The 43482-nt window shown below is 48.9% G+C and carries 49 protein-coding genes, 1 tRNA gene and 1 pseudogene (1 of these 51 only partly in view); 29 read left to right on the top strand and 22 right to left on the bottom strand.

The window, feature by feature from the left end:
* The 4 genes and pseudogenes from H9Q13_RS18300 to H9Q13_RS13415 form a co-directional block, all read left to right on the top strand.
* Positions 1–114: pseudogene (locus H9Q13_RS18300) on the top strand (IS1 family transposase); the annotation flags it as partial.
* Between the two features lie 277 nt (positions 115–391).
* Positions 392–670, top strand: a complete 279-nt coding sequence (locus H9Q13_RS13425) for a hypothetical protein (protein ID WP_191184316.1) — start codon at positions 392–394, stop codon at positions 668–670.
* 370 nt (positions 671–1040) lie between these two features.
* Positions 1041–1244 carry a PLDc N-terminal domain-containing protein gene (locus H9Q13_RS13420; protein ID WP_191184315.1) on the top strand — a complete coding sequence of 68 codons (204 nt, stop codon included), beginning with the start codon at positions 1041–1043 and terminating at the stop codon, positions 1242–1244.
* A gap of 3 nt (positions 1245–1247) precedes the next feature.
* Positions 1248–1976, top strand: coding sequence for a TlpA family protein disulfide reductase (locus tag H9Q13_RS13415; protein ID WP_191184314.1), 729 nt, complete (start codon positions 1248–1250; stop codon positions 1974–1976).
* Positions 1977–2031: 55 nt separating this feature from the next.
* On the opposite strand, the gene H9Q13_RS13410 is transcribed toward H9Q13_RS13415, so the two are convergent.
* The 3 genes from H9Q13_RS13410 to folP form a co-directional block, all read right to left on the bottom strand.
* Positions 2032–2409, bottom strand: a complete 378-nt coding sequence (locus H9Q13_RS13410; RefSeq protein ID WP_317173906.1) for a hypothetical protein — start codon at positions 2407–2409, stop codon at positions 2032–2034.
* Between the two features lie 266 nt (positions 2410–2675).
* Entirely contained in the window at positions 2676–3524 is an 849-nt protein-coding gene (cdaA, locus tag H9Q13_RS13405) for a diadenylate cyclase CdaA (RefSeq protein ID WP_191184313.1), read from the bottom strand.
* Complete coding sequence (gene folP / locus H9Q13_RS13400; protein WP_191184330.1) at positions 3521–4378, bottom strand: dihydropteroate synthase; 858 nt, start codon at positions 4376–4378, stop codon at positions 3521–3523. The genes cdaA and folP overlap by 4 nt, the downstream gene beginning before the upstream one ends.
* A gap of 43 nt (positions 4379–4421) precedes the next feature.
* Here folP and H9Q13_RS13395 point away from each other — a divergent pair, with 43 nt between their 5' ends.
* From H9Q13_RS13395 to H9Q13_RS13370, 6 genes are all read left to right on the top strand, one after another.
* On the top strand, positions 4422–4967 hold the full coding sequence (locus tag H9Q13_RS13395; RefSeq protein WP_191184312.1) for a DUF1599 domain-containing protein: 546 nt from the start codon (positions 4422–4424) through the stop codon (positions 4965–4967).
* Positions 4968–5216: 249 nt separating this feature from the next.
* Positions 5217–5807, top strand: a complete 591-nt coding sequence (locus tag H9Q13_RS13390) for a hypothetical protein (RefSeq protein ID WP_191184311.1) — start codon at positions 5217–5219, stop codon at positions 5805–5807.
* Complete coding sequence (locus tag H9Q13_RS13385) at positions 5794–6867, top strand: DUF262 domain-containing protein (protein ID WP_191184310.1); 1074 nt, start codon at positions 5794–5796, stop codon at positions 6865–6867. The genes H9Q13_RS13390 and H9Q13_RS13385 overlap by 14 nt, the downstream gene beginning before the upstream one ends.
* 231 nt (positions 6868–7098) lie before the next feature.
* Entirely contained in the window at positions 7099–8190 is a 1092-nt protein-coding gene (locus tag H9Q13_RS13380; protein ID WP_191184309.1) for a BT_3928 family protein, read from the top strand.
* 21 nt (positions 8191–8211) lie between these two features.
* Positions 8212–8727, top strand: coding sequence for a shikimate kinase (locus H9Q13_RS13375; RefSeq protein ID WP_224744280.1), 516 nt, complete (start codon positions 8212–8214; stop codon positions 8725–8727).
* A gap of 105 nt (positions 8728–8832) precedes the next feature.
* Positions 8833–9444, top strand: a complete 612-nt coding sequence (locus H9Q13_RS13370) for a sterol desaturase family protein (RefSeq protein ID WP_191184308.1) — start codon at positions 8833–8835, stop codon at positions 9442–9444.
* Positions 9445–9556: 112 nt separating this feature from the next.
* Here the strand turns inward: H9Q13_RS13370 and H9Q13_RS13365 are convergent, their stop codons facing one another.
* Positions 9557–9727: a hypothetical protein gene (locus H9Q13_RS13365; protein WP_191184307.1), complete on the bottom strand. Its 171-nt coding sequence runs from the start codon at positions 9725–9727 to the stop codon at positions 9557–9559.
* A gap of 678 nt (positions 9728–10405) precedes the next feature.
* On the opposite strand from H9Q13_RS13365, the gene H9Q13_RS13360 reads away from it, so the two are divergent.
* The 4 genes from H9Q13_RS13360 (at position 10406) to H9Q13_RS13345 (ending at position 15785) form a co-directional block, all read left to right on the top strand.
* Complete coding sequence (locus H9Q13_RS13360; RefSeq protein ID WP_191184306.1) at positions 10406–11476, top strand: sensor histidine kinase; 1071 nt, start codon at positions 10406–10408, stop codon at positions 11474–11476.
* Positions 11473–12231, top strand: a complete 759-nt coding sequence (locus tag H9Q13_RS18215) for a LytR/AlgR family response regulator transcription factor (RefSeq protein WP_191184305.1) — start codon at positions 11473–11475, stop codon at positions 12229–12231. Before H9Q13_RS13360 ends, H9Q13_RS18215 begins: the two co-directional genes overlap by 4 nt.
* 253 nt (positions 12232–12484) lie before the next feature.
* Positions 12485–15316, top strand: a complete 2832-nt coding sequence (locus H9Q13_RS13350; RefSeq protein ID WP_191184304.1) for a TonB-dependent receptor — start codon at positions 12485–12487, stop codon at positions 15314–15316.
* 67 nt (positions 15317–15383) lie between these two features.
* Positions 15384–15785, top strand: coding sequence for a hypothetical protein (locus H9Q13_RS13345; RefSeq protein WP_191184303.1), 402 nt, complete (start codon positions 15384–15386; stop codon positions 15783–15785).
* 200 nt (positions 15786–15985) lie between these two features.
* On the opposite strand, the gene H9Q13_RS13340 is transcribed toward H9Q13_RS13345, so the two are convergent.
* The 4 genes from H9Q13_RS13340 to pheS all read right to left on the bottom strand — a co-directional run bounded on the left by H9Q13_RS13340 (position 15986) and on the right by pheS (position 18617).
* Positions 15986–16059: transfer RNA gene (locus H9Q13_RS13340), tRNA-Asn, on the bottom strand.
* Between the two features lie 134 nt (positions 16060–16193).
* A complete protein-coding gene (locus H9Q13_RS13335; RefSeq protein WP_224744279.1) occupies positions 16194–16649 on the bottom strand; it encodes a Rieske (2Fe-2S) protein in 456 nt (151 codons plus the stop codon).
* Positions 16609–17466: a 3-hydroxyacyl-CoA dehydrogenase NAD-binding domain-containing protein gene (locus H9Q13_RS13330; RefSeq protein WP_191184302.1), complete on the bottom strand. Its 858-nt coding sequence runs from the start codon at positions 17464–17466 to the stop codon at positions 16609–16611. The genes H9Q13_RS13335 and H9Q13_RS13330 overlap by 41 nt, the downstream gene beginning before the upstream one ends.
* A gap of 122 nt (positions 17467–17588) precedes the next feature.
* Positions 17589–18617, bottom strand: coding sequence for a phenylalanine--tRNA ligase subunit alpha (pheS, locus tag H9Q13_RS13325; RefSeq protein ID WP_191184301.1), 1029 nt, complete (start codon positions 18615–18617; stop codon positions 17589–17591).
* Positions 18618–18828: 211 nt separating this feature from the next.
* Here pheS and H9Q13_RS13320 point away from each other — a divergent pair, with 211 nt between their 5' ends.
* From H9Q13_RS13320 to H9Q13_RS13285, 8 genes are all read left to right on the top strand, one after another.
* Complete coding sequence (locus H9Q13_RS13320) at positions 18829–19677, top strand: LiaF transmembrane domain-containing protein (protein ID WP_191184300.1); 849 nt, start codon at positions 18829–18831, stop codon at positions 19675–19677.
* Positions 19677–20735: a sensor histidine kinase gene (locus H9Q13_RS13315; protein WP_191184299.1), complete on the top strand. Its 1059-nt coding sequence runs from the start codon at positions 19677–19679 to the stop codon at positions 20733–20735. Before H9Q13_RS13320 ends, H9Q13_RS13315 begins: the two co-directional genes overlap by 1 nt.
* The gene (locus H9Q13_RS13310; RefSeq protein WP_191184298.1) at positions 20710–21450 is read left to right on the top strand and encodes a LytR/AlgR family response regulator transcription factor; all 741 of its coding nucleotides are present in this window, start codon (positions 20710–20712) and stop codon (positions 21448–21450) included. Before H9Q13_RS13315 ends, H9Q13_RS13310 begins: the two co-directional genes overlap by 26 nt.
* Before the next feature lie 221 nt (positions 21451–21671).
* Positions 21672–22304: a TetR/AcrR family transcriptional regulator gene (locus tag H9Q13_RS13305; protein WP_191184297.1), complete on the top strand. Its 633-nt coding sequence runs from the start codon at positions 21672–21674 to the stop codon at positions 22302–22304.
* Positions 22305–22323: 19 nt separating this feature from the next.
* Positions 22324–23694, top strand: coding sequence for a TolC family protein (locus H9Q13_RS13300; protein WP_191184296.1), 1371 nt, complete (start codon positions 22324–22326; stop codon positions 23692–23694).
* 36 nt (positions 23695–23730) lie between these two features.
* Positions 23731–24879 carry an efflux RND transporter periplasmic adaptor subunit gene (locus H9Q13_RS13295; protein ID WP_191184295.1) on the top strand — a complete coding sequence of 383 codons (1149 nt, stop codon included), beginning with the start codon at positions 23731–23733 and terminating at the stop codon, positions 24877–24879.
* 18 nt (positions 24880–24897) lie between these two features.
* The gene (locus H9Q13_RS13290) at positions 24898–28323 is read left to right on the top strand and encodes an efflux RND transporter permease subunit (protein WP_191184294.1); all 3426 of its coding nucleotides are present in this window, start codon (positions 24898–24900) and stop codon (positions 28321–28323) included.
* A gap of 2 nt (positions 28324–28325) precedes the next feature.
* The gene (locus H9Q13_RS13285; protein WP_191184293.1) at positions 28326–28583 is read left to right on the top strand and encodes an acyl carrier protein; all 258 of its coding nucleotides are present in this window, start codon (positions 28326–28328) and stop codon (positions 28581–28583) included.
* 177 nt (positions 28584–28760) lie between these two features.
* Here the strand turns inward: H9Q13_RS13285 and H9Q13_RS13280 are convergent, their stop codons facing one another.
* The 3 genes from H9Q13_RS13280 to H9Q13_RS13270 form a co-directional block, all read right to left on the bottom strand.
* Complete coding sequence (locus H9Q13_RS13280) at positions 28761–29501, bottom strand: M48 family metallopeptidase (protein WP_191184292.1); 741 nt, start codon at positions 29499–29501, stop codon at positions 28761–28763.
* A gap of 262 nt (positions 29502–29763) precedes the next feature.
* On the bottom strand, positions 29764–30447 hold the full coding sequence (locus H9Q13_RS13275; RefSeq protein ID WP_191184291.1) for a YkvA family protein: 684 nt from the start codon (positions 30445–30447) through the stop codon (positions 29764–29766).
* Between the two features lie 178 nt (positions 30448–30625).
* Positions 30626–31243: a C40 family peptidase gene (locus H9Q13_RS13270; protein ID WP_191184290.1), complete on the bottom strand. Its 618-nt coding sequence runs from the start codon at positions 31241–31243 to the stop codon at positions 30626–30628.
* Between the two features lie 279 nt (positions 31244–31522).
* Between H9Q13_RS13270 and H9Q13_RS13265 the strand changes: the two genes are divergently transcribed.
* Positions 31523–31735, top strand: a complete 213-nt coding sequence (locus H9Q13_RS13265) for a hypothetical protein (RefSeq protein WP_191184289.1) — start codon at positions 31523–31525, stop codon at positions 31733–31735.
* Between the two features lie 278 nt (positions 31736–32013).
* Complete coding sequence (locus H9Q13_RS13260) at positions 32014–32427, top strand: hypothetical protein (protein ID WP_191184288.1); 414 nt, start codon at positions 32014–32016, stop codon at positions 32425–32427.
* A gap of 224 nt (positions 32428–32651) precedes the next feature.
* On the opposite strand, the gene H9Q13_RS13255 is transcribed toward H9Q13_RS13260, so the two are convergent.
* Positions 32652–32990, bottom strand: a complete 339-nt coding sequence (locus H9Q13_RS13255; protein WP_191184287.1) for a hypothetical protein — start codon at positions 32988–32990, stop codon at positions 32652–32654.
* 131 nt (positions 32991–33121) lie between these two features.
* On the opposite strand from H9Q13_RS13255, the gene H9Q13_RS13250 reads away from it, so the two are divergent.
* Positions 33122–33412: a hypothetical protein gene (locus tag H9Q13_RS13250; RefSeq protein WP_191184286.1), complete on the top strand. Its 291-nt coding sequence runs from the start codon at positions 33122–33124 to the stop codon at positions 33410–33412.
* 38 nt (positions 33413–33450) lie between these two features.
* Here the strand turns inward: H9Q13_RS13250 and H9Q13_RS13245 are convergent, their stop codons facing one another.
* Entirely contained in the window at positions 33451–34119 is a 669-nt protein-coding gene (locus H9Q13_RS13245; protein WP_191184285.1) for a hypothetical protein, read from the bottom strand.
* 54 nt (positions 34120–34173) lie between these two features.
* Positions 34174–34929, bottom strand: a complete 756-nt coding sequence (locus H9Q13_RS13240) for a competence protein CoiA (protein ID WP_191184284.1) — start codon at positions 34927–34929, stop codon at positions 34174–34176.
* Positions 34930–35194: 265 nt separating this feature from the next.
* Between H9Q13_RS13240 and H9Q13_RS13235 the strand changes: the two genes are divergently transcribed.
* Positions 35195–36097, top strand: coding sequence for an RNA helicase (locus H9Q13_RS13235; protein WP_191184283.1), 903 nt, complete (start codon positions 35195–35197; stop codon positions 36095–36097).
* A 366-nt stretch (positions 36098–36463) separates the two neighbouring features.
* On the opposite strand, the gene H9Q13_RS13230 is transcribed toward H9Q13_RS13235, so the two are convergent.
* Together H9Q13_RS13230 and H9Q13_RS13225 are read right to left on the bottom strand one after the other, a co-directional pair.
* The gene (locus H9Q13_RS13230; RefSeq protein ID WP_191184282.1) at positions 36464–36736 is read right to left on the bottom strand and encodes a hypothetical protein; all 273 of its coding nucleotides are present in this window, start codon (positions 36734–36736) and stop codon (positions 36464–36466) included.
* Between the two features lie 31 nt (positions 36737–36767).
* Positions 36768–36959, bottom strand: coding sequence for a hypothetical protein (locus tag H9Q13_RS13225; RefSeq protein ID WP_191184281.1), 192 nt, complete (start codon positions 36957–36959; stop codon positions 36768–36770).
* Positions 36960–37250: 291 nt separating this feature from the next.
* Between H9Q13_RS13225 and H9Q13_RS13220 the strand changes: the two genes are divergently transcribed.
* Positions 37251–37628: a hypothetical protein gene (locus tag H9Q13_RS13220; protein ID WP_191184280.1), complete on the top strand. Its 378-nt coding sequence runs from the start codon at positions 37251–37253 to the stop codon at positions 37626–37628.
* A gap of 1 nt (position 37629) precedes the next feature.
* On the opposite strand, the gene H9Q13_RS13215 is transcribed toward H9Q13_RS13220, so the two are convergent.
* Both H9Q13_RS13215 and H9Q13_RS13210 read right to left on the bottom strand, forming a co-directional pair.
* Positions 37630–38262, bottom strand: a complete 633-nt coding sequence (locus H9Q13_RS13215; RefSeq protein WP_191184279.1) for a thioredoxin family protein — start codon at positions 38260–38262, stop codon at positions 37630–37632.
* A 9-nt stretch (positions 38263–38271) separates the two neighbouring features.
* Positions 38272–38772 (bottom strand): TlpA family protein disulfide reductase, encoded by a 501-nt coding sequence (locus H9Q13_RS13210; RefSeq protein WP_224744278.1) that lies wholly within the window; start codon positions 38770–38772, stop codon positions 38272–38274.
* Positions 38773–38887: 115 nt separating this feature from the next.
* Here H9Q13_RS13210 and H9Q13_RS13205 point away from each other — a divergent pair, with 115 nt between their 5' ends.
* On the top strand, positions 38888–39445 hold the full coding sequence (locus H9Q13_RS13205; protein WP_191184278.1) for a type 1 glutamine amidotransferase domain-containing protein: 558 nt from the start codon (positions 38888–38890) through the stop codon (positions 39443–39445).
* Between the two features lie 82 nt (positions 39446–39527).
* Here the strand turns inward: H9Q13_RS13205 and H9Q13_RS13200 are convergent, their stop codons facing one another.
* The 3 genes from H9Q13_RS13200 to H9Q13_RS13190 form a co-directional block, all read right to left on the bottom strand.
* Positions 39528–40073, bottom strand: coding sequence for a DUF6992 family protein (locus H9Q13_RS13200; RefSeq protein ID WP_224744277.1), 546 nt, complete (start codon positions 40071–40073; stop codon positions 39528–39530).
* Between the two features lie 128 nt (positions 40074–40201).
* Entirely contained in the window at positions 40202–40924 is a 723-nt protein-coding gene (locus tag H9Q13_RS13195) for a YceI family protein (RefSeq protein ID WP_191184277.1), read from the bottom strand.
* A gap of 168 nt (positions 40925–41092) precedes the next feature.
* Positions 41093–41725, bottom strand: coding sequence for a porin family protein (locus H9Q13_RS13190; RefSeq protein WP_191184276.1), 633 nt, complete (start codon positions 41723–41725; stop codon positions 41093–41095).
* 655 nt (positions 41726–42380) lie between these two features.
* Here H9Q13_RS13190 and H9Q13_RS13185 point away from each other — a divergent pair.
* The gene (locus H9Q13_RS13185) at positions 42381–43283 is read left to right on the top strand and encodes a histone deacetylase family protein (RefSeq protein ID WP_191184275.1); all 903 of its coding nucleotides are present in this window, start codon (positions 42381–42383) and stop codon (positions 43281–43283) included.
* 7 nt (positions 43284–43290) lie between these two features.
* Here H9Q13_RS13185 and H9Q13_RS13180 read toward each other — a convergent pair whose 3' ends face one another.
* Positions 43291–43482: the 3' portion of a hypothetical protein gene (locus tag H9Q13_RS13180; protein WP_191184274.1), read on the bottom strand. 21 nt of this gene lie beyond the right edge of the window; 192 of the gene's 213 nt are visible here — the last part of the coding sequence; its start codon lies off the right edge, out of view — the gene reads right to left on this strand; it ends in the stop codon at positions 43291–43293.

Here is a 43482-nt window from a genome sequence, read left to right as displayed (position 1 = left end):
AGGACCAGAAACCGAAGAATCGTGAGAAAAACGGCCTGCTTCTCCAAAAAAGAGCAGAACCATTACAGCGCCATGAAGCTAATTTTCTATTATAGAAACCATCATACATTGTAGACCACAACCAAAAAATAATTACTCTTTTGATGTAACAGCCTTACCAGTTTCCATAAACAAGAAAGTCTATAATTTTGATAAATCGACTTTATCAGTTACTCATCTCAATAATAATAAAGTTGAACTAGTATTAACATCGGAAAAATACGGAGTAGCAAAAACTGTTATTAGCAAATCTACTAATTCAATCAATTTCAGGTACGGCAACAATCTTTATAGTATAGTAGATGATAAATCATTAGATAACCTTACAGGTAATGATTTAATTATATTTAATTTGACAAATATACTTTATATAGAATCAATTGATCAGAGCTTAAATAGATATAATAATGCCATAGCAGCGGATAAAGTTGTTCTACAAGTAGCAGGTAAATGTTTAGAATTCACACACGATGTTGGCTATACACGTACTGCTGCAGAATTAAGAGTTGCGGATAGTGCTGCAGGGGAAATAGATGGGAATAGTTCATGTGTGGTTAAAGGCACTGATACATCCTGTTTAACCGAAAATCATGTATGTTATTCAACAACCACCCTAGAATGTGATTGCTAAAAATATAAATCTATGAGACTAACTTCTTTGGAGTTTATAGTATTTTCTTTATTAATAGTATATTTAATTGGCCTTATAATTACAATTATTCATCTGTTTTTCAAAGGCAAAAAGCTAATCATTTATAAAGTTTTATGGTTAGTATTTGTGTGGGTTATACCTGTATTTGGCATGGTAACTTATTGGTTATATATTAACAGAAGCGATGAATTTGGAAATAGTAATCCGGAATCATCAAAGCTATAACGATTGTCAATAAAATATAACTTCTTAAATATAAACTATTAATTAAAACAAACAGCCGATTCCTTCGAAAGGAAGTGGCTGTTTGTTTTTATAACTTTGGGTATCATCAAAACCAGCCATCAGAATGGACATTGCCGCAGTACAATCAGCCATCGTTGTTCTTGTCAGTCTCTACTACATTCTGGTAGTGCTCTCTATCGTGCACTTGATCTTTAAAACAGATTATACGTTAACCGAACGCCTGCTTTGGATGGTGGTGCTCTGGGTGGTGCCGGTGCTGGGCTTGCTGGCGTACTGGTTTTTCTGGCAAAAAAGAACAAAGGTATAGCGAGTGAAACGTATATTGGGATTGGCCTTGCTGGGTCTATGGGCCTTAACGGGATACAGCCAGGGTAAAACGACAGACCGAAAATCATTTTCCGGTATTCAGCCACGGTTGGTCCACTACAGGACTTTGGTAGAGAAGGCCTGGAAGGATAAAGATGAGCAGCTAGCCCTGGCCTACTCCGATTCGGTGAAATACAGCATCATCGGCTCCTATACCGACAACCATACCTTTGTTACCCTGGATAACCGGCAAGTTGCGCTTGGGAAAACAATTAAGCCTGTCATGTTGGTCACTTCGGCCACCTGGTGTGGTCCTTGCATGTTCGAAATCCCGGCCCTGAACAAGGTGGCAGAGGAGTATGCCGATAAGGTAGAATTCGTCGTGCTTTTTCAGGACATGGCAGGTGAAAAGCTGGCGAACACGGCCAAAAAGTATGGAAAGCAGATTTTGGTAGTACCCTCACAAAAACAAGCGGAGGGAGTCAGTGTACTGTCTGTTTCTGGGTTCCGACATATCACAGGCTTCCCGACAAACTACCTGATTAACAGTCAAAACAAGATTATCAACTATTCGCAGGGAGCCTTCATGCCGATGACCTACCTAGATGAAAATGGCAGAAAGGTCACTATGACCAAGGAAGAGGCGGAAACCAGGAATTACGAAAAGCTGAAGGAGGAAGCTGAGATGCTGCTGCGGGAGCATTTTTATAAAAGATTCGATATCAGCCAATAAAAAAGCCCTCGCATGGCGAAGGCTCTTTCGGGTCTAAGTATAGTATTAAAAGTTCTTACAGCTGCTCCTCTGTTGAGGCGTCTTTGCCGGTTTCGTCAAGCAGGATGGTGCCGGTCTGGCCTTCCTTATTCGTCAGGCTGATCTCGTAAAGCGTTTTGGCATTTGCTGCGCCTTCAACTGGCTTCACTTTGAAGATATCACCCACAGTCCATTCTTTATATGCCTCATGATCGAGAACCGCTTTCACTGGTTCAGGCAGTTGCTCTTTTGAGATTTTTTCTTTGTTGTCGGTTTGTTGCTGCGCTTGATGAGCCGCCTGCGGAGCTTGTGCATTTACGTCAATTGAAGTAAAGCCAAGAAGGGCGATAGCTGCTGCTAAGAAAGTTGCCTTTTTCATATTTTCATTTCGCTGTGAATTAACAATTGATTTCACAGGGGCTATTAGGATAACCATGCCAAAAACCAGTCCTTTGTGTAAGGTGTTGAATTATAGCGAGATAAATAGGGTCATCTGAGTATTGGTACCTGTAGAAGCCAGATGCGCGGTGTGGAATATGTTATACACTTTGTGGTGCGCATGCCCAGTCCGGCCGGTAACCGCAGGCGTTTTCCCTGCTGAGGTATAAAGCTGAAACGTAGGGCACGAACAACAAAAAAGCCAGCCCAAGAGGCTGGCTTCGCTCGTGTAGCTTTTGAGGCTTAGGCTGCGCTCACCGACTTCTCAGCCGCAGCGGGGGCAGCGGCGGGTTTCTGGTCGGTGTCGAACAGGAACTGGTTGAGTTTCATGCGGAGGTCTGCAGAAGAAAGGTTGCGGTATACCTCCGCATTGCGCACCAGCGCAATCTGTCCTGTCTCCTCCGATACAACCAATACCACGCTGTCAGTTACTTCGGTGAGGCCGATGGCGGCACGGTGACGAAGGCCCATTGAAGCCGGAATCTCATTATTCTCTGTGACAGGCAGGATACAGCGGGCCGCCTTGATGCGGTTGCTCGAGATGATCACGGCACCGTCGTGCAGCGGACTGGTTTTATTAAAAATAGACATCAGAAGGCGCTTGGAAATCACAGCGTCGATCAGGTCGCCGGACTCAGCGTAGTATTTCAGTTCAGAGCTCTTGGCAAACACGATCAGGGCTCCCGTGTTTTTGGCGGCCAGCGATTTGGCCGCTTCTATAAAGGGCGTGAGACTCAGTTTGTCGGCCTGTTCGCGGCGCCAGGGAAAACTTCTGAAGAAACGGTCGTTGTTGAAAGCCGTGGTTTTACCGATGAGCAAGAGAAACCGCCTGATTTCGGGCTGGAACACGATAATGGCCGCCAGCACACCCACACCCATAAACTGGCCCAGTATAATGCTGAGTAACTCCATGCCGGCCGCACGCACCACCAGGTAGAGCAGGTATACAGAAAGCAGGCCCAGAAAGATCTTAAGCGCCACACTGCCCGTCAGAAGCTTGTAAAGCTGGTACAAAAGCACCGTAACGAGCAGGATGTCGACAATGTCGATCAGGTCAATTTCTAAAAAACCTAGTGTAAATAAAGGGATCAAGACGTTGCTTTCGTGTATAGTTGTATGGTCTGTTTAGTTTCTTTTACGTCGTGCACCCGCAAAATGTCGGCACCTTTTCCTAACGCAATGGTATTGAGAGCTATTGTGCCGGCCAATGCCTCCGATTGGTCTATCCCCAAAAACTTATAGGTCATGGACTTACGGGATACCCCCACCAGTAACGGCAACCCGAGAATGCGAAGTTCCTCCAGCCGGCGCATGAGTTCAAAGTTCTGGTCGATCGTCTTCGCAAATCCAAAGCCGGGGTCCAGTATGATGTCGTTCACGCCCAGGTTTTTCAGCCTGGCCACTTTTTTCTGCAGTTCATCGATCACATCCAGCACCAGGTCCTCATACTCGGTGAGGGAGCTCATGGTCTGCGGCGTGCCGCGCATGTGCATGAGGATGTAAGGCACCTGCAACCGTGCCACGGTTTCGAACATAGTATCGTCCAGGTCGCCGCCCGATATGTCGTTGATAATGGCTGCACCGGCCGCAATGGCTTCTTCGGCCACTTTCGCCCGGAAGGTATCGACGGAAATAACGGCCTCCGGAAATTCTCGGACGATAGCCTCTATGGCAGGTATAACCCGCTCCAGCTCTTGGTCAACTGATACATCAGCCGCGCCGGGCCGTGAGGAGTAGCCACCCAGGTCGAGTATGTCGGCGCCATCGCGCAGCATGCCTTCTGTTCTGTGCAGTACCTCGTCCCGGGAGCTGAGGCGGCTGCCGGCAAAAAAGGAGTCAGGCGTAACGTTGAGGATGCCCATGACCAGCGGCGTGTCCAGCGAAAGGATTTTTCCGCGGCAGTTAAGTGTACTTTTCTTTCGAAAAAACTTATCTTTCGATTCCAATGTTGGCGTATCTGTCAATCGTTTTAAAATTAAAGCTAAAAAGTTGATTAGTCAAACACTCCAGGAATATAATCAGGTAGTAAACCGCTGCAAAGACACCTTCGTCAAGAAGACCAAAGACTACGGCACCGCCTGGCGCGTGCTGCGATTGCCATCCATCACCGACCAGATCTTTATTAAGGCACAGCGCATCCGTTCCATTCAGGAGAAGGGCAAGCAAATGGTGGAGGATGACATCCGCGACGAGTTTGTGGGCATCATCAACTACTGCGTGATCGCCCTGATGCAGCTCGGCTTGCAGGAGAGCGACGAACTGACGCTTTCGGCAGAGGAGGTGGAGCGCATGTATACCCAGCACATTGAGGAAAACATCAAACTGCTCAACGCCAAAAACCATGACTACGGCGAGGCTTGGCGCGACATGCGCGTGAGCTCTATCACCGACATCATCCTGATGAAACTTTACCGCACCAAGCAGATCGAAGACAATGAGGGCCAGACCCTGATCTCGGAAGGCGTAGAAGCCAACTACCGCGACATGATCAACTACGCTGTATTCGCGCTGATTAAGCTGGGGTTTGCGGAGTAACCTCCCTCATAAGACTAAGGGATTATTACTTGATCTTTTAGTTATAACAACAAGTGGATTCAAGGTCATGGTGATTGGTTTAGGTTTTTACATAGGTATTATGATTGTGTCAACAAAGTTGCTGGATATTGTAAGTCAGGTGCCATTTAAATCTTAGTATCATCATTTTGATTTACAAGCTTTAGTTCTTAATAGGAATAATAAACTATTTAGCTTACACTTTAACTCATATTAGTCAGAATTGAATCGATGGATAAGGATGAACTAATTGAATTTATCAAAATGAAACCCGAAATAGATATTTATTATGAATATCTACTTGGGCAAAAAGTTTGGTACTTTCAGGAAAATGGCGAAGATTTTAGTTCTGATTATGATAGGTTTAAGAAGTTTATTTCGAAACAATTAACTGTTCCTTTCAACAATATTTCTATTGTTGGTAGTGCCAAGACCCGTTACAGTTTCTCTCCAAACAAAGACTTTTCAGAATTCCATGATGGTTCAGACTTTGATATGGTAATTGTGTCAAATAAGCTATTCAATGAGATTTGGAGTGCATATCGCCAGATTTCTCAATCACAATATCTGAAAAACTACCTAGGAATTACTTCAAACATCTTTAGTGGTTTTATTAGTTTGAAGGATGATGATCCAACTTATGGGAATAAGATTATAGAAGACTGGCAAAGGTTAGTTTTGTCTTTTAAAGCTCAGCTCCAATTGACATTTAATATTAGACACGATATAAATTATAGAATTTATTCAGATTGGCAATCTGTAGAAGATTATCACCTAAAAGGCATTTCTAAACTTAAAAGCAGGTTTGATGAAACTAATTGAACAAATAGATATACAGCCGCAAACCGTAAAATGGCTTCATGACTTAAATGAGAAAGGGATGTTAGAGGTTGATAATTCATTCCAACGAAATTATGTATGGATCTTAAAAAATCAAGTCCAGCTTATTGAGTCTATTCTAAATGGATATCCAATACCCGAAATATATTTGTGGAATACAGGAACTGATGAAAATACTGGCGACACAAAATATTCTATCATAGATGGACAACAAAGGTGCGGAGCAATATTCCAATTTATAGGGAATATTTTCAAACTAAGACAATCCTATTTAGATGAATCTAATCCTATAAAAGAGCGAATACAAGATCGTTTTTTCAAGGATTTAGATGTAGAGGATAAGAAAGCAATATGGTCATATGTTTTTTCTATTAGGATTGTTCGATACCAAATTCCACGCTCTACAATTGTAAGCATGTTTTTGAGGCTCAATAGTAATAATATGACTTTGAATCCTCAAGAGCTTAGAAATGCTGAATTTCAAGGAGAATTTATGAATCTCGCAGCCAAGCTAAGTGAGCTCAAATTTTGGGATGATAACAAACTATTTAGCTTAGCAGATAGGAGAAGAATGCGAGATATCTCAGCTGTTAGTACTTTATTAGTCTTCCTAAAAAAAGGGATAGAAGAAGATACTGGAAATGCTAACTTGAATCAAATATATGATCTCTATAATGATGAATATCCAGATAAGGAAGAGGATAAAAGAAGATTCATTAGCGTAATCAAGGAAATTGATAAAGTGATTGGCTCTAATAGTGAGAGACAAAATATATTAAAACGCCAAGTTCATTTTTACAGCCTTTTCACAGTAATCTATGACATTACAAACACAGCCGATTCTTTGAGCGAAAAGCAAATCGATAATTATAGAAAATTCATTGACAATTATGAGAATGAGAATCTTTTAACACAGTTTTTCCCTGAAGTTGTGAGTGAATTGTATAAGTATCAGTCTATGGCAAAGGAAGGTACTAATAAGAAGGCGAACAGATTTGAAAGACATACAAGCTTAAAAAGAATAATGAACTATGGGCAATAAACCATTTAGTTTAGATTGGTAACCCAAAGAAAAAACTCAAGAGTTTCATCAATAAAATGAAGCGACTTTCTGTAATTCCGGTATCATTATAGCTGAATCAATATCTTTGTTTTTTTGAAGATGCAAGTGCATAACCGCATGCTTAATTCAAAATTAGATACTTTCACTATAAACATAAACATAATTCTCTCCCCCTCCTGTTTTTAGGAGGGGGTAGAGGGGAGGTAAACCATGAAATACATCACCAAATTTTTCTGGCTCTTCGTGGGCGTGCTGTTCATTTTTTCGGGTCTGATCAAGATCAACGACCCGGTGGGGACGGCTATCAAACTGGAGGAGTATTTTGAAGTGTTCGCAGAGGATATCTCGCCGCTGTTCCTGTCGCTGAAGCCGGCGGCGCTGTTTCTGTCCATCTTCCTGAGTGCGGCCGAGATTGTGCTGGGCGTGGCCCTGCTCATCCGCTGGAAGCTGAAAGAGGTGCTGTGGCTGTTGTTGGCCATGATCGTGTTCTTCACCTTCCTGACCTTCTACTCGGCCTACTTCAACAAAGTGACGGACTGCGGCTGCTTCGGCGATGCCATCAAACTCACCCCTTGGGAATCGTTCACCAAAGATATCGTGCTGCTGGTGATGATCGTGGTGCTGCTCTTGACCCGGCAGTACCTGAAGCCTATAGTGAGGCCGGCCGTGGGAGCCGCCGTAACAGCGCTCACAGCCATCCTGTCGGTAGGTATAGGTTGGTACGCCTACGAGCACCTGCCATACCTGGACTTCCGTGCCTATAAGGTTGGAAACAATATCCCGAAGCTGATGAAGCCATCGGCCCCGCTCCGGTATAAGTACATCATGGTAAAAGACGGTGAGGAGCAGGAGTTTGAGGAATACCCGATGGACGATGCCTATACCTTCAAGGAAATGGTAGCCGTGAACCCGGAGGACGGCCCCAAGATCACGGATTTCAACGTTTGGAACGACCAGGGCGACTTCACGCAGGAGATACTGAGCGGCAACAAACTGCTGGTGATTGTGCACAACGTAGGAAAAGCCGATCGCAGCAACATCGACAAAATAAACCAATTGGTGCAGGATGCCGAAAAGCAAGGTATAGCGCCGGTCGTGATCACTTCGTCCGGCCGTCAGGAGTTCGAGGCTTTCCGGCACGAGGTAGGTTTGGCGGCTCCCTACTTCTTTGGCGACGGCACGGTGCTCAAAACCATGATGCGCTCCAACCCAGGCACTATGCTGCTGCAAAACGGCACCGTGAAAGGCCTGTGGCACCACAACGACACGCCAGGTATAGCAGAGCTGAAAGGCTTGCTGTAATCATTTATACCTGACCTACAGTTGAATAAGCAGCGCATTTTCCTGATCGGTATGATGGGGGCCGGCAAAACCACGCTGGGCCGGGAGCTGGCCGAGCGGCTGGGCTATACCTTTGTGGACCTCGACGATTACATAGAGCAAAGGGAAGGCCATACCATTGCGCAGCTGTTTGAGTCGGAAGGACAGGAGCAGTTCCGCAAAAAGGAAAGGCAAGCCCTCGAGGCGGTCGTGCATCAGTATAACGGGGTAGTGGTAGCCACAGGCGGAGGCACGCCCTGTTTCTTCGATAACATGGATTTCATTAACCAGCACGGCACAAGTTTTTTTCTGGATGTGCCGGCAGAGGAGATCATGCAAAGGCTCCTGGCCTCTGATCTTTCAGTAAGGCCCCTGCTGGCTCAAAAAAATGAAACGGAGCTAAAAGATTTCATAGTCAAAACATTAGCTGCACGAAGAGTCTATTATGAACAGGCGAGCTATACCTTATCAGGAAAAAGGTATAACATTGATCAAATAGAATCGTTAGTTAAACCATAACCAAAACTCCTCGTTTACGCCTAGATATTGCAGCGGGTGATACTTATTCTGATCCAAAAATTGACTAGTTTTGCAGCTGAAATCCGTATATAGCAAATTTTTACTATGAAACCCAATCACAAAGGACAAGCTCAGATATTCCAGAACCCTGTGCTGGAAAAACTTACCAGAACGCATATTGCCCTGCCTATCACTATTTTCATTATCATTGCAATCGGGCTCATCTACTACGGTATCACATATAGCTTTATCAATGTGCTGGAAGCAATTGGCTTCTTTTTGCTGGGCTGGCTGATCTTCTCGCTGATCGAGTACTCGGCGCACCGCTTCGTGTTCCATATGGAGACTGATACGCCTGTGAAAGAACGCATACAGTATACCTTCCATGGCAACCACCACGAGTACCCGAAAGACAAGGACCGCCTGGCCATGCCTCCAATCGTAAGCTTATTTATTGCTTCTTTCTTCTTCTTTGTGTTCAAGCTGATTTTCGGGCAGTTTGTTTTTGGCGTGGTGGCCGGCCTGCTGTTTGGCTATGCGCTATACCTGTTTGTGCATTATGCCGTTCACGCTTATGCGCCGCCCAAAAACTTCCTGAAGCAACTCTGGATCCATCACAGCATTCACCATTACAAAGACCCGAATGTGGCTTATGGCGTGTCGTCTCCTCTGTGGGATTACATCCTGGGCACCATGCCGAAGCGCCAAACAAAATAGAGACATTAAAAAAGGGAGCCCGAAAGCTCCCTTTTTTAATGGGCTTTGTATATGCCCGTATACCTGATGAAATAGGAAAGGAGCCCATGACAGGCTCCTTTTTTTATTGCTGCTAGCGTCGCAGTTTTCTGAATAGCCAGCCGACCAGTAGCACAATGATCACGATGATGATGACGGCCGTCCACATGCCAGCCTCAAATATGTCCCCAATTAGGTCGCAACTGCCCAATGTGAGGCCCATCAGTACGAATAGTACGGGCAGGTATAGTCTTATATTTTTCATAGTTATAGAGGTTTAGTTGTTTATGGCTGCTAGCAGCATGGCTGACCCGCATGGCAGGTATGGCTTTCTGCTAATATGAAAATATCGCCATGTATAGAAGATACTTGGTTTAGGCCAAAAAGGTTAAGCGGAGGGATAAACCAAAAAAGCCACTCCACGATTTGACTCGTAACCAGTTTAGCTCTAACTGAACTTCTTGCATCCACTCGTCAAAGATCAGTTGGGCCTTGTGCTGCCCCGCTATGCAAATTGTCTGTCTCAACGGGTACATGGCAACTGGCGCCAACGGGACTTACCGCTTCGACGACCTTTGGAAATTCGACCCCAATCTAAGCAATGGTTAGTCATGGCCATACCTGGGTAATAGGTCATCATCACGAAAGCCTGGCCGTTTAGTCAGGCTTTTGTGTTAATCTATACCTGTATAGCTGGGGCATTTTGTTAAATTCACCTGACGGATATTCTGTCTGCCTCAGCCCTTAAAATGTCCGGTTGAGATTGATAATAAGCGGGGTGATGATAAAAGGAAGTAACTTTGATAAGGCTGAGTATCTGAACTTGAATCAGGATTGAGTTTTCTGAAGTCTGTCTGGCCAAAGCCTCTTTTTAGAATGCTTGCAGGGATGGTAACAAGGTATAGCGCTGTACAAGAACGCAAAAGCGATAGCGGGAGAGATTATGATTGAAAAGCAAAACTATTATATAAAGGAACTCATCATCGTCGCCTTCATCACCTCTATTCTTTTTGGGGGGTTTGGGGCACTGAACACTATCGTGGCATCAAACCTCATGTCCTTCAGGCCTCCGCGACCCGAAGGGTCACCCCTGGGCATGCGACCGATGGGGCAGATTTATAATAGCCTGGTGATGGTCGGACTCATGTTTACCCTGTGGGTAATGAACATTGCGCTATATGCCAGGTTTCAAAAATTCGCAGCCCGTGAAAATGTCAAGCAAATTGTTCGCTATAGCGTAAGCTATGTTGCTACGTTCGTGCTCATCAGCCTGTACTTCGTTGCCATAACGCAGATTATCCCTAATCCGCGCTATGGAAGGGCGTTTTTTATACCTTTGGTTGCCGCATTTACCAATAACACCATTGTCCTCATTATCCTGGACCTGGTCGTGCTCCAGAAAAAAAAGGCACAGATCGAACTGGAGAACGCAAAATTAAAAACGAACAGCTTGCAGGCGCAGCACCAGCAACTGAAACACCAACTGCAGCCCCATTTTCTGTTCAACGCGCTCAACACGCTCAAATTACTCATCAAAAGACACCCTGCCGAAGCACAGGATTACGTGATCAGGCTATCCGAATTTTTGCGTGCCACCATCACGACCGACAGCCAGGACACCATAACGTTGAAAGAAGAACTGAAGCTGTGTGTTGATTACCTTGAAATGCAGCGAGTGCGTTTCAAAAATGCATTCAGCTATACCCTAGAAATACCGGAAGAGCTTTTGGAGTCGGCTTACCTGCCTGTTTTTTCGCTTCAGTTGCTGGCAGAGAATGCCATGAAGCACAACAGCTTTACTCAGGAAAAGACACTCCACATAACCATAGCCTACAGCGGTGATGGCTGCATACGCGTGAGCAACAACAGGCAACCCAAAAATGTAAGAAACTCATCGTCAGGTATAGGTTTGAAGAACCTGAGTGAGCGCTACAGGGTATTGGCTGATAAAGAGTTGAGTATCTTTAAAACTGAGGATGTTTTTTCTGTGCACCTCCCAATTCTATATAAGTGAAAGTAGTAATTATAGAAGACGAACCCTTGATGGCCGAGGACCTGGCCGAGACACTGGTCCAGCTCGATCCGTCCATCACAATAGCCGTTATCCTGCCATCCGTGCAGAACGCAATCGCATACCTGAAGCAACACAACACAGCTGACCTTATTTTCTCCGATATCCAGTTAGGCGATGGGCTAAGCTTTGAGATTTTCAAGGAAATTTCGGTCAGTGCCCCGGTGGTGTTCTGCACTGCCTACGACGAGTATGCCTTAGACGCTTTTAAAGCCAACGGCATCGACTATGTATTAAAGCCGTTTACTGACACAACCATCCAAAGCACCCTCAACAAGTATAAGCAGCTACAGCAAAAATTTACCAAAGAGGAATCGCGCTACCAGCACTTGCTGGAACACTTCGAAAGTAAGTTTTCGCATAGCCGCGGCTCTATTCTCGTCTACCAGCGCGACAAGATTATACCTTTAGCTGTGTCGGATGTTGCCGTTTGTTATGTCGATAACCAAATAACCAAAGTGATCTGCTTTGATCAGCGGACGTTTGTCGTGAACCATACCATGGATGAGTTGGAGCGCCTGCTGGGGGCACAGTTTTTCAGGGCAAACCGCCAGCAAATCATTAATCGCAAAGCCGTAAAAGAAGCATCCCAGTTTTTTGGCCGCAAACTGCACATTGCCTTAAATATTCCTTTCCAAGAGGATGTGATTGTAAGCAAAGCCAAGAGCCCTGTTTTCCTGAACTGGCTGGTCGGGTAGCTTTACCCATCCCACAAAGTGTGAACAGGCATCGCTTAGGTTTTAGGCGATGCCTGCTGCTTTTATGGCGCTATACTAGCCGACACTTCTCTAGTCGCATTTTACAAAGTTGTAAACTGGCTGCTTCACGGCCGAGTTTGGCCGTCTCACGCTACTTTTCGTTGTGTACGCTGCTCAGGCACAGCATCTTTGCATAGCATACAGGGATAAAAACAAACCTGTGTTTGCTACACTAACCTTGGCGAGAAGACACATGAGAAGACTACTGTTTATACTGCTTGCTATACTTTGCATGTCGCAGGCCGAAGCACAAAATTTAAGTGTTTCTGGAAAAGTGCAGGACGCACATGGCAAAACGACCTTGCCCGGCGCAACCGTTTTGCTTACCCGAACAACCTATAACAGCCAAACTGGCATTGTCACCAACGGCGAGGGTAATTTCCTTTTCGATAATGTAGCGCCGGGGGCTTATACAATTGAGGTGTCATACCTGGGGTTTAAACCCTACTCCAAAAGCATTGTCGTGCAGGACGAGGCGCTACACCTGGGCACCATTTTACTCGAAGAAGCCAGCGCCACAATTAAAGAGGTACAGGTTATTGGCAGAGTGCCGCTGGGGGAGCAGAAAGGCGATACCACACAGTATAATGCTGGTGCTTTTAAGACCGCTCCAGACGCAAGCGCCGAGGACCTGGTGCAGAAAATGCCGGGCATCACCATGCAGAACGGTACCATACAGGCCCAGGGGCAGGAGGTGAAACAGGTGCTGGTGGACGGAAAACGTTTTTTCAGCGATGACCCTAGCACAGCCCTGCGCAACCTGCCAGCCGATGTGATCGCCAACATTCAGATCTTCGACAAGAAAAGTGACCAGGCAGAACTGACCGGCGTGGACGATGGCAGCTCAGAGAAAACGATCAACATTGTTACGAAGTCCGATCGCAGGCAGGGCCAGTTCGGAAAGGCATCAGCGGGTTACGGCACCGATGAGCGCTACATGATGGGCGCAAGTATAAACTACTTTAAAGGAGACAGCCGCTTTACCCTAACAGGCCTTACTAACAACGTCAATCTGCTGGATTACTCAGTTGGGGAGACGCCGGGTGGCGGTATGCGCGGTCGCAGGCAACAAGGCGGGGGCGGCGGTACTGGGTTTGGAAACAGCGGCTCCACAACAGGGCTGATCGCTACGAACAACCTGGGCCTGAACTACAGTGATACCTGGGGCAAGAAGATAGAGGTAAGCGGCAACTATAACTTTACCCAGCGCGAAACCCAAAACGACCAGTTTAAGGTGCAGACGTTCGTGCTGCCCAGCGACTCCGGACAGGTATACTCCGAAAACAGCCTGAATAACTCTAGCACGGCAAGCCACAGGCTGAACATGCGCCTGGACTACAAAATAAACGAGAGCAACCGCGTCTTGATAACACCCAGGCTGAGCATTTCGCATAATACCGCCGATGCCGATCTTTTTGGCAGCACCCTGAATAACTCCGGGTTGCTGAACGAAACGAACAACCAGACGACATCCGAGAACAACAGCTATACCTTTAACAACAACATCTACTACAGTCACAAGTTTGGCAAGGCGGGGCGCACCTTCTCCACCAACTTTACAACTAACTATACGCTAGCAGACGGTGATAACGCTTTGCTGGCAAACACTACTTATTTCAGTGATAACGATGCAGGCATGTATCGCAACCAGTCTACCGACACAGACAAGAACAGCTATACATTGGCAGGAGATGCGACTTACACCGAGCCGGTAGGCGAGCATGGGCAGTTGCAGTTGCAATATCGGTTGGGTAGCCAGGTACAGGAGTCTGACCGGAAAACCTACGATGTAGGCGAAAGGGACCAGGGGCTGACGCTCAATAAAGCTTTGAGTTCCACGTATAACAGCACCTACAATACCCAGCGCATTGGCACAGGCTACCAGTACAACTTCGAGAAGTTAAGACTGAAAGTAGGGGTGGACTACCAAATAGCTGAGTTGCAGAACGAGCAGGAGTACCCCGTGGCCGGCAACCTGACGCGCCCTTTCAGCAACGTGCTGCCGACTGTGGAGATGAGCTACAAGTTTTCGAACACGCGCAACTTCGACTTCAACTACACCACCAGAACCAACCCACCCTCGGTAGAGGAACTGCAGGATGTGATTAACAACAGCAACCCCTTGCAGTTACAGCAGGGCAACCCGGAGCTGGGGCAAAACTACCAGCATAATTTTAGGCTAGGCCTGCGCGATTTTAATATGGAGACGAACCGGGTGTTCTTTGCAGGGCTTTTCGGCAATGTCACGCAAGATTACATCGGTAAAAGTATAACCAGAGCCACCAACGAGCCTATCATGCTGAGCAATGGCGAAATGCTGGCCCCAGGGCAGCAACTCATTAGGCCCGTAAACCTGGATGGCTACTGGAACGTTCGCTCTGTTTTGCACTATGGCCAGCCGGTTAATTTTCTGAGCTCCAACCTAGGCATACACGGCTCGGCAGGCTTCACCCGTACGCCCGGCCTAAGCAACAATCTGCTGACCTATTCCAATGCCACTAATCTTGGTTTGGGGCTAACTTTAAGCAGCAACATCAGCGAGAAAATTGATTTTACCATCTCCACAAACTCAACCTATAACATTGTAACCAGCACCTTGCAGCAGCAGAACAGCAACTACTTTAACCAAAGCACCAGCCTGCGCTACAACTGGACTTTCTGGAAAGGGCTTGTGTACCGCACCGAGCTGAACCACCAGGTGAACAACGGTTTAGTTGCCGGCTACGACAACAACTACCTGCTCTGGAACATGAGCCTCGGCAAAAAACTCTTTAAAAACCAGCAGGGCGAGATTAGCCTCAGCGTGAACGACCTGCTGGAGCAAAACATGAGCGTACAGCGCAACGTGCTGGCGCAGTATGTCGAGGATGTGCAGTCGAGTGTGTTGCAGCGCTACTTCATGCTCACCTTCACCTACAACCTGCGCAACTTCAGCGGCAGCGCACCAACCCCGAAAGGCGATTTTCAGGAACGCGGACCGGGCAGGTTTCCGGGTGGTAACATGCCGCCCCGTGGCGAAGGCTAACACTTAAAGTTCTGTTTTAAATAAATAGTCATAATTTATAATCTTGAAAAATTTAATGAATCAACTTATGAAAAAGTTAATTGTAGCATCCGCATTATTATTTTCGATTTCTGGCACTGCTCTAGCGCAGCAAGGGGGTGGCAGACAGCAAAATGTACCCGTAGAAAAACGCGTGGAGCAAACCACAGCCAGGTTAAAGCAGAAAGTTACCTTGTCGGAAGACCAGTGGAAAGAGCTCAGCACGGTTTATACCTCCTTCTACACCGACATGGAAGCATTGCGGCAAGAAAACGCGGGTCGCCCTGATCGAACCAAAATGGCAGCGTTGAAAACCACCAGAGATGAGAAGATCAAAACGATCGTAGGCGAAGCCAATCTCGAGAAAATTCTGCAAACAGAATCAGACAATCAGGAAAGGGGTGGCAGAAATGGGCAAGGTGGCCAAGGCGGCAGAATGAACAGACAATAATTTAGGAAGGGGGTATGCTTTTAAAGCATACCCCCTTTTTAATTTTATGAATTCCGAGCATCGGCAAACTTTGCCTTACAGGATTCAGCCTTGACAGAGAGCTTTTCTCGCCTTTTGCATATAGGCCTACCTCTTTGAGTGCGGTGTAGTTTGGGCATAAAAAAAGCCACTCCACGATTTGACTCGTAAGTGGCTTTTTGCTCTCCCTCCTGGGCTCGAACCAGGGACCCTCTGATTAACAGTCAGATGCTCTAACCGACTGAGCTAAGGAAGAGTGTTTCGGTTATTCGCTGGCTATGTGCCGTTGAATTATGATGCAATATTAAGGCAGTTTTCGGGATTATGCAAGTCCTGCCTAAAAAAAATCTTTGCAATAAGCGTAAAATTCTGTGAATCAATCTAAAAAAATTAATTCGAGATATAGAGCAAAGAACCATCCAGTGCGGTTCGGTATTGCCTAAGTCCATAAACGGCCGGCCCGGTCATCAGGCCACCCTGAAAATTGAACTGAGAGCCGCAGCAGCTGTCGATGATGAACAGGTTAGACTGGTCTACCTCCACACGGCCGCAGGGCAGGGTAGCAGTTGGGTCATAGGGGCAGGCCCGCTCGAAGGCCAGGTATAGGTTAGCGTTTTGCCTGACAACGATGATGCCTTTGTAACCACCATTGAGGTAGGCGTAACCGCCATCCTGCCGCAAACGCGGGTATAGCTGGCTGTTCACGTTGATCTGCTCGCTCACCGGCACGTTAGGTATACCCGGACCTTGGTTGTTGTCGTTGCAGGAGGCAAACAGAAACAGAACCAGCAGGTATAGGAGCCTGCTACTGGTAATCGTAAAAGCCTTTGCCGGACTTGCGGCCATGGTGGCCAGCGTCCACTTTCTGCTGCTGTATGCGGCTCGGTCTGAATTTCGGGTCATAATGGAAAGCCTCAAACATGGAGGAGGTAACAGAGTAATTGGTGTCTACGCCGATCAGGTCCATCAGCTCGAAAGGCCCCATCTTAAAACCGCTGGCCTGCATGAGACGGTCGATGCCTTTGGCGTCGGTCACGCCTTCTTCCAATAGCTTGAGTCCCTCTACATAAAAATGACGCGCCACACGGTTCACGATAAAACCAGGCGAGTCCTTGGCCATCACGGGCTTCTTGTCTAGTTTAATGGCCAATTGCTTTATTGTTTCGGCTACTTCCGGGGACGTCGCCGCACCAGAGATGACCTCTACCAGCTTCATGATATGGGCCGGGTTGAAGAAGTGCATGCCCACCACGCGTTCCGGGTGTGGTATACCTGCCGCAATCTGGGTAATAGGTATAGACGATGTATTGGAAGCAAAGATGGTATCCGGTGTGTTGACGGCATCCAGGTCCTTGAAAATGCTCTGCTTCACTTCGAGGCGCTCCACCACGGCTTCTATGATAACGTCGCAGCTCAGCTGCAGCGTATCGCCGGTGTAGGACAAATTCTCCAGGGCCGCCTGCTTGTCAGCATCGGTCAGCTTGCCCCGCTCAATCCCTTTGTCGAGGTTCTTGACGGTGGTCGCTTCAGCCTTCTGCAGCACCTGGGCATTGATATCGAACAGAATGGTCTTATACCCGGCCTGCGCACAGATTTGGGCAATGCCCTGTCCCATGGTGCCGGCTCCTACTATACCTATAGTCTTGATCGCTTCAAGTTTCATAGTCTTGATTGTTAATTGTTGGTTGTTGATTGTTTAAAAAGCTGCCAATCAGAATTGCTTCAACTATTGGCAAACGAGCTGACGTGAGCGAAGCCCAACAATCAGCAATAAACAATCAGCAATTAAATCACCCCCTTAAACTGGCGGAGGAAGCGCACGTCGTTTTCGGTGAACAGTCGCAGGTCGCGTATCTGGTAACGAAGCATGGTGATGCGCTCGATGCCCATTCCGAAAGCAAAGCCTGAGTATACCTCCGGGTCGATGCCGCAGTTGCTGAGTACGTTCGGGTCTACCATGCCGGCACCGCCTATTTCTACCCAGCCTGACTGCTTACAGATGTTGCATCCCTCGCCTTTACAGATAAGGCACGAAATATCGATCTCGGCGCTAGGCTCTGTGAACGGAAAGAAAGACGGACGGAAACGGATTTTGGTCTCCTGCCCGAACATCTCCTTGGCGAAATAATACAGCGTTTCTTTCAAGTCTTTGAAGCTCACGCCTTTGTTCACGTAAAGGCCCTCCACTTGCTGGAACACCATATGCGCACGGGCCGAAATGGCCTCGTTGCGGTACACGCGGCCCGGCATGATGCTGCGCAGCGGCGGCTGGTTGTTTTCCATCAGGCGCACCTGCACGTTGGAGGTATGGGTACGGAGCAGTTTGTCGCGGTCCTCGCTCAAGAAGAAGGTGTCCTGCATTTCACGGGCCGGGTGGTTCTCCGGGAAGTTCAGGGCCGTGAAGTTATGCCAGTCGTCCTCGATCTCCGGTCCGTCGGCCACATTGAAGCCGATGCGCTCGAAAATGCGCACGATCTCGGCGCGCACCAGCGAAAGCGGATGGCGGGTGCCGAGTGTATTAGGTATAGGAGGTAGCGTGAAGTCAAAAGCGTTTTCGGCCTCGGAGCCAGTGCCGGCGTTAGCCAGTTGCTCCTGCGCCTCGTCGAAACGTGCCTGGGCGCGGTTCTTGAGCTGGTTCAGTTCCTGGCCCACCTGGCGGCGCTGCTCCGGTGCCACTGATTTGAGGTCGTCGAAAAGGGCGGCAATAGCGCCTTTGCGGCCAATGTACGCGATTCTGAATTGCTCCAGCTCGGCGGCGCTCCCAAGCTGCGCGGCCTCTATCTCTTGTGCTACTCTCTGTATATTCTCAACCATAGTATGCAAAGATAATAATTTGCGAAATGTTAACGGCAAAATAAGCCGCTTTGCTATACCTTGCCAATCGGCGAACAAAATGCTAACTTGGTTTACCGACGCCAACCGGCCGTTTACCGACTTCTGTCCCAGGGTAGCCTAATAGCCATTGAGCTGCACGAAGGCATCTTATACCTTTGGTACAGATCTTAAAACCAAACGAAATAAAACCATGAAAAATCAAGAATACAAAAGAGGCGGTTCCGGCAGAATGGCCGGCGTTTTCCTGCTGATGTTAGGCGTACTGTTTCTCACCGCCAAGATGGGTATTTTCTTTCTGCCGGGTTGGGTTTTCTCCTGGCCCATGTTCCTGATCGCGCTGGGGCTTTTCCTGGGATTCAAGCATTCGTTCCAGAAGCCGGGCTGGCTGGTGCTGATCGTAATAGGTGGCGTTTTCCTGCTCGATAACCACTTCCTCTACGGCGTCAACCTGAAGCGCTATTTCTGGCCAATCCTGATCATTGGACTGGGACTTTGGCTAATGATGAAGCCCAAGAAGCGGAACCCCTGGGAAAACCAGGTTGGTGCAGGGCCTAACCCTCGACCAGAAGACACACCCGGCTACTACACCGACCCAACAAACGGGGCGTATCCAGGCGGTTACACCGACTACACCGGTGGCGAGGCCTATACCTCTGGCGCCTACACCGGAGCAACTGACCAGGCAGCTTACAGCCCGGAGGATCATGTAGACAGCACGGCGATTTTCGGAGGTATAAAAAAAAACATCGTCTCTAAGAATTTCAAGGGAGGCGAAGTGGTGAGTGTGTTCGGGGGCACCGAACTCAACCTGATGCAGGCCGACATACAGCACCCGATCGTGCTGGAGGCAACCCAGCTCTTCGGGGGCACCACCCTGATCGTGCCGCCGCACTGGCAAATCAAATCAGACGATATGGTGGCTATACTGGGCGGGATTGACGACAAGCGCCCCGCTTACCAACAAGGCTACGACCCGAACAAAATCCTTATCCTGAAAGGTACCACCCTGTTTGGCGGACTCAACATTAAAAGTTACTAATGCAGGGGGTCGCGTCACAGGTGCGATTGATGCTGCTATACCTTGGCTGGGCTTTGCTCTGGTCGGTGGTACAGGTAGCAGTGCTCTGGCCAACAGGATTCAGCAGGACCCTGACCGCCGTGGATGCCCTGTTGTTCAACCTCCTGCTGGCGGTAGGCGGGTATGCCATGGGAACAGGTCTTCGGTACTATCAACCTAGTGCCCGGCAGGGAGCCTTTTTATTGGGTTGGAGCCTGGGGTTGGCAGGTATATGCACGTTGCTGTTTGACTTGCTGCTAGGCCAATTTTTGTCTGGTGCAACAGACTACCTGGCATTTGTGGACGACACATTGCCTATTCGCATTGCCTTTGGCTGGCTGATGCTCCTGCTGATGTTACTGCTGACCTGGCTTTGGTTCTATACCCGCGAGTTGCAGGAGACCGAAAAACGTAAAGCCGCCACCGAGAAACTGGCCCGCGAAGCCGAGCTGTACAACCTGCGGCAGCAACTACAGCCACACTTTTTATTCAACAGCCTCAACTCTATCAGCGCCCTGGCAGGAAGCCGGCCGGAGCAGGCCCGTACCATGGTACAGCAACTCTCTGACTTTCTGCGCGGCACCCTGCGCAAAGACAATAACCAGCTGGTACCCTTGGCCGAAGAGCTGAAGCAACTGCAGCTATACCTAGACATCGAGAAAGTGCGCTTCGGGCATCGGTTACAGGTGGAGGTGGAGGCTACAGAGGAAAGTCAGCGTATGAAACTGCCCGTTTTGTTGCTGCAGCCGGTTGTGGAAAACGCCATCAAGTACGGCCTTTACGACACGGTAGGAGAGACCGCCATCAAAGTAAAAGCTACCACCGAAGACGGCTACCTGACCATCACGACCCAGAACCCCTATGATCCCGCCACGAGCCAGCCCCGCAAAGGCACCGGCTTTGGGCTGGATTCGATACAACGCAGGCTATACCTGCTCTATGCCCGCCAGGACTTGCTGCGCACCTCACAGCAAGACCACCAGTTCACAACCACCATCAAGATACCGCAGCACTATGAAAAAATGCCTGATAATAGATGACGAACCGCTGGCCCGCAGCATAGTGGCCGAGTACCTGCAAGCCTACCCCGAACTAGAGGTAGTGCAGGAGTGCAGCGATGGTTTTGAGGGCGTGAAGGCCATAATGCAGCACCAGCCCGACCTCATCTTCCTCGACATCCAGATGCCCAAGATCAATGGTTTCGAGATGCTGGAACTGGTGGAGCAGGCACCCGGCGTCATCTTTACCACCGCTTTCGATGAGTACGCCATCAAAGCCTTCGAGGCCAATGCCGTGGACTACCTGCTCAAGCCCTTCAGTAAAGCGCGTTTCGATGCGGCCATAAGCAAGTGGTTGCAGAGTCAGTCGGCACAGGCTATACCTGCTGCCGCTGCGCTGGGGGAAGCAACCGGCAAACAGCCCGAAGAGCAGCACCGCATTGTGGTGCGGGCCGGGAACAACATCCGCATTATACCAGTGGGGGAGGTGCTATACCTGGAGGCATACGACGACTATGTGAAGATCCATACCCGCGATGGCGTGTTCCTGAAAAAGAAGACCATGAGTTACTACGAAAAGGCACTTGACCCGAAGCAGTTCGTGCGGGTGCATCGCTCCTACATCATGGCCCTGTCGCAACTCACCCGCATCGAGCCTTTTGAGAAGGATAGCCATCTGGCCCTGCTGCGCAACGGGGAACGTATCCCCCTGAGCAAGAGTGGCTATACCCGTCTGCGAACAGTGCTGGAGATTTAGGTATAGGCATGACCTGCTTCAACTGAAAAATACAGCTGTCTGAATCAGCTTTCCGGCTGTTCGTCTAAAACTGCTTTTACCCTAGCCTCAAATCCGCCAATTTTGTGAGGAGGGCAGCCTGTGCTTATTGACTTGCTGATTGGGAACAGCCGCTAAGGAAAACTGTTGATTTACCATGGAAACTTTGGAAATCGAAAACGTTTCCATAGTTTTGCCGCAGAATGGAAGCGATACAACAAGAAACGGTAAAGGAAAAGATTGCCAGAGAGGCTTTCGGGCTTTTCTGTCAGCGAGGCATCAAGAGCGTCTCCATGGACGATATCGCCCAGCACCTCTCCATGTCCAAAAAGACCATCTATAAGTGGTACGAAAACAAGGGTGAGATCGTGTGCTTCGCGGTAAGCGGCTACCTCAAAACGGTCGAATGTGATTGTGAGGGTATTTTAAGTACGTCAGCCAACGCTATCGAAGAGCTCTTCAACATCATGGGGACTACCCGCGAGATATTCTCCAAAATTCACCCTTCTATATTTCATGACCTGCAGAAGTACCATGCCGAGGCCTGGAAACTATGGCAGGACCATAAAAACCACTATATATTCAGTAAAGTGAAGCAAAATCTGGAGCGGGGCATCGCAGAAGGCCTCTTCCGGAAGGACCTGGACGTGGAGGTGATTGCCAGGGTCCGGCTGGTGCAGATTGAGCTGCCCTTCGACGAGCGGCTTTTCCCAAGGCACCAGTTTGAGCTCATGCGGGTGCAGATGGCTAGCCTGGAGCACTACATGCTGGGCATTGCCACCCTGAAAGGACACAAGCTGATCAACCAGTACAAGCACATTACAGAAGAAGAATAACCTACTACCTGATATAATTATGAAAAAACAACTCAGTCTGCTTCTTGCCTTTGTGGTTATGCTGGGCCAATGGCAGGTGCTCGCCCAAAGCGCACCCCAGGCCTTCAGCCTGAAGCAGAGTATCGACTACGCCCTGCAGCACCGCCACAGCCTGCAAATGGCCCGCAACCAGCAGGAAATCGACAAGGCCAAAGTCGGCGAGATCAGGGCGATGGGCCTGCCGCAGATTAATGTGGCTGCAGATTTAGGAAAAAACGTGATTCAGCAGAAGAGCTTTCTGCCAGCCGAGTTTTTCCAGGATCCTGATGATCCGAACTCGCCGCCAGACGGAACCTTCGTGCCGGTGGTCTTCACGCCCAAGTATAACGGAAACGCCTCTGTTACCGCCAGCCAGCTGTTGTTCGACGGCTCTTACCTGATCGGCTTGAAAGCAGCCAAGACCTATACCGAACTGTCCCAAAAATCGACGCATCAGAGCGAGATCGAGGTGGTGGAGCAGGTGGCCAAGGCTTACTACAGTGTGTTGGTGAGCCGCGAACGCATGGAGCTCCTCAATCAGAACCTGGACCGCCTGGACACGCTCCTGCGCCAGACCCAGGTGATGTTCGACAACGGGGTGGCGGAGAAGCTGGACGTGGACCGCCTGCGGGTTTCTTACAACAACCTGAACGTGGAGAAGAAAAAGACCGAGCGCCTGCTTAGGTTGGGCGAAGACTTGCTCAAGTTCCAGATGGGAATGGACCAGAAGCAGCAGATGGTGCTGACCGACAGCCTGAGCGAGGTGCAGGTGGATATGGCCAAGGCCGACCAGAACGGCTTCAATTATAATAGCCGCATCGAATACTCCATACTGGAAACGCAGCGCGACCTGGCTATGCTGAACCTGCGCAACATCCGCTCCGGCTACCTGCCCAAGCTATACCTGAATGGGCGCTACGGCTACATCGCCGCCAACAACGAGTTCAGCGAGATAAGCAGAAGCAGCAACTGGCTTAATTTCGCCTATGTAGGCTTGGGGCTGCAAGTCCCTGTTTTCGACGGCCTGCGCAAACACTACCAGGTGCAGCAGTCCAGGCTGACGCTCGAAAACACCAAGCTAGGTTTTGAAAGCCTGAAGCAAGGTATAGACCTCGAACTGGAGCAGGCATCCACAGACCTGACCAACTCAATGGATGTGCTGGCTTCGCAGCGCGAGAACCTGCAGCTGGCCGAAGAGATTGCCCGTGTGGCCAAAATCAAGTTCCAGGAGGGCGTAGGCTCTAACCTGGAGGTAGTAACTGCCGAAACTGATCTTCGTCAGGCGCAAACCAACTACTACGCTGCCATGTACGATGCGCTCATCGCGAAAGTGAACCTGGACAAGGCCACCGGTACCTTACTTATAAAATAGAACTACCTGAAAAAGAAGATTAATCGACCAATCCTTATGAAAAAGATATTCGGAGTTACATCACTGGCCCTGCTACTGGGTTTGGCCGCCTGCAACAGCGGTAACGATAAAGAGGCACAGCTGGCGGAGCTCAAAAAACAGCAGACAGCCATACAGGAGCAGATTGCGACCCTGGAGGCAGAACTCAAAGCGGAAGGCAAAGGCACTGTGGCGGAGAAAAAAACGGTACCGGTCACGGTTGCCACTGTGAAAGCGGATACCTTCCGGCACTACCTGGAAGTGCAGGGCAGCGTGGACTTTGACCAAAACGTGCTGGTGAGCGCCAAAGTGCCCGGTGTGCTCACGAGCGTGCGCGTGAAGCGCGGCGACAAAGTATCGAAAGGTCAGACCATGGCCACGATAGATGCGCAGGTGCTGGAGCAGAACATTGCCGAGGTGCGCACCCGCCTGGAACTGGCCCGCATCGCTTTCGAAAAACAGAAAAACCTCTGGGAACAAAAAATAGGCACGGAGATGCAATACCTAACAGCCAAGAATAACAAAGAGGCCCTGGAGCGCAGCATGGCTACCCTGCAGCAGCAGCGTGACCAGTACAACGTGAAGGCTCCGGTTGCAGGCGTGGTAGACAACGTGATTCCGAATGCCGGTGAGGCTGTGGCACCCGGTGTGGGCATTATCCGAGTGGTGAATACCAATGGTTCCAAGATTGTGGCCGAAGTATCGGAGGCATACCTGGCCAAGATCAACAAAGGCGACGAGGCGCTGGTGCGCTTCCCGGACCTTAACCAGGAAATCTCCGCAACAGTGGATGTGGTGAGCCGCTTTATCAACCCAAGCAGCCGCACCTTCACTATCGAGCTGCGCCCCAAAAACGTGAATGTTGAGCTTCGTCCTAATCTGGTGGCCGTGGTGCGCATTCAGGATTACAAGAAAGAAGACGCCATTGTGGTGCCGGTGAACCTGGTGCAGCGGGATGAGACATCGCAATACGTGTACGTGACCCAGAAAAAGGGAGACCGCCACATCGCTACCCGAAAAGAGGTGGAGACAGGAGTGAACTACCAGGGGCAGGTGGAAGTGCTCAAGGGCCTTTCCGCCAACGACCAGATCATCACGGCCGGATACCAGAGTGTGAACGAGGGGCAGCCGGTGGTTTTTAACCAGGTGAGCAACGTGCAGCAATAATCATTTAAGCCAGGAACTATGAAATATTTCAAGCCGACCAGTTGGTCCATTGATAATAGAACCAGTATTTACATCATCACCATCATCATCACGCTGGCGGGTATATACTCTTATGTCAAGCTGCAGAAAGAGAACTTCCCTGATATAGTGATCCCGACGGTGTTTGTGGGCACTGTATACCCGGGAACGTCGCCCGCTGACATCGAAAACCTGGTGACCAGGCCCATTGAGAAGCAGCTGAAAGCGATTTCGGGGGTGAAGAAAGTGTCATCCAACTCTATCCAGGACTTCTCTATGATCACGGTGGAGTTCAACACCGATGTGGATGTGGTAGAGGCCAAGCAGCTGGTGAAAGATGCTGTGGACAAAGCCCGGACCGATTTGCCAACCGACCTCGACCAGGACCCCGATGTGCAGGAGGTAAACTTCTCTGAGTTTCCGATCATGTACCTCAACGTGTCGGGCAACTACAGCCTGGACCGCCTGAAGAAGTACGCCGAAGACATTCAGGACCGCATCGAGGCGCAGTCTGAGATCACACGCGTGGACATGGTGGGTGCGCTGGATAAGGAAGTGCAGGTAGACGTAGACCTGTATAAGATGCAGGTGGCGCAGGTAACTTTCGCAGACATCAGCCGGGCCATCGCCTCCGAAAACGTGACTGTGTCTGGCGGTAACATCTCGGTAGGCGAAACAAAACGCTCCGTGCGAGTAGTAGGCCAGTATACCGACCCGAACAAGATCGGAGACATTGTGGTGAAGTCACTGACAGGTGCCAACATTCAGCTCAAAGAAATCGCCACGATCCAGGAAGGTTTTGAGGAGCAGGAGAGCTTTGCCCGTCTTGACAATGCGCCTGTTATCACACTCAACGTGATCAAGCGGAGCGGCGAAAACCTGATCGAAGCATCGAACAAGATACACGACATGGTGGAGGAGATGGAAGGCAGTGTGTTGCCGGATGACCTGAAGATCACCATCACCGGTGACCAGTCCACGCAGACCCGCCATACCCTCAACGACCTGATCAATACCATCATCATCGGGTTTGTGCTGGTGACGATCATCCTGATGTTCTTCATGGGAACGACTAACGCCATTTTCGTGGGCTTGTCAGTGCCGCTTTCCATGTTTATCGCTTTTATTTTAATGCCGGTGCTGGGCTTTTCGCTCAACATGATTGTGCTGTTCTCGTTCCTGCTGGCCCTGGGTATCGTAGTGGACGATGCTATTGTGGTGATCGAAAACACGCACCGCATTTTGCACCAGTCTAACCTGGGCGTTATGAAATCGGCCAAGTTGGCAGCCGGTGAGGTATTTGTGCCGGTGCTGGCGGGTACGCTGACCACGGTGGCGCCGTTTCTGCCGCTGGCTTTCTGGCCAGGTATAGTCGGGAAGTTCATGTTCTTCCTGCCTATCACGCTTATCGTTACCCTGATGTCATCGCTGTTGGTGGCGTTCATTATCAATCCCGTGTTTGCGGTTTCTTTCATGAAAAAGGAGCACGAGCAGGATGCCGATGTGTCACCGCGTGCCCGCAGAACATTCTGGATGCTGGTGGGTGCCGCTTTCCTGGTTGCCATTGTAGCCTACCTGGCGGGCTGGTATGGCACAGCGAACCTCACCATGCTCATGCTGATATTGGTGTTGCTGAACAGGTTTGTGTTCCGTCGCATGATCCATGGTTTCCAGAACAACACGCTGCCCCGTTTCATGCGTGGGTATGAGCGCCTGTTGCGCTGGATGCTGGCCGGCAAACGGCCTGTCTGGATGTTCGTGAGCGTAATTGTTTTGCTTTTCTTCTCCTTGTTTTTAACAGCGGTGCGTCCGCCAAAAGTTGTATTCTTTCCGGAGTCTGACCCTAACTTCGTGTATGCCTACATCAGCATGCCGGTAGGTACGGATCAGATTGTGACTGATTCTGTTACACGCGTAATTGAGCAGCGCATCTACAATGTCGTAGGCGATGAAAACCCGGATGTGGAATCGGTTATTTCCAATGTGGCCATCGGCGCCGGAGATGAGAACGACCGCAGCGTGACGGCACAATCTCACTTAGGAAAGGTTACCGTAGCCTTTGTAGAGTATCAATACCGAAGCGGCGAGCGCAGTACCCGCGAATACATGAACGAGATCCGTGACGCGGTGCGAGGTATACCGGGCACCAACATTACAGTGGCCCAGGAACAGAGCGGACCGCCGGTGGGCAAACCGATCAGCATTGAGATAGCAGGTGAGGACTTTGAAGGCCTGGTAGCTCTCTCGAAGCAGGTGCAGACCTACATCGAGCAGCAGCAGATAGGTGGTATAGAGGACCTCCGCAGCGACCTTGAAGACAATAAGCCGGAGATCATGATCAACATAGACCGGGAGCGTGCCAACCGCGAAGGCATCAGCACCGGGCAGGTAGGTATGGAACTGCGCACGGCCATTTTCGGCGACGAGGCCTCTAAGTTCAAGCTAGACGAGGACGAGTACCCGATTCAGGTGCGATACGCGGAGCCTTATCGCAAGAACATCGACGCGTTGCTGGGAATGCGCATCACGTACCGCGACATGAACAGCGGGCAGGTACGCCAGATTCCGCTTTCGTCGCTGGCTACTATAGAGTACGGTACGTCGTATGGCGGCATCAAGCGCAAAGACCTCAAGCGCATGGTCACGCTGGAGTCGAACGTGCTGGACGGCTACAATGCCAACGAAGTGGTGCAGAACATTGAGAGTGCGCTGCAGAATTTCTCCACACCGGAAGGGTATGAGGTGAGCATGGGCGGACAGCAGGAGGAACAGGAGGAGACGGCCAACTTCCTGTTGGTAGCACTGGTAGCGGCTTTCTGCATCATCTTCCTGATTCTGGTGACGCAGTTCAACTCGGTGTCCAAGCCATTCATCATTCTGTCGGAGGTGCTGTTCAGTATCATCGGCGTGCTGCTGGGTTTCTCTATCTTCGGAATGGACGTGTCCATTGTGATGACGGGTGTGGGCATTGTGGCGCTGGCCGGTATCGTGGTGAAAAACGGTATCCTGATCGTGGAGTTCACGGACATGCTGCTGGCAGAAGGCAAGGAACTGAAGGAGGCGATCGTGGAGGCAGGCAAGACGCGTCTGAACCCGGTGTTGCTGACGGCCACGGCCACTATACTAGGCCTCATACCACTGGCGTTAGGTATAAACCTGAACTTCTATACCTTGTTCACGGAGTTCAAGCCTAGCTTCTTTATGGGCGGTGACAGCGTGGCCTTCTGGGGGCCGCTTGCCTGGACGATCATTTTTGGCTTGGGCTTTGCAACGCTCATCACACTGCTGATTGTGCCGGTGATGTACCTGCTCAATGAGAAGCTGAAAGATAGAGTAAAAGGAAACAGGAAACCTGCGGGCGCTGTGAAAATAGTGGACCAGCAGGATGTGCCTGTGAATGGAAAAGTTAGAGAATACACCCTATAAATATGCTTACAACAACTGATAAGACTATTGAGCGTGAGGTTATCCGCATCATTAGCAAAACCAAGGAGATAAGACCGGCCCGCCTGCAGGCCAATGCCCGCCTGGAGAAGGATTTCGGCTTCGATACGGTTGATCTGGTTGATATCATCCTGGAGCTGGAGAAAAGCTTCAATATCGTTATCCCGGATGAAGTGCCGATCAACACCGTAGGCGATTTCGTGGATTTCGTGGCTTCGCACAGCATGTGGGAAGCCAGTTAATATGAGGTTTATACCTTAAAAGCAGAAGAGGCCGGGAGTATATTCCCGGCCTCTTCTGCTTTCAGGCTACTCAGACCAGCTCTGCGGCAACTGGATAAGTCGCATGCTTTTCAAAAGTTAATCTGAGGCCTGTATTAATGAGGATAGAGTAAGGGTATATTCAATAAGTCTTGCTTTTTAGTAAATAGAAATGCGATAAGCTTTCAGCTTCGTGTCGAGTGCTTTGGAGTTCACGCAGACTTTGTCGAGCAGTGCCCAGAATTGCGGGCCGTGGTTCTTCTCTACGGTATGGGCCAGCTCATGCAGGATCACGTAGTCGCAGAGTGAATCAGGCAGGCGCATGAGATGCAGGTTCAGGTTGATGTTGTTGGTGTGCGAACAGCTTCCCCAGCGTGACTTGGCATTCTTGATGAACACATTCTGGTACCGGAAGCCGAACTTCTCAGCAAAGTAGGCCACCCGCTTCGGCAGATAATCCTTGGCTTCTTTGCGGTAGGTCTCCTCAATGGACTTACGGATGAATTTCTGCACTTCGCTGTCGCGCACCTCTTTGTAAGCTGGGTAAAACACGTTGATATAGCCGTTCTCAATCACGCAGCGCATGGTATACTGGGCATGGGTGAGAAGGCGCAAGGTATGGGAGCGGGTTTTGAAGTCAGTGCTGCCGTCATACATGGTCACCTGCTCCTCATGCTGCTTCATGCGAGCCTGATGCTCTTTTATCCAATCGCTTTTGGTGTAGATAAGCTGCTCCGCTTTCTCGAAACTGATGTGGGGCGGCACGGCAACCCGAATGCCCTTGAGCGGCCTAACACTGATGCTAAGTCTCTTGGCTTTTTCACTCCGCTCAATCAGAACCTTCCCGATTCCATCGATGTGGAGATTAACAGATGTAAGTCGTAAAAATGATGAGGACACTTTGGCTAAAAGTTAAAATACAAAATCACTACTCCAAATATAGATAATAAATTCTTTAAAAAGCTAGTAGTTAGATAGCTTTTGTATAAAATTATTTAAATTTTTGTATTTGAATAGTGCTATATTGTGTAGCTGTAATGTATTTTTTCAATCGCTCTTATTGCCCATTAGCAACCCGGCAAGGCACATTTCAGGTGCCAGGCTGATGTAAAAAAAGCTACCCCGGGGGTAGCTTTTTTTACATTCTGAAGAGTCAGGCCATTTAGCGTATGTTACCGCCATCCGGTATGTCGTCGTGCGGGTTTTTGGCTACACGGCTGCTGTCCGTAGTCGAGGCGCGAACGATGGGCTCGTGGTGTCCCGGTTCCTGCGAACCATGTCCTTGTGAGGAGTGCGCCATAGCTTCGTGAGTTGTCTCTGTACTGGCACCTGGCTGGTCACTGTACTTTGGCGTGCCGAAAGAGCTGTCAGCATGGTGAGGCTCCAGGGTATGCACTGCCGCTTTCTGCTGCGCTTGCCGGGTGCTGTCCCAGTCTTTGAAGCGGTCCAGCTCGGACTTGATGCTGGTCATAAACCAGGCCAGCAGCGTGGCGTCATCCAGCAGGCCGATCACCGGTATAAAGTCCGGGATCAGGTCGATGGGCATCAGGAAGTAGAGGATAACGGCCACACCGCCTACCAGCGTCGTGTTAGGTATGCCCTTGTACTCGCCACTCATGGCCGACTTGATCATGTGCGAGAGCACCTGCAGGCTTTCCCAGGCCTCGGCGGCCAATGAGCCCAGACTCTTCTTGGCGGTGGCTTTCTTAAAGGCGTCGTTCAATAGTTTGATCACTTGAGAAGGATGCTCTAAGTACTTTTCTGCTTTTTTGAGTATGCTCTTGAAAAGTTGGCTTTGGGAGATGGTTTTGCCGTCTGGCTTTTGGGTTGTTTCTTGGTTATCCATAGGTATGTATGTGCTTGATGTACTGGCAGTGTCAGCGTGTCTGCCAAATTGGGCGCAAGTTGCTTAACTCTGCACAACCTTCCTATACCTTGCCGGAAGTAAATTTGTTGTAGGGTACAAACGAAAAACGGACGCAGTATGGCTGCGCCCGTTCAGAAACCCTGAATAGGTGATTTTCTTAATCCACCCGCCCTGCGGCGTAGTAGTTTTTGCGGTAGTAAGGCTCCTTAAGCGAGCTGATCATCACGCCGCCGTTGGTGGCTGAGTGCACAAACTTATTGTCTTTGAGGTATATGCCCACATGGAAGATCGGCTGCCTGGGGCTGCGGCGGAAGAACACGAGGTCGCCGGTGCGAATGCTGTCTTTGCGGATGCGGGTCACGTCGTCGAACATGGAGCGGGAGCTGCGGCTCAGGTCTATCCCGTATACGTCGCGGTAAATGCTGGTCACGAAACCAGAGCAGTCGGTGCCTCTTTTGGAGCTGCTGCCGTAGCTATAGGGAGTGCCCAGCCAGCCTGTAACCGTTTTGAGCAGATCCTTGTCTTCGCTGTAGTCCAGTTGGAGGCCCAGCTTGCGGGAATAGCGCCTGTAAAACAGCGAGTCGATCTCGCGGGGCTGCTCCACGGACAGCTCAAGCTGTAGCGCCCGGGCCATATCCTCGCCGTTGTAAATGGTGTAAGGCGTGATGGCCATGGCCGTCTCATCCGGCTGCGACTCGGGCGTGCGTGCCTCGTAAAAGAAGGATAGAATAAGCGATGCCAAGGCAAGCACACTCAGAATGATGGTCTTTGTCATAGGGTTTAGCATGTCTTGCAGCCACCGAAGCGGCAAACAGATGTCACCTTATGGTTGGAGAGTAGTCTTGGCAAAAATTGCATTTTATACTCTGCAACCTGAGCACTACAGATAAGTATAGCACAGCAGGGTGCAAAAATAGGTACAAATAAGTTAACGGACAAGACCGTGCCTTATTGTTATTCACCCCTGATCGTCAGGCCTTCACCTCCTGGCGTAGGATGCTCGCCTCAGCCGGGCACAAGCAATTGGGTGAGTTCGGAAGGGGGGCACCGCTGCATGAACATTTTGATGGCCGTGTACTCGAACATTCTCAACATCTCGGACAACGTGGAGGTGGAGCCGCAGTTCAGCCTGTTCAGAATTGATGACGCCAACGAGAATGTGGAGCTGGCCATGAAGGCGAACGGCGGCAAACCGGTCATCGATCAGGAGGAGGTCATTCGCATGGGGGGCTTTGGGACTATCCAGATGAGACTATCAAGAAGCTGAAGGAAGAGGCCACGTCAAATTTGACCAGTCCCGAAACGGGTAGTGAGAGTAGTGCAGGGGCGCTGAAGGCTTCGTAAGCTGGACCAAACATCATAGCAAAAGGCCACTCTTTCGGGTGGCCTTTTTTGTTGTGCATATTTAGTAATTCTTTAAATTAGATTAAAATATTATTATTTATATTTATAATCTAATTCAGGTGCTAAATGAGTAACATTAGGGATAAGGTATGGAGGACATTAGCCGATTCCAAGGTTAATGAATGCTTTTCCAGTTTGGTAGTGAAAAGATATCAGAAGTACGACCTTTTCTTAAACCTCTTCCTTGTCTTCACTACTTCGTCTAGTGTAGCCGCATGGGCTATTTGGGAGAGCCTAGATTTACTCTGGGGGCTCATTATAGGAGCTAGCCAGATGCTTACTTTAGCTAAGCCTTATTTCCTGTTTCCGAAGTATATCAAAGTGTTCAGTGAGAAAAAGGGACAGTGGCAGACACTGACCGTCGAAGTTGAAGAATTGTGGCATAAGTTGGACAGGAATGCCATAGACAAGAGTGAAGTCTGGGAGATATATACTGACATCCGTAAAAGAATGGCAGACTTAGACCAAACGCCGGAAGATATCATATTTTTCAAACATGGAAGCTTACATAAAGAAGCAGAGACAACTTGTAACAATTACCTTAATAAAATATAGCACATGAGCAAACAGAGACCTATAGAAAAGCCTACAGAAAGGCCAACTGAGCCTTTACCAAAACCACATGAGGAGCCTTTTGATCCTCCTAGACGAGAAATAAGTCCAGAAATAATTCCAGATATCAATCCAGCTTTCCCAGGGCACAGTGATCCGCCCCCTACGCCGCCGGAGCGAGGTGAATGAAAAAAGGCGACTTCTATGTCCCTTGTTTTAAGGCTCCTTTAGGCCCGCACCAGCACCACCTCAGCCGGCGCATACCCATGCTCCCGCTCAAAGTGCTGCAGAGTTGAAGTTAGACACTGAAGCGCCGTGTTTAAGATATTTTTGCGATAGCCTTCCGTCATGTAGTTGTGGAAGACACCGGGTCCGTAACCCTTCACCCAGTGAGCAGCCTGATACTCTTTGATCTGGCCGACAGAACCGGCATGCAGGAAGATCACGTTGGGGCGCTGTTTCTTTATCTTTCGCTTGAACTGGTAGGCTGTCTCATTTGCATCACACCCGAACAGGTAGATGGCCCCGCTGCCTATCACCGCTTGTTTTAACTCTATCCACTTCATGCGGCAAAGGTAAATGACGATTTGCTAAATATGTTGGTGAGTTGTTGGCAAATTCCATGGCAGTTATAGGTCTATTTCAATATATGCTATTTATATTAGCAAAATCATTTAACCCTTTAACCCAAAAAACAATGTCAGACTTTAAAGGATCTTTAGTGCCTAACATTAGCACTGAGAGTTTCAAAACACCAGAAATCAACTGGGAAGCCATTAATGCTAGTCGCAATCAGCCGTTTATCAAATTTGAAGTGCCCGGCTCTGATTCGAATCTTACTTATATTATCAACAAATCCAGCATTGATAGTATTGTTTATGACAATGACGCGGATGAGCAGTTGCTAGATGTTGTTGTGAACGGGAAGACGATCGCCTTTAGAGGGGGAGTCGCTGAAAAGGTTTTCGAAATCCTAGGCGATTTGTAGATAAACAATAGAAAAGCCCCAGCTAATGCTGGAGCTTTTTATTTAGGCTTTTGTTGCTGCTGGGAGTAGTGATCAAGGAATGCTTTATAACTGTACTTCTTTACGCTGGTTTCACTAAGCAGTCTGTAGAGCGCACCACCTTTGTCCAGAAATACGTGCGCGTTGGCGTCGAACCAAACCTCGCGTTTTCTCTTCCAGTTTAGGTGGAACCTGTTGTTATTGTTTCTTCGGATCTCACTGGCTTTCCTAGATAGCTCGGTAGACAGGTATTGAGTGTCGTGCTCGTGTGATTGACGCAAACCCTCTATTTCAATTTCATATTCCATTATATTGTGATCAGCGGACATGGCGATTTCTTCGTATTCTTTTTCAGCTTTAACAATGTCAGACTGTGCTTTCTGCAGCCCTTCCTGAAAAAAAACCTGGCAGGTCTCCTGCCAGGTTTGCAAAGCAGTATCCACATTGGCTTTGGCTTCCAATAATCTTTCTTGGATGGATGCCCGCCATTTGGTTCCCAGCTCTTTGTACTGCTCCTGGCTCAGGTAGAGTGTGAAGTCATTGCGCCGTAACAGGTAATCCATAAACTCAGCGGATCCGACCGGTTCTCGCTTGGCGAACAGGGTGCTTACTTCGGTGTTTTTAAGGCAAAAGACGGCTCCGGCCAAACCAGCTTTGGCTATTGACTTGGCTATTTCAGGGGTAAGCAAGGTGAATTCTTGGGATGGGTTGCTGTAGGCATTGAAGAATATCTCACCTTTTTCCTATTGATGTTCAAGATCAGTTAATATGGCCTGAAATTTCCCGTAGTCTTTTCCGAAAATCCACACGGAAGAATCTAGGCTGGTTGCGGCATGGAGCTCTTTTAAACTTGGAAGCCTACCGGATTTCTTTAGCTCAGACCCAAAGGTTTTGTCAGCTTCAAATGCGTCTTTTCTTTTCTGCCAATGCTTAACATTATTCTCTAGAGATCCGATTACATCTTTCTTGAGCTCAGTCTCCCTTTTCACTTTGCGGATCTTAGCTTTAATCTGTTCAATTGCTTGTTTGGTGTTATAGTCTTGCATGTGGTTAAACTCATGCTTGCCCCGATACATCCTTCGGATTGTTCGCTCGGCTTCGGACTCAAATGTGATGTCGAAGTTGTCAGCATTCACAACCCATACCAGCTTGGTGTAGAAGCTCTCGCGCTGCCGTAACTCTTCGGGGAGAATAGTGGAGTTTTGAAACTCAATGGCCACCCCATTGGGGGTGCAAACATCTGCAATGTGTTTCACACCGGTGTGCTCATCGGTGAAAATAACCTCCTGCCATGCTTCGGGGAATTTAGCTTTCCAGGCCAAGTGCCATTCGCTTTCTCCCTTGCCCGCGAAACTGCAAGAACTACCAGGGCGGTGCTTCCAGTGATGAGTTACATACTCACCGCAGAAAGCTTTTACGGTGTCGTCACAACATTTGCATAAGCCGGTTAAACCTTTCTCGGCACGCCTTCTGATACCGTCTACATAAGCGTAAAGCATAGTTCTTGTTTATAGCAGTCTCTCAGCCCATAAAACTAGGGATAATCTTGCGATTCCCTAAAATAAGGAGCGGGAATATACAGAACCACATATCATTGAGCAGCTTGATATTACAAAGCGCTACCTTGTCAAAATAAGGCTGCATGATTTCTGATCATAAACATGAACCTTTTTAAACACAGATTATAATTTTTTTTATGTTATCGTAGTATAAAAACAGTATTAGTTTGATATATTTAAAGCTGCATATAAAGCTCATAAGACAATGCCAAACAAACAAAAGCCCACAGAAACTGAACAACCTATAGAGAATAAAGAAATCTGCGGGCTGATTATGCCGATTGCTGGAAACGATGAGTATACTGCCGCACATTGGTCTGAGGTCAAGCACATTTTAGAAGAGGTAATTCAAGAAGCAGGATTTATTGCCAACATGGTCAGCGATGCAGAAGAGATCGGTATTATTCATAATAGGATTGTGACAAACATATATAACAATCCTATTGTGGTCTGCGATGTAAGCTCTAAAAACCCGAATGTGATGTTTGAGTTAGGTTTGCGTCTGGCATTCGATAAGGCTACTATAATTGTCAAAGACGATGCGACCAACTATACCTTTGATACTGGAGTAATCGAACACTTGAGTTACCCTCGTGACCTTCGATATTCATCTATCATTGGTTTCAAACAAAAGTTGAAAGCCAAGCTTATATCAACATACGAAAAGTCTAAAGATCCGGAATACTCCACCTTTCTTAAGAGCTTTGTTCAGTATAAGCCTAAGCTTGAGACACAGGAGATTGGACCGCAAGAGTTCCTGATGAAACAGTTGGAAAACATTAACAAACAGCTTGCACGATTAGAAATAAAGAACACAGGGGTTCACGTCATCAACAAGTTAAAACAGTCGGGTGCTAGTGATACAGGAATAACTCTGAGTAGTGATTTTCTTAAGAGTGAGTTTGTAAAATCGCTTAATCAAAACAACAATAGTTCCGTTATTGATTTTTCAAATATTTCTGCAATAACATCTCACTTTATAAAATACCTTGAAGATAAAGGGGTAGTCTCAGACTTCTCGGTAAATGACAAAGACAAACTTATATATCAAATCCACAATATGATATATGATTCTTGGCCGAATATAAAGAGTCAGCACATCGCTTAAAAAGCTAAAAAGCCTTGGTGAGAGCTAAGGCTTTTTCATTCCACTTTAATCCCACTAACTACCTATATGTAGCTACGACTTCTGCTGGGATCTCACTTATTGAGATCAGGTATTTATCAATATTCCATTATACGCCTCTTGCAAGCATCTTCAACTATTTCCTTATCAGGAAAGTCTTCAGCATCATAAATGAAACTGTCGATGATAAGCTCCTTCGTGTCGGACTCATATGCTGCGGTTATAAAAAAAATGTCTCATATCTCTGGCTATTAATTGATTATAACAAAGGTGCTGAACTTGTTTTCGGAATATTGCAAACCCCTATGTGCTATCAGGAATACAGTCTCGATTCATTGGAGTATAGAATTAGAGTACTAACTCCCATTTTTTTTCTTGTGCGATCTCCTGCCAAGCGAACGGCAGCACCATTTGATTATCAGGTGTATTATCAGGAGCAGGTCGTTTCGGTGGCTTGTACCCATCGTTGGGATTGTCAGAGAACTTCATACAGTCTTTTAAGCCGTAGGTGCTTCTGCCAATCTGGTCAGCAATAGCAACTGGTAATTCACCTGTGATGAATGCTAGGTCAAGTTGGTACTTCAGCTTACATTCTTTACCTAGTGAGCAGTATTTGCGCATTGTTGCATCATTCGGATAATCACAACCATCTTTAGGAAATAAAGCCCTCGTACACTGTTCGCAGCTGTAGCGCCCGGGCCATATCCTCGCCGTTGTAAATGGTGTAAGGCGTGATGGCCATCGCCGTTTCATCTGGCTGCGACTCGGGCGTGCGTGCCTCGTAGAAGAAGGAGAGAATGAGCGATGCCAAGGCAAGCACACTCAGAATGATGGTCTTTGTCATAGGGTTTAGCATGTCTTGCAGCCACCGAAGCGGCAAGCAGTTGTCACCTTATGGTTGGAGAGTGGTCTTGGTAAAAATTGCATTTTATACTCTGCAACCTGAGCACTACAGATAAGTATAGCACAGCAGGGCGCAAAAATAGGTACAAATAAGTTAACGGACAAGACCGTGCCTTATTGTTATTCACCCCTGATCGTCAGGCCTTCACCTCCTGGCGTAGGATGCTCGCCTCAGCCGGGCACAGGTCAGGTATAGCGCCGTACAAACAAATGAATAGGATGGACACAAATCATGGATTATAAAATTGTAGAGAATTCACCTTTTGCCCGCATAGCCCGCATGGTGCTCAAAAGCCGGAATGTGGCCATGGTGCTGGGCAAAACCATTCACCTGAGCGGCGTGAAACGGGAAGCCTTTCTGAAGGACAGCGGCTGGGTGGCGCATGAGCTTTGCCATATCCGGCAGTTTCAGGAGCATGGGTACCTCAGGTTTCTGTGGCTATACCTACGCGAGTCGATGCGGGTGGGCTACTACAACAACAAGTATGAAGTGGAGGCCCGCATTGCCGGCCTCAAGGGAGAAAAAAATATACCTGTTGCCAAAAAAGCAGACAGCTCCATCAATCCGACGGAGCTGCCATTGCCTATTGATGTAAAAAAAGAGGTATAGCCTACGCTTCGCGCCACTTGATGGTGCAGCCGATCGCTTTGGTGTTTGGCTGGCTCACGGCTTTGCCTGAAACCAGTTCGTCAAGGGCGGCTTCGGCGTATTTCTTCTGTACCTTCTCCGGCTCACGCGAGTTGTCGTCTATCGTGCCGATGTAGGCTACCTTGAACTTGCCGTCTTTCTGCTTTTGCACTACATACAAGTGCGGGGTGCGGGTGGCGCCGTAGGCTTTGGTGATTTCCTGCGTTTCGTCATACACATATGCGAACGGAAACTTCTTCTCCCTGGCACGAACCTGCATATCCTGGTAAGAGTCCTTTGGCGATACCTGCACATCGTTTGGGTTGATGGCGATCACCGGGTAACCCTTCGGTGCATACTTGTTGTGCAGGTCGATGATGCGGTCCTCATAGGCCACGGAGTAGGGGCAGGTGTTGCAGGTGAAGGTCACGATAAAGCCCTTGGCGTTTTTGTAGTCGCTCATGGAGACCATTTTGCCATCCACATTTTTGAGTTTGAAGTCGCGGGCGGTGTCGCCCACCTGGTAGCCGGAGTCGCTGGCAGGTATAGCTGCCATCAGGAAGCCTACAAAAAGCAGGCACACCATGTAAAGAAGCGGGGTTGTGGTATTCTTCATAGTAACAGATTATGGTTTATACTTATTGATCAGTTCCTGTAATTCGGCTTCGGAAAGCTCACGCTCCACAAACTCGTACTGCTTGCGTTTGTTATTGAAAAACATGGTGGCAGGTATGGCACCCGACCACTTGGGTTCGATGCGGTCTATCCAGGTATTGCCGTCGGGCTCGTCGAGCAGGTATAGCCGCGACTGCAGGTTGCGTTTCTCCACAAAGGGGATAACACGCTTTTCAAGATCTTGCACGGCGTCCATGCTCACCAGAATCACACGCACCGGTTGGCCCTTATACTGCTGGGTGATCGCCTCAAAATACGGCATCTCCTTGATGCAGGGCTTGCACCAGGTAGCCCAGTAGTTGACAACATACAAAGTGTCGTGCGGCGATGCCCGGATCTTTTGCAGTTCATCGAACTTGATGGTGCTTACTTTTTGCTGAGCCAGCGAGGCGGTTGCAGCAAACAGAACAAAGGCCACCAAGAGCATGGCTGGCTTAACGTATTTCATCATGAGCTAATAACGAATCGGTGAAAGCGTGTATTGCTTCGGACTGCTTCTAACAATTTCACGCCCAAACCGTTTTGAATAGACAATTGCGATGTTAAACTAAAAAAACAAACTTAAAATGGCTAACGAACTGGATGGAAAAAAGATAGCGATAATAGTAACCGATGGCTTTGAACAGGTAGAGCTCACAGAGCCGAGGAAGGCCCTGGAAGAGGCGGGTGCCGAAACGCACCTCATCGCCCTGAAAGAAGGAGAGGTGAAGGGGTGGAACCACACCGATTGGGGCGACAAATTCAAAGTGGATAAAACCATCGGCAACGCCAACCCCGACGATTACAATGGTCTGTTGCTTCCCGGCGGTGTGATGAGCCCCGACAAGTTGCGTGCCGACGAGAAAGTCGTGCGCTTCGTGACCCAATTTATGGAGTCGGGCAAGCCGGTTGCCGCCATTTGCCACGGCCCCTGGACCCTGATTGAGACAGGCAAGCTGAAAGGCAAAAAAGTAACCAGTTACCATACCTTGAAGTCAGACCTTAAAAACGCGGGTGCCGAGTGGGTAGACCAGGAAGTGGTGGTAGACAATGGGTTGGTGACGAGCCGCAATCCGGACGATATTCCTGCCTTCAACAAGAAGATCATCGAAGAATTTGCCGAAGGCCGACACGACCCACGCTAACTCATTCCGGGCAATAACTGAAATCGCCGCACTTAACCTTAACAGGTAAAGTGCGGCGATTTTTTTATAGAATCTGTCTCTCTTAGGATGGCAGCAGGCGCAGCAGCTGCTCGGCCCGCCCCTCCAGCAGCACGGCCAACGTAACATCGAGCACCAGCAGGAAAAAGCCCTGCAACATAATGGATTGCCCCCAGCCCAGGTACTGCTCAGTTTTGGGGGAGGATTTAGAAAGCTCCTTCAGGTAGGCGGCCAACAAGAGAAAGGCCAGATCCAGGCCAATGCTCAGGTATAGCAGTTTCAGGCACCAGTAATGGAAATCTACGCTTTCGGCCAGTGTTCTCACAGTTGGGTCGATGGAGAGGGTGTAGTAGAGCGAAGCGCCCGCGATGATCAGGTTGACGATATTCCAGTAGATGTTCATCTGGAAAAAATAGCGCTTGTTGCGTGACGACTTGGTAAGTTTGATGCTGCTGATGAGAATGTTGACAAGTGCCCAAACCCCCAGCGCCAGCATTCCAAACTTAAGCGTCTCTGCCTGCTGTAAGTTGAACGCTGCCACTGCCCCGCCCTGCGCATTGGCTGACAGGGATAGCAGCAGAAGGGGGAGCAGGCAAAGGTATTTTCTCATGATAGGTTCACAAAATGGTTTTTGTAGGAACGCATTGCGGGTGACTTTAGCATGAATGGACGGGAATAAATACGGAAACAGTACAATTGCTGTAACGCAATTAGCTATGTAAGTGTTTGCCTGTTAGCTTATTTGGGCCTGGCCACCAGGTCCAGTCCTATATTTACCGCCGGATAGATTGTCTTATTTCCCAGCGACTTATCAGCGCCGTAGTTTAGTTTCCATTCGGTGCGGTCGATGTTGAAGTTGGCCTTGGCCCGCAGCAGGCTGTCTTCTTGGGTGATCAGGGCTGGGAAACTGACGCTCTTCGTGATTCCTTTGATGGTGAGGTTGCCTGTGATCTTATGTGTTGGGTTCTTGATGCGCATCTTTTTGGCGCTGGCCGTAGTCGAAGGCACTTCCTGTCTTTCTGTACTGTCGTAAAAAACAATGGAGGTAATGACGAACGAGGCCGTTGGGTGTTGCGCAACATCAAAGAACTCTTCGGAGCGCAGATGCCCGGTGAGCTTTTTGTTGCCTGCCTCGTCAATAGTCTTGTCAGTGGAACACACGGCGGTCATGTCAAACACGGTTCTGCCGCCATGGGCTATGCCATTGTGCAGGTTGATCTGCCCTTCCTTTATCGGGATCACGCCGTTGTGCCGTCCGGTTACTTTGGCACCAATCCAGGTCACGGTGCTTTTGGCAGTGTCAATTGTAAATACCTGATCAGGCACACCAGGGCTCAGGGCCCGCACGGCTGCGCCCACTTCGGCTTCATCGGTTTTCACGGTCGTGTCGCAGGCCATACCAGTCAGTGCCAGCATAGCCCATAGCAAGGTATAGAGGGGGTATGTTTTGTCGTGTCTCATAGGTGTAATCCGCGCATCGGAATGCTACACGGGTAGTAATCAGCACTATAAATACGGGCTTTGCGAACAAAGGGCTGAAAAAGTCATGCAGTCCCCACCTGGTCGTATGCAAAATAAAAGGGACTCCGGATAGAGTCCCTTTCGTGTATGGCTTTATGTGAAAATTCGCTAGAAACCGACGCCCAGGTATACCTGGAACACGCCGTGCTTGATGTCCTGGTTTATCTTCTGCCCCAGGTTGTTTTCTTTGCGAAGGTCCGCAAGACCGAGGTTATACCTGGCACCCAGCCTGAAAATGCTCAGGCGGGCCTCGGCGCCTGCTGCTATGCCATAGTCGAAGGTATTGAGCGGCTCCAGGTCTATTTCTTTGTCATCCTCCTTGGCCGACATCATCACGCTTACCTGCGGGCCAAAATGCACGCTTACGTTTTCGGTGATGTTGAATACTGCGAGCACCGGCACTTCGAGGTAATCGAAGCGGAAGGTAGAGTCGTTGCGTTCAATGCCTTTGCGGGAGTAAAGCGCTTCGGGCTGTATCGAGAAGAAATCGCTCAGGCTGAACTGGGTATAGATGCCGGCATGGAAAGTGGTCAGGCCCTCGAAGTTGCCCAGCACATCTTTCTCGCTGCCATTCAAGATAGCAAAGTTCACTCCCCCCTTCACGCCAAAGCCAGAGTTGTTACCGCTGCGACTGAACAGGTTGTGGTTTTGCCGTCCCGCAGCCGGGCCGTATGAGTCAGGTTGTGCGTAAGTGCTCAGCGAAGCAAGCAAAGTGAGCAAGAGTAATATCGTCTTTTTCATGTTTCTATGTTAAGTTTTAGGAAGTGCATGAGAGCCGGTGTTTGAAAGACCCCCATATGCAAGGGTATATATATCGTTTTTGTAATAGAAATGTTGCGGTTGACTGGCCAGGTATACCGTGTCGATGGCTTACGACCCTACTCATCTCCCTTTGACCTGAGGCAGAATATCCGGAATAAAAAATGCACAGATTAAACGCCCTGTCGAAAACAGAGCCCGCCTGAGCCAAACAGGGATATAAAAAATCCAGACCCAGGTATGGCAATCATGTCAACAGCCGATTCAGTGTTTATTTGCACTTTTGGGGGTGTTGTTATGATATTGTGAATAAATTTACCTGAAATCAACAGGGAGTTAACAGCAAATGGTGGATAATTCACACCAATCAACATAGTTATCCACATTTACCCACAGGTATAATGGGGGAAAAATTGCCAAAATATAGGGTTACAAGAATTTATACACGGCGGTGGATAGTGCATTTTACATAATGTTGCCATTAGATAATTGCACTGAAAATCAGAAGTAAATGAGTCTGGAGCAAATAAAAAAACTGGTAGGTATAGCGTGTCTACATGCTGCTTGTGGAAACCCTCAGGAGATGAAATATGGCCGGGGCAAACCAGAAGAGGTGTATAAATGTTAATTTTGCATTATGCTGAAAATAGCTTGGTCCGAAATATTTGCCCACTCCCTGCCCGAAGGCCACCGCTTTCCGATGGCCAAGTACGACCTGTTGCCCGAGCAGTTGCTCTACGAAGGTACCATTGCTCAGGATAACCTGTTCGCCCCTGCGCCGCTCGAAGAGCAATACATCCTCGACACGCACGACGCCACCTACTGGCAGCGCCTGCGCGATCTGGAGCTGAGCCCATCCGAGATTCGCAAAACGGGTTTTCCATTATCAGAGGAGTTGGTGCAGCGGGAAATCGTGATCATGAACGGTACGCTGCAGGCTGCACTGTTTGCATTGGAGTATGGCATCGGTATGAACATAGCAGGCGGCACGCACCACGCCTTTACCGACAGGGGAGAGGGTTTCTGTCTGCTCAACGACATCGCCATCGCAGCCAATCACTTGCTCAAGTACAAGGGTATCAAAAAGGTACTGGTCGTGGATTTGGACGTACACCAAGGCAACGGCACAGCGCAGATTTTCCAACATGAGCCGCGGGTGTTTACTTTCAGCATGCACGGCGGACATAACTACCCTTTCCACAAAGAAAAATCTGACCTGGACGTACCGCTTGCGGAGGGCACCGACGACAAGACCTATCTGAAACTACTTGGGGAGCATTTGCCGCGGCTGCTGGATGAACAAGAGCCGGAGTTTGTGTTCTTTCAGTCGGGGGTGGATGTGCTGGCTACTGACAAACTGGGGAAACTGGGCATGAGTATAGCCGGCTGCAAGGAGCGCGACCGCATGGTGCTGGATGCCTGCGCACGCCACCGCATACCTGTCACAGTGAGCATGGGCGGAGGCTACTCCAGGCAGATCGCGCACATCGTGGAGGCGCACGCCAATACCTTCCGGCTGGCGCAGCAATTTTTCTTTTAGCCTGGGGTTAAGGCCGGAATTTCAGCTTGTCGTCCTCGCTCTTACCCTTTGCGCCCGGCAATATCAGTTTAAGCGCAACATAGATGATGGGAGCCAAAACGAGCACCAGTATAATGAAAAGGGCAGCCTTCAGCACCTTCACGAAGATAGAAATGACAAGTACCGAAAGGATGATGGAGACTGCAAAAAGGATCCAGAA

The organism is Pontibacter aquaedesilientis, assembly GCF_014773225.1.
Lineage (GTDB): Bacteria > Bacteroidota > Bacteroidia > Cytophagales > Hymenobacteraceae > Pontibacter > Pontibacter aquaedesilientis.
Note: the sequence above shows the minus strand (reverse complement) of the source record. Positions and strands in the feature narration are given on the sequence as shown.

Bases quoted from the DNA above. Each gene is read 5' to 3' on its own strand.
- H9Q13_RS13420 (WP_191184315.1), top strand. From the start codon at position 1,041: ATGGACATTGCCGCAGTACAATCAGCCATCGTTGTTCTTGTCAGTCTC.
- H9Q13_RS13390 (WP_191184311.1), top strand. From the start codon at position 5,217: ATGGATAAGGATGAACTAATTGAATTTATCAAAATGAAACCCGAAATA.
- H9Q13_RS13385 (WP_191184310.1), top strand. From the start codon at position 5,794: ATGAAACTAATTGAACAAATAGATATACAGCCGCAAACCGTAAAATGG.
- H9Q13_RS13380 (WP_191184309.1), top strand. From the start codon at position 7,099: ATGAAATACATCACCAAATTTTTCTGGCTCTTCGTGGGCGTGCTGTTC.
- H9Q13_RS13370 (WP_191184308.1), top strand. From the start codon at position 8,833: ATGAAACCCAATCACAAAGGACAAGCTCAGATATTCCAGAACCCTGTG.
- H9Q13_RS13365 (WP_191184307.1), bottom strand. From the start codon at position 9,727: ATGAAAAATATAAGACTATACCTGCCCGTACTATTCGTACTGATGGGC.
- H9Q13_RS13360 (WP_191184306.1), top strand. From the start codon at position 10,406: ATGATTGAAAAGCAAAACTATTATATAAAGGAACTCATCATCGTCGCC.
- H9Q13_RS13350 (WP_191184304.1), top strand. From the start codon at position 12,485: ATGAGAAGACTACTGTTTATACTGCTTGCTATACTTTGCATGTCGCAG.
- H9Q13_RS13345 (WP_191184303.1), top strand. From the start codon at position 15,384: ATGAAAAAGTTAATTGTAGCATCCGCATTATTATTTTCGATTTCTGGC.
- H9Q13_RS13335 (WP_224744279.1), bottom strand. From the start codon at position 16,649: ATGGCCGCAAGTCCGGCAAAGGCTTTTACGATTACCAGTAGCAGGCTC.
- H9Q13_RS13330 (WP_191184302.1), bottom strand. From the start codon at position 17,466: ATGAAACTTGAAGCGATCAAGACTATAGGTATAGTAGGAGCCGGCACC.
- pheS (WP_191184301.1), bottom strand. From the start codon at position 18,617: ATGGTTGAGAATATACAGAGAGTAGCACAAGAGATAGAGGCCGCGCAG.
- H9Q13_RS13320 (WP_191184300.1), top strand. From the start codon at position 18,829: ATGAAAAATCAAGAATACAAAAGAGGCGGTTCCGGCAGAATGGCCGGC.
- H9Q13_RS13315 (WP_191184299.1), top strand. From the start codon at position 19,677: ATGCAGGGGGTCGCGTCACAGGTGCGATTGATGCTGCTATACCTTGGC.
- H9Q13_RS13310 (WP_191184298.1), top strand. From the start codon at position 20,710: ATGAAAAAATGCCTGATAATAGATGACGAACCGCTGGCCCGCAGCATA.
- H9Q13_RS13305 (WP_191184297.1), top strand. From the start codon at position 21,672: ATGGAAGCGATACAACAAGAAACGGTAAAGGAAAAGATTGCCAGAGAG.
- H9Q13_RS13300 (WP_191184296.1), top strand. From the start codon at position 22,324: ATGAAAAAACAACTCAGTCTGCTTCTTGCCTTTGTGGTTATGCTGGGC.
- H9Q13_RS13295 (WP_191184295.1), top strand. From the start codon at position 23,731: ATGAAAAAGATATTCGGAGTTACATCACTGGCCCTGCTACTGGGTTTG.
- H9Q13_RS13290 (WP_191184294.1), top strand. From the start codon at position 24,898: ATGAAATATTTCAAGCCGACCAGTTGGTCCATTGATAATAGAACCAGT.
- H9Q13_RS13285 (WP_191184293.1), top strand. From the start codon at position 28,326: ATGCTTACAACAACTGATAAGACTATTGAGCGTGAGGTTATCCGCATC.
- H9Q13_RS13275 (WP_191184291.1), bottom strand. From the start codon at position 30,447: ATGGATAACCAAGAAACAACCCAAAAGCCAGACGGCAAAACCATCTCC.
- H9Q13_RS13270 (WP_191184290.1), bottom strand. From the start codon at position 31,243: ATGACAAAGACCATCATTCTGAGTGTGCTTGCCTTGGCATCGCTTATT.
- H9Q13_RS13265 (WP_191184289.1), top strand. From the start codon at position 31,523: ATGAACATTTTGATGGCCGTGTACTCGAACATTCTCAACATCTCGGAC.
- H9Q13_RS13255 (WP_191184287.1), bottom strand. From the start codon at position 32,990: ATGAAGTGGATAGAGTTAAAACAAGCGGTGATAGGCAGCGGGGCCATC.
- H9Q13_RS13250 (WP_191184286.1), top strand. From the start codon at position 33,122: ATGTCAGACTTTAAAGGATCTTTAGTGCCTAACATTAGCACTGAGAGT.
- H9Q13_RS13240 (WP_191184284.1), bottom strand. From the start codon at position 34,929: ATGCTTTACGCTTATGTAGACGGTATCAGAAGGCGTGCCGAGAAAGGT.
- H9Q13_RS13235 (WP_191184283.1), top strand. From the start codon at position 35,195: ATGCCAAACAAACAAAAGCCCACAGAAACTGAACAACCTATAGAGAAT.
- H9Q13_RS13230 (WP_191184282.1), bottom strand. From the start codon at position 36,736: ATGCGCAAATACTGCTCACTAGGTAAAGAATGTAAGCTGAAGTACCAA.
- H9Q13_RS13225 (WP_191184281.1), bottom strand. From the start codon at position 36,959: ATGACAAAGACCATCATTCTGAGTGTGCTTGCCTTGGCATCGCTCATT.
- H9Q13_RS13220 (WP_191184280.1), top strand. From the start codon at position 37,251: ATGGATTATAAAATTGTAGAGAATTCACCTTTTGCCCGCATAGCCCGC.
- H9Q13_RS13215 (WP_191184279.1), bottom strand. From the start codon at position 38,262: ATGAAGAATACCACAACCCCGCTTCTTTACATGGTGTGCCTGCTTTTT.
- H9Q13_RS13210 (WP_224744278.1), bottom strand. From the start codon at position 38,772: ATGATGAAATACGTTAAGCCAGCCATGCTCTTGGTGGCCTTTGTTCTG.
- H9Q13_RS13205 (WP_191184278.1), top strand. From the start codon at position 38,888: ATGGCTAACGAACTGGATGGAAAAAAGATAGCGATAATAGTAACCGAT.
- H9Q13_RS13200 (WP_224744277.1), bottom strand. From the start codon at position 40,073: ATGAGAAAATACCTTTGCCTGCTCCCCCTTCTGCTGCTATCCCTGTCA.
- H9Q13_RS13195 (WP_191184277.1), bottom strand. From the start codon at position 40,924: ATGAGACACGACAAAACATACCCCCTCTATACCTTGCTATGGGCTATG.
- H9Q13_RS13190 (WP_191184276.1), bottom strand. From the start codon at position 41,725: ATGAAAAAGACGATATTACTCTTGCTCACTTTGCTTGCTTCGCTGAGC.
- H9Q13_RS13185 (WP_191184275.1), top strand. From the start codon at position 42,381: ATGCTGAAAATAGCTTGGTCCGAAATATTTGCCCACTCCCTGCCCGAA.